Origin of the sequence: Cedecea selenatireducens, assembly GCF_042138895.1 — a bacterium.
Classification (GTDB): Bacteria; Pseudomonadota; Gammaproteobacteria; order Enterobacterales; family Enterobacteriaceae; genus Cedecea; species Cedecea selenatireducens.
In genome coordinates, this window is record NZ_JBHIKW010000005.1 from 283765 (window position 1) to 341250 (window position 57486).

The 57486-nt window shown below is 55.9% G+C and carries 55 protein-coding genes and 1 other RNA gene (2 of these 56 cut by a window edge); 43 read left to right on the top strand and 13 right to left on the bottom strand.

Features of this window, described 5'->3' with window-relative positions; translation table 11 throughout:
• From ACE38U_RS11030 to ACE38U_RS11090, 13 genes are all read left to right on the top strand, one after another.
• Nucleotides 1-140 carry the end of a recombinase-like helix-turn-helix domain-containing protein gene (locus ACE38U_RS11030; RefSeq protein WP_176981580.1) on the top strand. 169 nt of this gene lie to the left of the window's left edge, so 140 of the gene's 309 nt are visible here — the last part of the coding sequence; the start codon falls outside the window, past its left edge; the stop codon is at nt 138-140.
• A 10-nt stretch (nt 141-150) separates the two neighbouring features.
• A complete protein-coding gene (locus tag ACE38U_RS11035; protein ID WP_375529742.1) occupies nt 151-1173 on the top strand; it encodes a Rieske 2Fe-2S domain-containing protein in 1023 nt (340 codons plus the stop codon).
• Nucleotides 1173-1922 (top strand): SDR family oxidoreductase, encoded by a 750-nt coding sequence (locus tag ACE38U_RS11040; RefSeq protein WP_038479017.1) that lies wholly within the window; start codon nt 1173-1175, stop codon nt 1920-1922. The genes ACE38U_RS11035 and ACE38U_RS11040 overlap by 1 nt, the downstream gene beginning before the upstream one ends.
• A gap of 14 nt (nt 1923-1936) precedes the next feature.
• Nucleotides 1937-2725 (top strand): IclR family transcriptional regulator, encoded by a 789-nt coding sequence (locus tag ACE38U_RS11045; protein WP_038479020.1) that lies wholly within the window; start codon nt 1937-1939, stop codon nt 2723-2725.
• A 78-nt stretch (nt 2726-2803) separates the two neighbouring features.
• Nucleotides 2804-3730: a VOC family protein gene (locus tag ACE38U_RS11050; protein ID WP_038479023.1), complete on the top strand. Its 927-nt coding sequence runs from the start codon at nt 2804-2806 to the stop codon at nt 3728-3730.
• A complete protein-coding gene (locus tag ACE38U_RS11055) occupies nt 3727-4914 on the top strand; it encodes an NAD(P)/FAD-dependent oxidoreductase (protein WP_375529743.1) in 1188 nt (395 codons plus the stop codon). The genes ACE38U_RS11050 and ACE38U_RS11055 overlap by 4 nt, the downstream gene beginning before the upstream one ends.
• Nucleotides 4915-4939: 25 nt before the next feature.
• Nucleotides 4940-6196, top strand: a complete 1257-nt coding sequence (locus tag ACE38U_RS11060; RefSeq protein ID WP_038479029.1) for an MFS transporter — start codon at nt 4940-4942, stop codon at nt 6194-6196.
• Nucleotides 6197-6206: 10 nt separating this feature from the next.
• Nucleotides 6207-6737 (top strand): cupin domain-containing protein, encoded by a 531-nt coding sequence (locus tag ACE38U_RS11065; protein ID WP_038479032.1) that lies wholly within the window; start codon nt 6207-6209, stop codon nt 6735-6737.
• Nucleotides 6738-6746: 9 nt separating this feature from the next.
• Nucleotides 6747-7517 (top strand): alpha/beta fold hydrolase, encoded by a 771-nt coding sequence (locus tag ACE38U_RS11070; protein WP_375529744.1) that lies wholly within the window; start codon nt 6747-6749, stop codon nt 7515-7517.
• Nucleotides 7501-8295: an SDR family oxidoreductase gene (locus ACE38U_RS11075; protein ID WP_038479038.1), complete on the top strand. Its 795-nt coding sequence runs from the start codon at nt 7501-7503 to the stop codon at nt 8293-8295. The genes ACE38U_RS11070 and ACE38U_RS11075 overlap by 17 nt, the downstream gene beginning before the upstream one ends.
• A 9-nt stretch (nt 8296-8304) precedes the next feature.
• A complete protein-coding gene (locus ACE38U_RS11080) occupies nt 8305-9075 on the top strand; it encodes an aspartate dehydrogenase (RefSeq protein WP_375529745.1) in 771 nt (256 codons plus the stop codon).
• A gap of 9 nt (nt 9076-9084) precedes the next feature.
• Nucleotides 9085-10554, top strand: coding sequence for an aldehyde dehydrogenase (locus ACE38U_RS11085; protein WP_375529773.1), 1470 nt, complete (start codon nt 9085-9087; stop codon nt 10552-10554).
• A 14-nt stretch (nt 10555-10568) separates the two neighbouring features.
• Nucleotides 10569-12209 carry a thiamine pyrophosphate-binding protein gene (locus ACE38U_RS11090; RefSeq protein ID WP_176981586.1) on the top strand — a complete coding sequence of 547 codons (1641 nt, stop codon included), beginning with the start codon at nt 10569-10571 and terminating at the stop codon, nt 12207-12209.
• A 124-nt stretch (nt 12210-12333) separates the two neighbouring features.
• On the opposite strand, the gene loiP is transcribed toward ACE38U_RS11090, so the two are convergent.
• Nucleotides 12334-13092, bottom strand: a complete 759-nt coding sequence (gene loiP, locus ACE38U_RS11095; protein ID WP_038479050.1) for a metalloprotease LoiP — start codon at nt 13090-13092, stop codon at nt 12334-12336.
• A 269-nt stretch (nt 13093-13361) separates the two neighbouring features.
• Here loiP and tkt point away from each other — a divergent pair, with 269 nt between their 5' ends.
• From tkt to ACE38U_RS11155, 12 genes are all read left to right on the top strand, one after another.
• The gene (gene tkt, locus ACE38U_RS11100; protein ID WP_176981588.1) at nt 13362-15353 is read left to right on the top strand and encodes a transketolase; all 1992 of its coding nucleotides are present in this window, start codon (nt 13362-13364) and stop codon (nt 15351-15353) included.
• Nucleotides 15354-15680: 327 nt separating this feature from the next.
• Nucleotides 15681-16727, top strand: a complete 1047-nt coding sequence (gene epd, locus ACE38U_RS11105) for an erythrose-4-phosphate dehydrogenase (protein WP_038479056.1) — start codon at nt 15681-15683, stop codon at nt 16725-16727.
• 21 nt (nt 16728-16748) lie between these two features.
• Complete coding sequence (pgk, locus tag ACE38U_RS11110) at nt 16749-17912, top strand: phosphoglycerate kinase (RefSeq protein WP_038479059.1); 1164 nt, start codon at nt 16749-16751, stop codon at nt 17910-17912.
• Between the two features lie 97 nt (nt 17913-18009).
• Nucleotides 18010-19089 (top strand): class II fructose-bisphosphate aldolase, encoded by a 1080-nt coding sequence (gene fbaA / locus ACE38U_RS11115; protein WP_038479063.1) that lies wholly within the window; start codon nt 18010-18012, stop codon nt 19087-19089.
• A 402-nt stretch (nt 19090-19491) separates the two neighbouring features.
• The gene (gene tdcA / locus ACE38U_RS11120) at nt 19492-20430 is read left to right on the top strand and encodes a transcriptional regulator TdcA (protein ID WP_176981589.1); all 939 of its coding nucleotides are present in this window, start codon (nt 19492-19494) and stop codon (nt 20428-20430) included.
• Between the two features lie 99 nt (nt 20431-20529).
• Nucleotides 20530-21528: a bifunctional threonine ammonia-lyase/L-serine ammonia-lyase TdcB gene (gene tdcB, locus ACE38U_RS11125; RefSeq protein ID WP_038479069.1), complete on the top strand. Its 999-nt coding sequence runs from the start codon at nt 20530-20532 to the stop codon at nt 21526-21528.
• A 15-nt stretch (nt 21529-21543) separates the two neighbouring features.
• Nucleotides 21544-22875, top strand: a complete 1332-nt coding sequence (gene tdcC, locus ACE38U_RS11130) for a threonine/serine transporter TdcC (RefSeq protein WP_038479072.1) — start codon at nt 21544-21546, stop codon at nt 22873-22875.
• A 36-nt stretch (nt 22876-22911) separates the two neighbouring features.
• The gene (gene tdcD, locus ACE38U_RS11135; RefSeq protein ID WP_038479075.1) at nt 22912-24120 is read left to right on the top strand and encodes a propionate kinase; all 1209 of its coding nucleotides are present in this window, start codon (nt 22912-22914) and stop codon (nt 24118-24120) included.
• A 29-nt stretch (nt 24121-24149) separates the two neighbouring features.
• Complete coding sequence (gene pflB, locus ACE38U_RS11140; RefSeq protein WP_375529746.1) at nt 24150-26444, top strand: formate C-acetyltransferase; 2295 nt, start codon at nt 24150-24152, stop codon at nt 26442-26444.
• 171 nt (nt 26445-26615) lie between these two features.
• Nucleotides 26616-27476, top strand: coding sequence for a small-conductance mechanosensitive channel MscS (gene mscS / locus ACE38U_RS11145; protein WP_375529747.1), 861 nt, complete (start codon nt 26616-26618; stop codon nt 27474-27476).
• A 142-nt stretch (nt 27477-27618) separates the two neighbouring features.
• A complete protein-coding gene (argO, locus tag ACE38U_RS11150; protein WP_375529748.1) occupies nt 27619-28254 on the top strand; it encodes an arginine exporter ArgO in 636 nt (211 codons plus the stop codon).
• A gap of 110 nt (nt 28255-28364) precedes the next feature.
• Complete coding sequence (locus tag ACE38U_RS11155; RefSeq protein WP_038479089.1) at nt 28365-29102, top strand: oxidative stress defense protein; 738 nt, start codon at nt 28365-28367, stop codon at nt 29100-29102.
• 53 nt (nt 29103-29155) lie between these two features.
• Here the strand turns inward: ACE38U_RS11155 and argP are convergent, their stop codons facing one another.
• On the bottom strand, nt 29156-30055 hold the full coding sequence (gene argP / locus ACE38U_RS11160) for a DNA-binding transcriptional regulator ArgP (protein WP_008461592.1): 900 nt from the start codon (nt 30053-30055) through the stop codon (nt 29156-29158).
• Between the two features lie 188 nt (nt 30056-30243).
• On the opposite strand from argP, the gene rpiA reads away from it, so the two are divergent.
• Nucleotides 30244-30903: a ribose-5-phosphate isomerase RpiA gene (gene rpiA, locus ACE38U_RS11165; protein WP_038479093.1), complete on the top strand. Its 660-nt coding sequence runs from the start codon at nt 30244-30246 to the stop codon at nt 30901-30903.
• Between the two features lie 303 nt (nt 30904-31206).
• Nucleotides 31207-32445 carry a phosphoglycerate dehydrogenase gene (gene serA, locus ACE38U_RS11170; RefSeq protein WP_038479096.1) on the top strand — a complete coding sequence of 413 codons (1239 nt, stop codon included), beginning with the start codon at nt 31207-31209 and terminating at the stop codon, nt 32443-32445.
• 38 nt (nt 32446-32483) lie between these two features.
• Here serA and ACE38U_RS11175 read toward each other — a convergent pair whose 3' ends face one another.
• The 3 genes from ACE38U_RS11175 to zapA form a co-directional block, all read right to left on the bottom strand.
• Nucleotides 32484-33080, bottom strand: a complete 597-nt coding sequence (locus ACE38U_RS11175; protein ID WP_375529749.1) for a 5-formyltetrahydrofolate cyclo-ligase — start codon at nt 33078-33080, stop codon at nt 32484-32486.
• A 20-nt stretch (nt 33081-33100) separates the two neighbouring features.
• A non-coding RNA gene (gene ssrS / locus ACE38U_RS11180) (6S RNA) lies at nt 33101-33284 on the bottom strand.
• A 41-nt stretch (nt 33285-33325) separates the two neighbouring features.
• Complete coding sequence (zapA, locus tag ACE38U_RS11185; protein WP_038483197.1) at nt 33326-33655, bottom strand: cell division protein ZapA; 330 nt, start codon at nt 33653-33655, stop codon at nt 33326-33328.
• 168 nt (nt 33656-33823) lie between these two features.
• Between zapA and ACE38U_RS11190 the strand changes: the two genes are divergently transcribed.
• The 8 genes from ACE38U_RS11190 to ACE38U_RS11225 all read left to right on the top strand — a co-directional run bounded on the left by ACE38U_RS11190 (nt 33824) and on the right by ACE38U_RS11225 (nt 43812).
• Nucleotides 33824-34402: a YecA/YgfB family protein gene (locus ACE38U_RS11190; RefSeq protein ID WP_144244050.1), complete on the top strand. Its 579-nt coding sequence runs from the start codon at nt 33824-33826 to the stop codon at nt 34400-34402.
• Between the two features lie 23 nt (nt 34403-34425).
• Nucleotides 34426-35742 carry a Xaa-Pro aminopeptidase gene (gene pepP / locus ACE38U_RS11195; RefSeq protein WP_038479102.1) on the top strand — a complete coding sequence of 439 codons (1317 nt, stop codon included), beginning with the start codon at nt 34426-34428 and terminating at the stop codon, nt 35740-35742.
• Nucleotides 35739-36917 carry a 2-octaprenyl-6-methoxyphenyl hydroxylase gene (ubiH, locus tag ACE38U_RS11200; protein WP_375529750.1) on the top strand — a complete coding sequence of 393 codons (1179 nt, stop codon included), beginning with the start codon at nt 35739-35741 and terminating at the stop codon, nt 36915-36917. Before pepP ends, ubiH begins: the two co-directional genes overlap by 4 nt.
• Before the next feature lie 12 nt (nt 36918-36929).
• Nucleotides 36930-38129 carry an FAD-dependent 2-octaprenylphenol hydroxylase gene (gene ubiI, locus ACE38U_RS11205; RefSeq protein WP_375529751.1) on the top strand — a complete coding sequence of 400 codons (1200 nt, stop codon included), beginning with the start codon at nt 36930-36932 and terminating at the stop codon, nt 38127-38129.
• Between the two features lie 437 nt (nt 38130-38566).
• Complete coding sequence (gene gcvT, locus ACE38U_RS11210; protein ID WP_038479111.1) at nt 38567-39664, top strand: glycine cleavage system aminomethyltransferase GcvT; 1098 nt, start codon at nt 38567-38569, stop codon at nt 39662-39664.
• 29 nt (nt 39665-39693) lie between these two features.
• On the top strand, nt 39694-40083 hold the full coding sequence (gene gcvH, locus ACE38U_RS11215) for a glycine cleavage system protein GcvH (protein WP_008461608.1): 390 nt from the start codon (nt 39694-39696) through the stop codon (nt 40081-40083).
• A 54-nt stretch (nt 40084-40137) separates the two neighbouring features.
• Nucleotides 40138-43011 (top strand): aminomethyl-transferring glycine dehydrogenase, encoded by a 2874-nt coding sequence (gcvP, locus tag ACE38U_RS11220; protein ID WP_038479114.1) that lies wholly within the window; start codon nt 40138-40140, stop codon nt 43009-43011.
• Between the two features lie 57 nt (nt 43012-43068).
• The gene (locus ACE38U_RS11225) at nt 43069-43812 is read left to right on the top strand and encodes an SDR family oxidoreductase (protein ID WP_375529752.1); all 744 of its coding nucleotides are present in this window, start codon (nt 43069-43071) and stop codon (nt 43810-43812) included.
• A 43-nt stretch (nt 43813-43855) separates the two neighbouring features.
• On the opposite strand, the gene ACE38U_RS11230 is transcribed toward ACE38U_RS11225, so the two are convergent.
• Genes ACE38U_RS11230 through ACE38U_RS11240 form a run of 3 tightly spaced genes read right to left on the bottom strand, consistent with a single transcriptional unit; the run spans nt 43856 to nt 45548 of the window.
• Complete coding sequence (locus tag ACE38U_RS11230) at nt 43856-44128, bottom strand: pentapeptide MXKDX repeat protein (protein WP_176981596.1); 273 nt, start codon at nt 44126-44128, stop codon at nt 43856-43858.
• 37 nt (nt 44129-44165) lie between these two features.
• A complete protein-coding gene (locus ACE38U_RS11235; protein ID WP_375529753.1) occupies nt 44166-44927 on the bottom strand; it encodes a molybdopterin-dependent oxidoreductase in 762 nt (253 codons plus the stop codon).
• A gap of 9 nt (nt 44928-44936) precedes the next feature.
• Nucleotides 44937-45548 carry a cytochrome b/b6 domain-containing protein gene (locus tag ACE38U_RS11240; protein ID WP_375529754.1) on the bottom strand — a complete coding sequence of 204 codons (612 nt, stop codon included), beginning with the start codon at nt 45546-45548 and terminating at the stop codon, nt 44937-44939.
• Nucleotides 45549-45693: 145 nt separating this feature from the next.
• Here ACE38U_RS11240 and ACE38U_RS11245 point away from each other — a divergent pair, with 145 nt between their 5' ends.
• Nucleotides 45694-46407, top strand: coding sequence for a response regulator transcription factor (locus tag ACE38U_RS11245; RefSeq protein ID WP_038483201.1), 714 nt, complete (start codon nt 45694-45696; stop codon nt 46405-46407).
• 4 nt (nt 46408-46411) lie between these two features.
• Nucleotides 46412-47878 carry a sensor histidine kinase gene (locus ACE38U_RS11250; RefSeq protein ID WP_038479130.1) on the top strand — a complete coding sequence of 489 codons (1467 nt, stop codon included), beginning with the start codon at nt 46412-46414 and terminating at the stop codon, nt 47876-47878.
• A gap of 31 nt (nt 47879-47909) precedes the next feature.
• Here the strand turns inward: ACE38U_RS11250 and ACE38U_RS11255 are convergent, their stop codons facing one another.
• From ACE38U_RS11255 to ACE38U_RS11265, 3 genes are all read right to left on the bottom strand, one after another.
• Nucleotides 47910-49343, bottom strand: coding sequence for a 6-phospho-beta-glucosidase (locus ACE38U_RS11255; RefSeq protein WP_176981598.1), 1434 nt, complete (start codon nt 49341-49343; stop codon nt 47910-47912).
• A gap of 164 nt (nt 49344-49507) precedes the next feature.
• Complete coding sequence (locus tag ACE38U_RS11260) at nt 49508-50236, bottom strand: MurR/RpiR family transcriptional regulator (protein WP_038479136.1); 729 nt, start codon at nt 50234-50236, stop codon at nt 49508-49510.
• Nucleotides 50237-50278: 42 nt separating this feature from the next.
• Nucleotides 50279-50872 (bottom strand): HD domain-containing protein, encoded by a 594-nt coding sequence (locus tag ACE38U_RS11265; RefSeq protein ID WP_038479142.1) that lies wholly within the window; start codon nt 50870-50872, stop codon nt 50279-50281.
• 178 nt (nt 50873-51050) lie between these two features.
• On the opposite strand from ACE38U_RS11265, the gene trhA reads away from it, so the two are divergent.
• Nucleotides 51051-51704 (top strand): PAQR family membrane homeostasis protein TrhA, encoded by a 654-nt coding sequence (trhA, locus tag ACE38U_RS11270; protein ID WP_038479145.1) that lies wholly within the window; start codon nt 51051-51053, stop codon nt 51702-51704.
• Between the two features lie 54 nt (nt 51705-51758).
• Here the strand turns inward: trhA and ygfZ are convergent, their stop codons facing one another.
• Nucleotides 51759-52745: a tRNA-modifying protein YgfZ gene (ygfZ, locus tag ACE38U_RS11275; RefSeq protein WP_375529755.1), complete on the bottom strand. Its 987-nt coding sequence runs from the start codon at nt 52743-52745 to the stop codon at nt 51759-51761.
• A gap of 246 nt (nt 52746-52991) precedes the next feature.
• On the opposite strand from ygfZ, the gene sdhE reads away from it, so the two are divergent.
• Both sdhE and ACE38U_RS11285 read left to right on the top strand, forming a co-directional pair.
• On the top strand, nt 52992-53258 hold the full coding sequence (gene sdhE / locus ACE38U_RS11280) for an FAD assembly factor SdhE (protein WP_038479151.1): 267 nt from the start codon (nt 52992-52994) through the stop codon (nt 53256-53258).
• On the top strand, nt 53239-53661 hold the full coding sequence (locus tag ACE38U_RS11285; protein ID WP_038479154.1) for a protein YgfX: 423 nt from the start codon (nt 53239-53241) through the stop codon (nt 53659-53661). The genes sdhE and ACE38U_RS11285 overlap by 20 nt, the downstream gene beginning before the upstream one ends.
• On the opposite strand, the gene fldB is transcribed toward ACE38U_RS11285, so the two are convergent.
• Nucleotides 53658-54179, bottom strand: a complete 522-nt coding sequence (fldB, locus tag ACE38U_RS11290) for a flavodoxin FldB (RefSeq protein ID WP_038479157.1) — start codon at nt 54177-54179, stop codon at nt 53658-53660. The two genes, ACE38U_RS11285 and fldB, sit on opposite strands and share 4 nt — an antisense overlap.
• 102 nt (nt 54180-54281) lie before the next feature.
• On the opposite strand from fldB, the gene xerD reads away from it, so the two are divergent.
• The 3 genes in view from xerD to recJ are tightly spaced (at most 26 nt apart) and all read left to right on the top strand, a layout consistent with a single transcriptional unit that may run on beyond the window.
• Nucleotides 54282-55178 carry a site-specific tyrosine recombinase XerD gene (gene xerD, locus ACE38U_RS11295; RefSeq protein WP_375529756.1) on the top strand — a complete coding sequence of 299 codons (897 nt, stop codon included), beginning with the start codon at nt 54282-54284 and terminating at the stop codon, nt 55176-55178.
• 26 nt (nt 55179-55204) lie between these two features.
• Complete coding sequence (gene dsbC, locus ACE38U_RS11300) at nt 55205-55921, top strand: bifunctional protein-disulfide isomerase/oxidoreductase DsbC (RefSeq protein ID WP_176981601.1); 717 nt, start codon at nt 55205-55207, stop codon at nt 55919-55921.
• Between the two features lie 6 nt (nt 55922-55927).
• Nucleotides 55928-57486, top strand: the 5' portion of a protein-coding gene (recJ, locus tag ACE38U_RS11305; protein WP_375529757.1) for a single-stranded-DNA-specific exonuclease RecJ. The gene runs 175 nt beyond the window's last position; 1559 of the gene's 1734 nt are visible here — the first part of the coding sequence; its start codon is at nt 55928-55930; its stop codon lies off the right edge, out of view.

Genomic DNA, 57486 nt, shown 5'->3' on the forward strand with positions numbered 1-57486 from the left:
TGGAAGATTTCTTTGAGCAGGGCGTTGAAACCTTGCCGGAGCTGGTTAATGGGCTGAATGCGGTACGGATGCACGATATGCAGGGCGAGCCATGGAGCGACGCCAGCTTCCAGGCATTCTTACGGGTTCACGGCTACTGAGGGCAACGCGATGACGACTACCGTACAAAATTATCTTGATAAAGGTCTGCGTGGCCTCTGGTACCCCGTACTGGCAAGCTGGGAGGTGCAGTCTGCTCCGGTGGGGATTACCCGCCTCGGCGAGCAGATTGTGGTCTGGCGTAATAAGGATGGCCAGGTGCAGGCCCTGGAGGACCGCTGCCCGCACCGTGGCGCGCGCCTGTCGATGGGCTGGAACCTCGGCGATCGTATCGCCTGCTGGTATCACGGACTGGAAGTGGCGGGCAACGGTGAAGTGAAGGATGTGCCTGCCGTGGACAAATGTCCTCTGGTCGGCCAGCAGTGCGTGCGCAGCTACAGCGTGCAGGAGGTGCACGGCGCCATTTTCCTGTGGTTTGGCGTAACGGCGGAGCAGCAGCCCGATGAACTGACCTTCCCGGAGGAGCTGGCCGACGGCGAAGCCTACAGCAACTTCTTGTGTACCGCCGCATGGCAATGCAATTACCAGTACGCGCTGGAAAACGTCATGGACCCGATGCACGGCACCTATCTGCATTCGGCCTCGCACTCAATGGCGGAAGGCGACCGCAAGGCCGACATGGTACTCCAGCCGACCAAAACCGGCTTTATCTTTGAGAAAAAAGGCCAGACCGGCGTCAACTTCGATTGGGTTGAGCTGGGCAACACCGGGGCGCTATGGATGCGTCTGTCGATTCCTTACCGCAAGCGCTTTGGGCCGGGCGGGCACTTCTTTATCGTCGGCATGGTGGTGCCGGAAGATAACGACAACTGCCGCGTCTTCTTCTGGCGTATCCGCCGCGTGCAGGGCTGGCAGCGCGATATGTGGCGCTTTATGTACCGCAACCGTCTGGAAAAACTGCATTGGGAAGTCCTGGAGCAGGATCGTGTGGTGCTGGAAAGCATGGCGCCAGATGCCCGCGAACACGAATATCTCTATCAGCATGACGTCGGCCTCTCACGCCTGCGCCGCATGATGCAAAAAGCGGCCAGGGAACAGCTGGCAACCCTCGAAGCAGCGCAGGGCGCGGCCTGATGAACGGGCTGTTGAACGGCAAGCGTATCGTCGTGACTGGCGCAGCCCGCGGGCTGGGCTATCACTTCGCCAAAGCCTGCGCGGAGCAGGGCGCGGCGGTAGTGATGTGCGATATCCTGGCAGGTGAACTGGCTGAGAGTGCACACGGGCTAAGCGCTCTGGGGTATTCGATTGCCTCCCACGTTATCGATCTGGCCGATCCGCACTCTATTGAACAGGTCTTCAACGCCATTGGTGCCGAAGGGCAGATTGACGGCCTGGTGAACAATGCGGCAATGGCGACCGGCGTTGGCGGCGTGAATATGCTCGATTACGATCCCGATCTCTGGGATCGCGTGATGAGTGTGAACGTTAAAGGCACCTGGCTTGTGACGCGCGCCGCGGTACCGCTGATGCGTGAAGGGGCCGGGATAGTGAATGTGGCCTCCGACACCGCGCTGTGGGGCGCGCCACGCCTGATGGCCTATGTTGCCAGCAAAGGGGCAGTGATTGCCATGACGCGCTCGATGGCTCGCGAGCTGGGTGAGAAACGCATTCGTATTAACGCCATTGCGCCGGGGTTAACTCGCGTTGAGGCGACAGAATATGTCCCCGCCGAGCGCCATCAGCTGTATGAAAACGGGCGGGCGTTAACCGGCGCGCAGCTGCCTGAGGACGTCACCGGCAGCGTGGTCTGGTTGTTAAGCGACCTGTCGCGGTTTATTACCGGACAATTGATTCCGGTCAACGGTGGTTTTGTCTTTAACTAAAGGGTGAAGCGAGTATGGCAAACGATCAGGAAGTGAAGTATCTGGTGCCGGGACTTGAGCGCGGCCTGCAGTTACTGCTGGCCTTCGGCGAGCAGCATCGCGAACTGACCTTTGCCGAGCTGCACCGGCTGGTGGACATGCCGAAAGCAACCGCCTATCGCGTGGTGCAAACCCTGGAATACATGGGCTTTCTGGAGCGCAACACGCGCACCAATACCTTCTCGCTGGGCATGAACGTGCTGCGCCTGGGGTTTGAGTACATTGCCTCGCTGGATGTGGCGCAGGTCGGCCAGCCGGTGATTGAACAGCTGCGTGACGTCAGCCAGTGCAGCAGCCATCTGGCGATCCGTGACGGGCGCGACATTATCTACATCGCTCGCGTCAGCGCCGCCGGTTCACGTATCAATCAGGTCAGTATTGGCACTCGTTTACCAGTGCACTGCACGTCGCTGGGACGCATGCTGTTGACCGATATTTCCCGAACTGATTTTGAACTGCTGTTCCCACATGAGCGCCTGCCGGGCAACACGCCGGGGCAGCTTCACGACCGCGAAGCCCTGTGGCAGATGGTGCAGCAGGACAAAGCCCGCGGCTACGTGATTGGCGAATCCTTCTTCCGCCACGGCATCTCTTCCATTGTGTATCCGGTGTATGACCGCAGCGGGCGTGTGGCCGCGGTAGTGAGCATTCTGGTGCCGTCGGAAGAGATCCCACAAACCGACCGCGAGCGTCTACAAAACGACGTCCGTCTGGCGGCAGATAAAATTTCTGGCTTCTTAGGCTATTTGTCACAGGCCAGCTAAATCAGCGAGTTAACGTCAGGCGCTTAAGTGCGTCGGGCATGTTTTACGCCCAATTTGGGCCAGATGAGGCAACGAACGATGAGTATAACCGGAATTGAAAAGCTTGAATTTGGCGTTGAGAACCTGACGCACTGCGCCAAATTTATGCATGATTTTGGCTTGACGGGCGATGCAGACGGCCGGTCTTTCACTACCTTGAGCGGCGCTCGCGTGGAGCTTAGCCCCATTGATAGCCAGGAGCTGCCCCCTGCGTTTGAAGCGGGTAACACCCTGCGTCGCATGACCTGGGCGGTCGCCACGAAGGCTGACCTGGATGCGTTGCGTCCGAAACTGCAGCGGCAGCCCGGTTTTCGTGAAGTGGATGGTGCGCTGGAGTGCCTCGATCCTAACGGTATGACCCTGCGCGTGCAGGTAAGCCAGCAGAAGCCGGTCGATCTTAACGTCGAGCCGATTAACCAGTGGGGCGACGTGCGCCGCGTTGATACGCCAAGCCCGGTTTACGATCGCGCCCAGCCAATCAACGTTGGTCACGTAGTATTTTTTGTCGAAGCGCTGGCGGAGGTGGAGAAGTTCTATCGTGAGGTGCTCGGTTTCCAGGTTTCAGACCGTTACATCAACCGCGCCGTATTCCTGCGCTGCGGCGTGCGCGGGGGCCATCACAACCTCTTCCTGTTGCAGCTCCCTAACCGCAAGCGCGGGCTTAACCATGTGGCCTTTACCGTGCGTGACATCCACGAAGTGATCGGCGGTGGGATCGCGATGAACAAAAATAACTGGAGCACCTTTATCGGGCCTGGCCGCCATCCGGTTTCGTCAGCCTATTTCTGGTACGTCAACAGCCCTACGGGCGGCGCGTTTGAGTATTACACCAACGATGATTACCTGACCGAAAACTGGCAGCCGCGCGAGCTTGAACACTCTCTGGTCTCCTTTACCGAATGGGCGGTGGAAGGCGGCATCGACCATGACACCCGCCGCCAGCAGAAAAAGCTGGAGTCGGTATGACGTCGCGCATTGTCATAATTGGCGGCGGTCAGGCCGGTGGCTGGGCGGCAAAAACGCTGCGTGATGAGGGCTTTGACGGCGAGATTTGCGTTGTGGCGGAAGAAGAGTGGGATTTCTACGAGCGTCCGCCGCTCTCCAAAGCCTCTCTGCTGGAGCCGGATGCCGTGCTGCCGCGCCTGTTTCCCGAGGAAGTGCAGCAGGCGCTGAACCTGACCTGGTATCGTCCGCTGCGCGCTGAGTCCCTTGATTGCGATACAAAAACGGTACGTTTAAGCAATGGCGAGCACCTGAGCTACAGCACCCTTTTAATCGCTACCGGGGGGCGTGCGCGCCTGCCCGGTGAGGCATGGGCCAACCATCCTCAGGTCTACACCCTGCGTCACTGGCAGGATGCGCAGCGTCTGAAAGCGCGCCTGGCGGGAAGCAAAACGCTGGCGATTGTCGGCGGCGGCTGGATAGGCCTTGAGATTGCCGCTTCCGCGCGTAAAAGCGGCGTAGCGGTCACATTGTTCGAGCAGCAGCCTGCCCTGTGCATGCGTTCTGTCAGCGGCGAGGTTTCTCAGCGATTAGCCGCACTCCATCGCGAGCAGGGCGTGGATATCCGTACCGGCGTTGGCGCGCTGGAGCTTGAGGATGATAACGGTCGGCCGGTTATTCATTGCGAGGGTAAACGTGAAAGCTTCGACGCCGTTGTTGTCGGGATCGGCGTCGATCTCAACCTGGAGCTGGCCCGTGACGCCGGGCTTAACATCGAGCGTGGGATCGTGGTGGATTCACAGGGGCGCACGTCGGATCCGTCCGTCTTTGCCGCGGGTGACGTGGCGCAGCACCATCACTTCGGACTGTGCATTCAGTCGTGGGCATTTGCCCAGAACCAGGCGGTGGCAACGGCCAAAGCGATGCTTAACCCTGATGCGCCGGGCTACGACGACGCGCCGTGGCTGTGGTCGGATCAATACCAGCACAATATCCAGATCCTCGGTATTCCGCAGCCTGGCAGCACAACCACAGTGCGTGAAGATTCGCTGTTCTTCTCGCTGGATGAGCACGGACGGCTGACCCAACTGGTGGCGTTTAACGATGCGCGCACCGTCAAGCTGGCGAAACGCTGGATGGCGGCGGGGCGGGATTTATCGGCCGTGCCGCTTACCGACCCGACGTTTTCACTGATGTCACTGCGATAGCTAATCCGCACCCGTAGGGGGAGACATGACCACTTTTGAGACCAACACCGCGCCCGTTGAGGCAGGCGGTGAGGGGACCCGCACGCCTGAAAAGGCGGTGCGCTGGGCTATTCCGTTGTCGCTGCTTGCCTGTGTACTGCTGGCATTTTTCGACAAAATCAGCATTGCGGCGCTTTTTTCCGATAGCCATTTCCAGCAGGCGATGGGCATTGATTTTGATACCACGCGGCTCGGCATTCTGATGAGCGCCTTCCTGCTGAGCTACGGCTTTTCGTCGGTATTTTTAAGCGGTCTGGGAGACAAAATTGCGCCACTGCGACTGCTCACCGGCATGATGGCGGTGTGGTGTGTGCTGATGGTGGCGATGGGCTTTACCCATAACTACACGCTAATGATCGTGCTGCGTATCCTGCTCGGCGTGGCGGAAGGGCCACTGTTCCCGCTGGCGTTCGCCATTGTGCGTCATAGCTTCCCGCAGCACCTGCAGGCTCGCGCCACCATGCTGTGGCTGTTGGGTACGCCCGTGGGGGCGGCGATTGGTTTTCCGCTTTCCCTCTGGTTGCTCAACACCTTCGGCTGGCAGAGCACTTTCTTCGTGATGGCGCTGCTTACTGTGCCGGTGCTTATCTTCGTGCGTATCGGCCTGCGCGGGATCCGTCTGGACGCGAAACCTGCCACATCACAGGCTTCTCAGGATGAGCGACGTGCCGCACGGCGCGAGCTGTTTGTCAGCACGCACTTCTGGATCATCTGCATCTTTAACATCGCGTTTCTCACCTACCTGTGGGGCATCAACGGCTGGCTGCCGGGCTACCTGATTAAAGGTAAGGGCATTCACCTGGAGCATGCGGGCTGGCTGTCGTCGATGCCATTTATCGCCATGCTGGCCGGTGAGGTGATTGGCGCATGGCTTTCGGACCGGGTCGATAAACGTGCCGCGGCCTGTTTTATTTCGATGGCAGGGGCTGCTCTTGGGCTGGTGGCGGTGATGCACCTCGATACACCGCTGGCCATTATTGCGGCGATGAGCTTTAGCACCTTTATGTGGGGCACCGGCGCCCCCAACATTTTCGCCCTGCTGGCGAAGGCCACTCATCCGCGCGTAAGCGCCACGGCGGGCGGCATTTTCAACGGGTTGGGAAACTTTGCGGGCGCGCTGTCGCCGGCGGTGATGGGGGCATTGATTGCCTTCACCCACAGCATGGATTCCGGACTGATTTTTCTGGCGGTGATGGCGGCGGTGGGCTGCGTCCTGTTACTGCCGCTGCTGAGACGTTACTGAGGAGAGTGTCATGACTGATTCAACCATAGCTTCAAAACCGGGCGTTAAACCTGAAAACCTGACGATGGAAGAGTGGATCGAGTCGCGTATTGCGCGCTTCGAAGGCCGTAAATACGACTGGAACGCGCTGAAGTTCCAGGCTGATTTCGACCCGAAATACCGCCGCGCGCAGATGCGCTACATCGGCACGGGGGCAACGGGCGTCGCCAGCGATACCAACACGGTTCAGGCAGAACACTTTACCTTCTCCACCATGGTGCTGCCGTCTAAATGTGAAGGGCCTCTGCACCTGCACGATGATGTGGAGGAGGTGTTTTTCATGCTCAAAGGACAAATCACCCTGATGATCCAGGACGGTGATAACTACACCGAAACCGTGCTGCGCGAGCGCGATTTGATCTCCGTGCCGCCGGGAATCTATCGCGGGCTGTTTAACCACGGCGAAGAAGAGGCGCTGATGTGCGTCATGCTGGGGACCAACAAGCCGGAAATCCCGACCTACCCGGAAGACCACCCGCTCTCAAAAGTGAAGCGGGGCTAAGGGGGCGCTATGACGGGCTTTCGTGAACAGGGAAGCGGTATCCCGCTGATGCTGCTGCATGGCATTAGTTCCGGCGCAGCTTCCTGGCATAAGCAGATGTCGCTAAACGGTTTTCGCGTGCTGGCGTGGGACATGCCCGGTTATGGCGAAAACCCAATACTGGCGACCGAGCGTGCGAATGCGGGGGATTATGCCGACGCGCTGGCGGCGATGCTCGACCGCGCAGGCGTCTGGCGGGCGGTGCTGGTTGGCCACTCTTTGGGGGCGCTGGTCGCCAGCGCATTTGCCGCGAAATACCCGGAGCGCGTGCTGCATTTAGTGCTGGCGGATGCCGCGCAAGGCTATGGCCAGGCCGCAGCGGAACAGCGCGAGCAGGTGTGGCGCAGCCGGGAGCAACAGATAGCGCTAGGCGGCGAAATCCTCGCGCAAACCCGGGCCGCGAAGCTGCTGCGCCCGGGCGCGCGGGCCGAAGATATTGGCACGGTAGCGGCGGGGATGCGCAGGCTGTGTGTCGATGGTTATCTGGCCGCGGCCTGGATGCTGGTACATGACGATATCCACGGCTGGCTAAAGCGTTATTCCGGCGCGTTTGAAGTCTGGTGCGGGGAGCAAGATGCCATTACCCAGCCGGAGCTGGTGCAAGGGCTTGCTCTTCGCTATGGCATGCCTTTTATTAGCATCCCGCAGGCCGGGCATGCCAGCTATCTCGATAACGACGCGTTTTTTAACCAACAGCTTTTACGCATTAACGAAGAGGTGCGCGATGAATGCACAAATTGACGGGCGCATAGCGGTAGTCACCGGCGGTTCTTCCGGCATTGGCTTTGAAACGCTGCGCCTGCTGCTGGGCGAAGGGGCAAAAGTGGCCTTCTGTGGCCGCGACCAGGACCGCCTCGCCAGCGCGCATGCGGCGCTGCAAAATGAATATCCCGATGGGGAGATTTTCTCTTACCGCTGTGACGTGTTGAATGCCGATGAAGTCCTGGCGTTTGCGGATGCGGTGAAATCCCGCTTTGGCGCAACGGATATGCTGATCAACAACGCCGGGCAGGGTTATGTGGCGCACTTCCATGACACTCCGCGTGAGGCGTGGCTGCACGAAGCCGGGCTCAAACTGTTCGGCGTCATCAACCCCGTTCAGGCGTTTCAGCCGCAGCTGGAGCAATCGGATATCGCTTCTATTACCTGCGTGAACTCCCTGCTGGCGCTCCAGCCGGAGGAACACATGATCGCCACCTCTGCGGCCCGTGCGGCGCTGTTGAACATGACCCTTACGCTCTCAAAAGAACTGGTGAGTAAAGGTATTCGGGTGAACTCGATTCTTCTTGGCATGGTGGAATCCGGGCAGTGGCAACGCCGCTTTGAAGAGCGCGCGGATAAAAGCCAGAGCTGGCCGGAGTGGACGGCGGGAATTGCTCGTAAACGCGGCATTCCGATGGCTCGTCTCGGCAAGCCACAGGAACCTGCCCAGGCGCTGCTGTTCCTTGCCTCGCCGCTGGCCTCGTTTACCACCGGTGCCGCGCTGGACGTTTCCGGCGGTTTTTGCCGTCATCTGTAAGGACACATCATGAAAAAGATCATGTTAATTGGCTATGGGGCAATGGCGCAGGCGGTGATTGAGCGTCTGCCTGCTCAGGTTGCCATCGGCTGGATTGTGGCACGTGAATCTCACCATGACGCTATTCGGGCTCAGTTTGGTGATGCGGTGCTGGCACTGGCCTCGCCGATGGCGTGCACGGACACGCCCGATCTGGTGCTGGAGTGTGCCAGTCAGCAGGCCGTGGCGCAGTATGGCGAAGAAATTTTGCGGCGGGGCTGGCATCTGGCGGTGATTTCTACCGGGGCACTGGCGGACAGCGCGCTGGAACAGCGCCTGCTTCACGCGGGCGGCAAGCTGACCCTGCTCTCCGGTGCCGTGGCAGGCATTGACGGCCTGTCTGCGGCAAAAGAGGGCGGGCTTGAACGGGTGACCTATCAGTCTCGTAAAAGCCCGGCCAGCTGGCGCGGCAGCTACGCAGAGCAGCTTATCGATCTTAATGCAGTATCAGAAGCGCAGGTCTTCTTTGAAGGCAGCGCCCGCGAGGCGGCGCGTCTGTTTCCGGCCAATGCCAACGTTGCTGCTACCGTGGCGCTCGGCGGCATAGGCATGGATGACACCCGCGTGCGGCTGATGGTTGACCCGGCCACGAAGCGCAACACCCACACGCTGCACGTTGAAGGCGTGTTTGGCGAGTTTCATCTGGAGCTGAGCGGCCTACCGCTTGCCGGTAATCCAAAAACCTCCACTCTGGCGGCACTCAGCGCGGTACGCGCCTGCCGCGAACTGGCCCGGCGCTGAGGAACCATGATGGAAGAGTTGAATATTTTCATCGGCGGCCAGTGGCGACGCGGCGGCGGCAACCAGATGCAGAGTCATTTTCCCGCTGACGGTTCGCTGAACGCCACGCTGAACGCCGCCAGTCTCGACGATCTGCAGGACGCGATTGAGGCCGGCGAGCGTGCGTGGAGGGATCCCGCATGGCGAAACAGTCTGCCTCACAGCCGTGCAAAGATCCTGCACAGGGTGGCGGATCTGATCGAATCTCGGCTAGATGAGCTGGCACGCCTGCAGAGCCGCGATAACGGTAAGCCGCTGGCGGAAGCGCGCGGGCTGGTGATGAGTGCGGCGGGAACGGCGCGCTATTTTGCTGCTGCCTGTGAGCTGCTGGAGGGCGAATTGCCCACGCCACGGCAGGCTGACTTACTGACGCTGAGCCGCTATGAGCCGCTGGGTGTGGTGGCAGCCATTACGCCGTGGAATTCGCCTATTGCCAGCGAAATGCAGAAAGTCGCCCCTGCTATTGCGGCCGGTAACGCAGTTATCCTCAAACCCGCGGAAGCCACGCCGCTGATGGCGCTGGAGCTGGCGCGAATTTTTGAGCAGGCCGGGCTACCCGCCGGGCTGCTCAGCGTATTACCGGGCAAAGGTTCAGTGATTGGCGATGCGCTGGCGCGTCACCCCAAGGTGCGGAAGATCTCCTTTACCGGAGGAACCACCACGGGCCGCCATTTGGCGCACGTGGCGGCTGAAAAGCTTATTCCTGCTTCACTGGAACTGGGCGGTAAATCCCCGACCATCGTTTTGGAAGATGCCAACATTGAGCAGGCCGCGCGTGGGATCTGCTACGGCATTTTCAGCTCGGCGGGGCAGGCGTGCATCGCGGGTTCGCGCCTGTTCGTGCATGAAAGCGTTTATCCGCAGCTGATGGCGCGACTGCTGGAACTCACGCGCGGGCTGCGCATCGGTAATCCCTTCACTGACGGCGTGCACATGGGGCCGTTAATTAACGACAGGCACCGTCAGAGCGTGCAGGACTACGTCGAGCTGGCGAAGCGTGAAGGCGGGCGCTTGCTGTGCGGCGGGGAGATCCCGGCCGATCCACAGTTGGCAAACGGCAGTTTCTTCCTGCCTACGATCGTTGAAGGACTGACCAATAGCGCTCGCGCTTGCCAGGAAGAGATCTTCGGCCCGGTGCTGGTCGTCATGCCGTTTAGCGATGAGGCGGCGCTGATTCGCGAGGCTAATGACTCGGTTTATGGCCTTGCGGCAGGGATCTGGACGCGCGATACAGGCCGTGCCCTGCGCCTGAGTGAGCAGTTGGAAGCGGGCACGGTGTGGATCAACACCTACAAAGTTTTTGCTATTTCGACCCCGTTTGGGGGCTTTAAAGAGAGCGGTCTGGGCCGCGAAAAGGGCATTCAGGGGCTGAAAGCCTGGATGCAGCAAAAGAGCATTTATCTGGCGACGGGCAACGGCGTCAACCACTGGTGCGACTGAGAAAAGGGTGAGCAATGAGTGAAATGATAACCGTCGGCGACGCCATCGCCAGAACGCTGGAACAGTATAAGGTTGAGGCCATTTATGGCGTCATCTCTATTCATAACTTACCTATCGCGGATGCGGTGGGGCAGCGCGGGAATATCCGCTTTGTCCCGGCGCGCGGTGAAGCGGGTTCTGTCACTATGGCCGACGCCCACGGGCGTTTTTCCGGCCTTGGCGTGGCGCTAACCAGCACCGGTGCGGGCGCAGGTAACGCGGTGGGCGCGCTGGTTGAGGCGATGAATGCCTGCACGCCGCTATTGCATCTGACCGGTCAGGTGGAGAAAGCCTGGCTGGATGCCGACACCGGGTTTATCCATGAAACCCGCGATCAGCTGACCTTCCTGAAGGCCAGCTCAAAACGGGCGTATCGCATCAGCAATGCCAACCAGGCGATGGCGATTCTGCATAAAGCCATTCAGGAGGCGCAGACCCCGCCGTGTGGACCAGTCTCTGTCGAAATCCCGATCGATATTCAGGGGGCGAAGATCCCGCTGTCGCTGGTGACGGCACCGGTAAAAGCGGCTTCGGCTTCAACCGTAGATGCCACGGTTGTCGATACGCTGTGGGCGCAGCTAAAACAGGCGAAACAGCCGCTACTGTGGCTGGGCGGCGGGGCTCTGGGCTGCTCAGAAGCAGTGAAAAAACTGGCGGATGCGGGGATTACCGTTATCTCCAGCACCCATGCGCGCGGCGTGCTGGCGGACAGCCACCGTGCCAGCCTGCGAGCGTTCCATAACTCGCCGTCGGTTGAGGCTCTCATCGCGCAGTGCGACTTTACGCTGGTGGCCGGTTCACGCCTGCGCAGTAACGAAACCCGCTCGTGGACGCTTGAACTACCGCATCCGCGCGTGCAGGTTGATATCGATCCGGCGGCGGCGAGCCGTAACTACCTGATGGACAACACCCTCGTGGCTGACTGTGCTTCGCTGATGGCCGCCCTGGCCGATAAAGCGCAGGGGCGTGAATGGGGCGATGCCCATTGGGATGCTCAGGTGCAGGAGGCGGTAGCCAAAGCGGATCAGGGGCTACGGGAGCAGTGCGGGGCCTATGCGAAGCTCAATGATGCTATCGAGAAAGCGTTACCGAAAGATGGCCTGCTGGTACGCGATATCACCGTTTCCGGCAGCCTGTGGGGCAGCCGTTTGTTCCGCGCGCACGGGCCGCTGATGAACATCCACTCCCTCGCAGGGGCGATCGGTATGGGTCTGCCGATGGCCATCGGCACCGCGATTGCTAATCCACAACGTAAGGTCGTGGGGCTGGTCGGCGATGGCGGCTTGAGCCTGAACATGGGAGAACTGGCGACGCTGGCGCAGGAGAAAGCTAACGTCACGCTGCTGGTGATGAACGATGGCGGTTACGGCGTGATGCGTGGCATTCAGGATAAGTATTTCGGCGGGCGTCAGTATTATAACGAGCTGCATACGCCGGATTTCACCCAGCTTGCTCAGGCGATTGGCCTGCAGGCCTGGAGCGTGGAACGGGCTGAGGATTTTGACTCGGTGATGACTGAAGCTCTGGCGATGCCGGGGCCTTCGGTCGTAGAAGTGCGAATGGGGCTGATAGGTGCCCTGAAGTTCGCCGGGCCACCGCAGAAGACGCTTTACTAAGGTATTGGCTGTGGCGCTCTTCTTGAACTGTTCGGGGAGAGCTTAGGCAGATGTTCTGGGCAGGGTTAACACGCTTAGCCCTATAACGATCGACCTGTTATTCAGGCCGATCGTTGCCACATATTTATTTAATCCCGTCCGCCGCCATACGGTCGCGGATGTGCTGGGCACGCGCGGCAGACGCCGGGTGGTCGTCCAGCATGGAGCTTTGACGGCCTTCGTCGAGCTTAGCCAGTTTCTCAAAGCTGGTGGCAAGGCCGGTCGGGTTGATACCACGTTTGCGCAACAGATCGTAAGAGTAGTCGTCAGCCTCGGACTCCTGGCGCTGGGAGAACTGAGCGTTGACCAGTTTTTCGCCTAAATCCCCAAGCTGAGACTGCGACAGGTTGCCAATCACGCCGCCCGCAGATGCCGCTGCAACACGTGCTGCGTTAGCCCCGAGCGCGACCTGCATACCTTTTTTCACGTGGCCGAGCGCGACGTGCCCCATTTCGTGGCCAATCACCGCTTCGACTTCGTTGTCATCCATGATGTCCATCAGGCCGCTGTAGACGCGGATACAGCCGTTCGCCATGGCGAAGGCGTTGACGTCCTTGGTGACGTACACCTTGTAGTTGACCGGCAGGCCGTTGATGTTATCGCCCAGCGCGGAGGCAATTTTGTTCAGCCGCTGGGTGTAGGGGCTGTCTGCCGGGGCAATCGTGGCTTTGCTGTCCTGCTGCTTGCAGGCGTCATCGCTCAGGGTTTTGACCTGGGCATCGCTTAGCGTGTAGGCCTGGAAAGCTTCGGCTCCGGAGGTAAGTAGCCCGTTGGAGTCCATTCCCTGGCAGCCGGTCAGCAGGGCCGCGACGCTCAGGCTCAACAATATTGGGCGCATCTTCATGGCCATTTTTCCTTTCTTTATAATAGGTAAAAACAGAATCGGATTTACCGCAGGCGAGGCGGCTCCACACTCAGTATAAAGAAGAATAAATGGCCTGCGCATCAGGTTGCGCAACTTGCGAGCGTTATCCAGAGATTTCTTACCCTGTCAACGGCGCGCCGCATGTACATGACCATTCCCCTGGTGTACATTGTTGTCACATTTTCGGGCGTAGCCCATAACGCATCGTAGTCAAGGCGCGATCTTCAACCATCCGATCTGGAGTCAAAATGTCCTCTCGTAAAGAGCTTGCCAATGCTATTCGTGCGCTCAGCATGGACGCAGTACAAAAAGCCAAATCCGGTCACCCGGGTGCCCCTATGGGCATGGCCGACATTGCCGAAGTCCTGTGGCGTGATTTCCTGAACCATAACCCACAGAACCCGTTATGGGCTGACCGTGACCGCTTCGTGCTGTCCAACGGCCACGGTTCTATGCTGATTTACAGCCTGCTGCACCTCAGCGGTTATGACCTGCCGATTGAACAGCTGAAAAACTTCCGTCAGCTGCATTCTCAGACTCCGGGCCACCCGGAAGTGGGCTACACCGCAGGTGTTGAAACCACGACTGGCCCTCTGGGTCAGGGCATCGCGAACGCGGTCGGTATGGCTATCGCAGAGAAAACGCTGGCGGCGCAGTTCAACCGCCCAGGACACGACATCGTGGACCACTTCACCTATGCATTCATGGGTGATGGCTGCATGATGGAAGGCATCTCTCACGAGGTTTGCTCTCTGGCGGGTACCCTGAAGCTGGGTAAACTGGTTGCTTTCTATGACGACAACGGCATCTCCATCGACGGCCACGTTGAAGGCTGGTTCACCGACGATACTGCGAAACGCTTTGAAGCCTACGGCTGGCACGTAGTGCGCGGCGTAGACGGTCACGACGCGGCGGCTATCAAACGTGCGGTAGAAGAAGCGCGCGCTGTTACCGACAAACCTTCCCTGCTGATGTGCAAAACCATCATCGGTTTCGGTTCCCCGAACAAAGCCGGTACTCACGACTCCCACGGCGCACCGCTGGGTGATGCAGAGATCGCACTGACTCGTGAAGCGCTGGGCTGGAACCACGCGCCGTTCGAAATCCCTTCTGACATCTATGCTCAGTGGGATGCGAAAGAAGCAGGTCAGGTTAAAGAAGCGGCCTGGAACGAGAAGTTCGCTGCCTACGCCAAAGCCTTCCCGCAGGAAGCCGCTGAGTATACTCGCCGCGTGAAGGGCGAAATGCCGGCTGACTTCGATGCAAAAGCAAACGAATTCATCGCTAAGCTGCAGGCAAATCCATCCAAAATTGCCAGCCGTAAAGCGTCTCAGAATGCTATCGAAGCGTTCGGCCCGCTGCTGCCAGAATTCCTGGGCGGCTCCGCTGACCTGGCGCCTTCTAACCTGACTATCTGGTCCGGTTCTAAAGCGATTAACGAAGATACCGCCGGGAACTACATCCACTACGGCGTGCGCGAATTCGGTATGACCGCGATTGCCAACGGTATCTCCCTGCACGGTGGTTTCCTGCCGTACACCTCTACCTTCCTGATGTTCGTAGAATATGCCCGTAACGCGGTGCGTATGGCTGCGCTGATGAAACAGCGTCAGGTGATGGTTTATACCCACGACTCCATCGGCCTGGGCGAAGATGGCCCGACTCACCAGCCGGTTGAGCAGGTTGCTTCCCTGCGCGTGACCCCGAACATGAGCACCTGGCGCCCATGTGACCAGGTTGAGTCCGCGGTGGCGTGGAAATACGGCGTTGAGCGTCACGACGGCCCGACCGCACTGATCCTTTCCCGTCAGAACCTGGCTCAGCAGGATCGTACCGAGCAGCAGCTGAAAGACATCGCTCGCGGTGGCTACGTGCTGAAAGACTGCGCGGGTCAGCCTGAGCTTATCTTCATCGCTACCGGTTCCGAAGTTGAGCTGGCCGTGGCGGCATGGGACAAGCTGACTGCCGAAGGCGTGAAGGCGCGCGTGGTTTCCATGCCTTCTACCGACGCATTCGACAAGCAGGATGCTGCTTACCGTGAATCCGTGCTGCCGAAAGCCGTTCCTGCTCGCGTGGCTATCGAAGCCGGCATCGCTGACTACTGGTACAAATACGTTGGCCTGAACGGCGCTATCGTTGGCATGACCACCTTCGGTGAGTCTGCTCCAGCGGAACTGCTGTTCGAAGAGTTTGGCTTCACCGTGGAAAACGTGGTGAAACAGGCTAAAGCGATTCTGTAATCCGTCTCGATAAATATGAGGGTCGCTTCGGCGGCCCTTTTTTATGCCGATTATTCCACTAATGCCCTGTTCTTTATTCCACCACTGCGGCGTTGAGTTGCAGTTATTCCACCAAAACTGTGATGTGCGTCAGAAGTTGAGCTGAGCATATTGGGGTATCGTTCCTTTTATTCCCGCTTTCGCTTAACATAGCTGAAGCGTTTCAGTCGAATAAATGTTCGACAATTAAGCAAACAAGTGCAGTTTCATGAGTGCGAGGATTCCCCTCGGGCGGTTGCTGGATTACTCTGTCAGCCACTAAATCCCAGGGATTCTGGCAGGAGAGATATGACCGTACGCATCGCTATTAATGGCTTCGGTCGCATTGGGCGCAACGTGGTACGTGCTTTGTACGAATCTGGTCGCCGTGCGGAAATTACCGTGGTAGCAATCAACGAACTGGCAGACGCTGCGGGTATCGCGCATCTGTTGAAGTACGATACCAGCCACGGCCGCTTTGCCTGGGATGTGCGCCAGGAGCGCGAAGTCCTGTTTGTGGGCGATGACAGCATTCGCCTGCTGCACGAACCGACCATTGAGGCGCTGCCATGGCGCGAGCTTGGCGTTGATATCGTGCTGGACTGTACCGGCGTATTCGGCTCCCGCGCTGACGGTGAAGCCCACCTCGCGGCAGGGGCGAAAAAAGTGCTGTTCTCGCACCCTGGCGGCAACGATCTCGATGCTACCGTCGTTTATGGCGTTAACCATGAACTGGTCGAAGACAGCCACCGCATCGTCTCCAACGCCTCCTGCACCACAAACTGTATTATTCCGATTATTAAACTGCTGGATGAAGCGTTTGGCATTGAGTCCGGGACGGTCACGACCATCCACTCGGCGATGCACGATCAGCAGGTTATTGACGCCTATCACCCCGATTTACGACGCACCCGCGCGGCGAGTCAGTCGATCATTCCGGTGGATACGCGTCTTGCAGCCGGTATCACGCGTATTTTCCCACAGTTCAATGACCGTTTTGAGGCCATTGCGGTGCGTGTACCGACGATAAACGTCACGGCAATTGATTTAAGCGTCACGGTCAAAAATTCGGTAAATGCATGTGAAGTCAACCACTTGCTGCAAAAAGCGGCACAGGAAGCATTTCATGGTATAGTTGACTATACGGAATTACCGTTGGTCTCTACTGATTTTAACCACGATCCGCACAGTGCAATCGTCGACGGCACGCAAACGCGGGTCAGTGGGCAACATCTGATTAAAACTCTAGTCTGGTGTGATAACGAATGGGGCTTTGCCAACAGGATGCTCGATACCACGTTGGTTATGGCTCAATGGATTTCAGGTAAGGCGCACGTTGCGTCTGCAAAACTTTAAGAATCAACGAGAGGATTCACCATGTCTGTAATTAAGATGACCGATCTGGATCTGGCGGGCAAACGCGTTTTCATCCGTGCCGATCTGAACGTGCCGGTTAAAGACGGGAAAGTCACCAGCGATGCACGTATCCGTGCTTCTCTGCCGACCATTGAACTGGCTCTGAAACAGGGCGCTAAAGTCATGGTTACTTCTCACCTGGGTCGTCCGACCGAAGGCGAGTACAACGAAGAATTCTCTCTGCTGCCAGTTGTTAACTACCTGAAAGACAAACTGTCTAACCCGGTTCGTCTGGTAAAAGATTACCTGGACGGCGTAGAAGTTGCCGCGGGTGAACTGGTTGTGCTGGAAAACGTTCGATTCAACAAAGGCGAGAAAAAAGACGACGAAGCGCTGTCCAAAAAATACGCCGCACTGTGCGACGTGTTCGTGATGGACGCATTCGGTACTGCACACCGTGCGCAGGCTTCTACTCACGGCATCGCTAAATTTGCTGACGTTGCCTGTGCAGGCCCGCTGCTGGCAGACGAACTGGAAGCGCTGGGTAAAGCCCTGAAAGAACCTGCTCGTCCAATGGTTGCTATCGTTGGCGGTTCTAAAGTTTCTACCAAACTGACCGTGCTGGACTCCCTGTCCAAAATTGCTGACCAGCTGATCGTTGGCGGCGGCATCGCGAACACCTTCGTGGCAGCTCAAGGCCACAACGTCGGTAAATCCCTGTACGAAGCAGACCTGGTTGATACCGCGAAAGAACTGCTGACCCGCTGCGATATCCCAGTACCAACCGACGTTCGCGTTGCGACCGAGTTCTCCGAAACCGCGACTGCAACCCTGAAGTCCGTGAACGACATCAAAGACGAAGAGCAGATTCTGGATATGGGCGATGTTTCCGCTGAGAAACTGGCTGAAATCCTGAAAAACGCGAAAACCATTCTGTGGAACGGCCCGGTCGGCGTGTTCGAATTCCCTAACTTCCGTAAAGGGACCGAAATCGTTGCTCGCGCTATCGCAGACAGCGAAGCCTTCTCTATCGCAGGCGGCGGCGACACTCTGGCGGCTATCGACCTGTTCGGTATCGCAGACAAAATTTCCTACATCTCTACCGGCGGCGGCGCATTCCTCGAGTTCGTGGAAGGCAAAGTACTGCCAGCTGTAGCGATGCTCGAAGAGCGCGCTAAGAAGTAATTCCTACGGGCAGGGTATCCTGCCCGTTGATTTATTGCCGCCCGGCAAGATTCAGGACGGTGATTCGATTTTTCCAAGGCCTACAGGACACATCAACATGTCTAAAATTTTTGATTTCGTAAAACCAGGTGTTGTAACTGGCGACGACGTACAGAAAATCTTCCAGGTAGCAAAAGAGAACAACTTTGCTCTGCCAGCCGTTAACTGCGTCGGTACCGACTCTATTAACGCCGTTCTGGAAACCGCTGCGAAAGTAAAATCTCCGGTTATCGTTCAGTTCTCCAACGGCGGTGCTGCTTTCATCGCTGGTAAAGGCGTGAAAACTGATGTTCCACAGGGTGCTGCTATCCTGGGTGCAATCTCTGGTGCGCACCATGTTCACCAGATGGCTGAACATTACGGTGTTCCGGTTATCCTGCACACTGACCACTGCGCTAAGAAACTGCTGCCGTGGATCGATGGCCTGCTGGACGCGGGTGAAAAACACTTTGCCGCTACCGGTAAACCACTGTTCTCTTCCCACATGATTGACCTGTCCGAAGAGTCTCTGGAAGAAAACATCGAAATCAGCTCAAAATACCTGGCTCGCATGTCCAAACTGGGCATGACCCTGGAAATCGAACTGGGCTGCACCGGCGGTGAAGAAGACGGCGTGGACAACAGCCACATGGACGCTTCTGCTCTGTATACCCAGCCAGAAGACGTTGATTACGCTTACACCGAGCTGAGCAAAATCAGCCCACGCTTCACCATCGCGGCTTCCTTCGGTAACGTGCACGGCGTGTACAAACCAGGTAACGTGGTTCTGACCCCAACCATCCTGCGCGACTCTCAGGACTATGTTTCTAAGAAACATAACCTGCCGCACAACAGCCTGAACTTCGTCTTCCACGGCGGTTCCGGTTCTTCCGCTCAGGAAATCAAAGACTCCGTAAGCTACGGCGTTATCAAAATGAACATCGATACCGACACCCAATGGGCGACCTGGGAAGGTATTCTGAACTACTACAAAGAAAACGAAGCTTACCTGCAGGGTCAGCTGGGTAACCCGAAAGGCGCTGACCAGCCGAACAAAAAATACTACGATCCACGCGTCTGGCTGCGTTCAGCTCAGAGCTCCATGATCGTTCGCCTGGAGCAGGCATTCAAAGAGCTGAACGCGGTAGACGTTCTGTAATTTGAGTTTAGCCTTGCTTTAGTGAAAACCCGCTTCGGCGGGTTTTTTTATATTCAAATAAAAGTGTAATATTTGCAGGTGTTTTTAATATTAAATCATATTTTTACCTGGCTGGATGAATTAACGGCAATCTGTATAAATTTTCATTTCTGATAACAGCTTACTGACATTTATATGAATTTATTATCACCATAACTTTATTTTATTCAGGATATTTAGGTTGACCTTAATCATATAAATGGCAGATCGCAAAATCATAACTCATTGTTATTTTTGTATTTTATTGTATTCGAGTGCTTATTGAACAAATCATGGTTGAGCAGTTGTGAGTCGCAGCACATAACCTTTAACGGGGAATTCGTAAGATCGCTGCCATCGGCAACTTATTAGGCATGGCGCTTTATGGATAATACGACATTACCTAAAACACAGCACCTGGTCGTATTTCAGGAAGTGGTAAGAAGTGGTTCATTTGGCTCTGCGGCGAAGCAGATGGGTTTGACTCAGCCAGCGGTCAGTAAAATTATCAGCGACATGGAGGCTCTGTTCGGACTGGAGCTTATCATTCGCAAAAATACCGGCGTTCAGCTCACCGTGGCAGGTAAAGTGCTGCTCGGCTACGCCGAGTCTATTACCCGCGAAATGCGCAATATGTGCAACGAAATGAGCAGCCTGGTCGGCAGCGAGGCGGTGGATGTTTCCTTCGGCTATCCTTCACTTATCGGCTTTACTTTCCTGCCGGGCATGATGAAAGCCTTCAAAGAGCTGTACCCTCATGCCGAAGTCTCGATGTTTGAAGCGCAGCTTTGTTCCTTCTTACCGGCAATACGCGACGGCAGGCTGGACTTTGCTATCGGCACGCTCAGCGACGAAATGCTACTTCAGGATTTACATATTGAGCCGCTGTTCGAATCAGAGTTTATTCTGGTTGCCAGCCGAACACGAACGCGCGGAGGCGCGATGACGCTTCGCTCATTAAGCCATGAGCAGTGGGTGTTGCCTCACACCGAAATGGGCTACTACAGCGAACTCCTGACCATCCTGCAAAAGAACCACATCACCAGCGATAAAATCATCAAAACTGACTCCGTAGTCACCATCTATAACATGGTGCTGACCGCCGGTTTCCTGACGATTATTCCCCGTGAAATGATCGCCCCCTTTGGTTCTCAGGAGTTTATTCAGGTTCCCTTAACGGATGAACTGCCTGTAGCACGCTATGCCGCGGTATGGTCAAAAAATTGCCGAATAAAAAAATCAGCCGCCACGTTGGTCGAATTAGCCAGAGTGCATTCAGTACGTAATCAATATCAATTTAATAAATTAACGGTGGTGGCTTAGCAAAACTAACCAACTCGCTTTTTATTATTAATTAACCAAGGGCGGCGAATTGCATCTATTTGCCATCTCTAATATTGCATTTTTAATGCAGAGGTCAACATGCATATCGACAACGAACTTCCTGTCACTTTTAACGATGTTCTCGAAGCGAAAAAAAGAATATCTGGATTTGTGTATAAAACCGGGATGCCTCGCTCTAATTATCTTAGCGAATGCTGTAAAGGTGACATCTATTTAAAATTTGAAAATATGCAGCGCACCGGCTCGTTTAAAATGCGCGGCGCATTCAACAAGCTTAGCTCGCTGAGCGAAGAGGAAAGAGCCCGGGGCGTCGTGGCCTGCTCTGCGGGGAATCATGCCCAGGGCGTTTCATTGTCCTGTGCGCTTCTCGGTATCAACGGCAAGGTGGTGATGCCAAAAGGGGCACCAAAGTCGAAGGTCGCCGCCACCACAGATTATTCGGCTCAGGTCATTATCCACGGCGACAATTTTAACGAAACCATCGCTAAGGTTAGCGAGATTGTTGAAACCGAAGGGCGCATCTTTATCCCACCTTTTGATGATGAAAAAGTGATTGCCGGGCAGGGCACGATTGGCCTGGAGATCCTTGAAGATCTATACGACGTCGATAATGTGATTGTGCCTATTGGCGGCGGTGGCCTGATTGCCGGGATTGCGGTAGCGATTAAATCCATTAACCCAACGATTAATATTATTGGCGTGCAGGCAGAAAACGTTCACGGCATGGCCTCTTCTTTCCGTACTGGCGAAATTACCGCGTATCGAGCAAGCAGCACGTTGGCTGACGGTTGTGACGTCGCTCGCCCAGGGGCGTTAACCTTCGAAATCGTTAAAAAATTAGTCACCGATATTATTTTGGTCAGCGAAGAAGAGATCAGAAATAGCATGGTGGCACTTATTCAGAGAAACAAAATTGTCACCGAGGGGGCCGGTGCGCTTGCCTGTGCTGCTTTATTAAGCGGCAAGCTTGACCATTATATTAAAGGCCGGAAAACCGTGAGTATTATTTCTGGCGGAAATATTGATTTGTCTCGCGTCTCTGAAATTACTGGCACCGCGGAAGCCTGCCTGAGTTAAATAAGGATCTTCATTATGAGTAATGCAGAAACAACCCTTGTTGGTCAAAAAGAATCCTCCCTGTGGCGTAAGTCCGATACCACCTGGACCCTCGGCCTGTTTGGCACCGCCATCGGCGCGGGAGTACTGTTTTTCCCGATTCGCGCGGGCTATGGCGGCCTGATCCCAATATTGATCATGCTGGTCCTGGCCTACCCAATCGCTTTCTTCTGCCACCGGGCGCTGGCGCGGCTGTGCCTTTCCGGCAGTAACCCATCGGGAAATATCACCGAAACCGTAGAGGAGCATTTTGGTAAAACCGGCGGGGTGGTTATCACCTTCCTGTACTTCTTTGCCATTTGCCCGCTGCTGTGGATTTACGGCGTCACCATCACTAACACCTTCATGACCTTCTGGGAAAATCAGCTCCAGCTTATGCCGTTAAATCGTGGGCTGGTCGCGCTGTTGCTGCTGATGTTGATGGCCTTTGTCATCTTCTTCGGCAAGGATCTGATGGTGAAGGTGATGAGCTATCTCGTTTTCCCGTTCATCGCGAGCCTGATTATTATTTCCCTGTCGCTGATCCCTTACTGGAATTCGGCGGTTATCGAGCAGGTGAATCTGAGTGAAATCGCCTTGACCGGGCATGACGGCATTCTGGTGACGGTGTGGCTCGGTATCTCCATCATGGTGTTCTCCTTTAACTTCTCGCCGATTGTCTCTTCTTTTGTAGTGTCGAAGCGCGAAGAGTACGAAGCGGATTTCGGAAAAGCCTATACCGAAGATAAGTGCTCAAAAATCATCTCACGTGCCAGCATGTTGATGGTCGGCGTGGTGATGTTCTTCGCCTTCAGCTGCCTGTTCACGCTGTCGCCGCAGAACATGGCTGAAGCGAAAGCGCAGAACATTCCGGTGCTGTCCTACCTCGCTAACCATTTCTCTTCGCTGTCCGGTTCTAAGTCTACTTTTGCCACGGTGCTGGAATACGGCGCGTCGATTATCGCCCTGGTGGCCATTTTCAAATCCTTCTTTGGTCACTACCTGGGTACGCTGGAAGGGCTGAATGGCCTGGTCCTGAAGTTTGGCTATAAGAGCGACAAAACGAAGATTTCTCAGAGCAAACTTAATCTGATCAGCATGGCGTTTATCATGGGGTCAACCTGGGTTGTGGCCTACGCTAACCCCAACATTCTTGACCTGATTGAAGCAATGGGGGCCCCGATTATTGCCTCTCTGCTGTGCCTGCTGCCGATGTACGCTATTCGTAAAGTCCCGGCGCTGAGCAAATATAGAGGCAGAACCGAAAACATCTTCGTTACCGCGATCGGCCTGCTGACGATCCTGAATATCGTATACAAAATCTTGTAATTAATCGTCATGGGCTCAGGATGAGTGAACGTTAATATGAATGAATATCCGGTAATATTAACCATAAATTGTGGTTCATCTTCAGTTAAGTTTTCCGTGCTGGATGAAATTTCCATGGAGCCACTTTTAGCGGGGATTTGCGAGGGGATTAACACCGAGGCGACCACGCTGATTGTTAATAGCGGCGAGCCGGTGAAGTTGGCTCATTCCGATTATGAAGATGCGCTGGCGGCAATTGCTCTCGAACTTGAAAAGCGCAACCTGATTGAATGCGTGGCCTATATAGGCCACCGCATTGCGCACGGCGGGGCTATTTTTGGCGAATCGGTATTGCTCACGGATGAGGTTGTGGAGCAAATTCGTGCCGTTTCACCGCTCGCTCCGCTGCACAATTATGCCAACCTTAGCGGCGTCGCCTCTGCCCGGCTGCGCTTTCCTGGCGTGCCGCAGGTCGCGGTATTTGATACCAGTTTTCATCAGACGATTAGCCCGGAAGCCTACCTTTATGGCCTGCCGTACAGCTACTTCAAAGAGCACGGCGTCAGGCGCTATGGGTTCCACGGCACCTCTCACCGCTACGTTTCAATGCAGGCTGCTGAGTTGCCTGAACTGAAAGGCGTCTCATCAGGGCTGGTGATTGCTCATCTGGGTAACGGCGCGTCGGTTTGTGCGGTTGCAGGAGGGCAAAGCGTCGATACCTCTATGGGAATGACGCCGCTGGAAGGGCTCATCATGGGCACGCGGTGTGGCGACGTGGACTTCGGGGCGATGGTGTGGCTGGCAAGGCAAACCGGGCAATCGCTGGATGACCTTGAGCAGGTGGCAAACACCGAATCAGGCCTGCTGGGGCTTTCGGGTATCTCTTCCGACCTGAGGACGCTGGAGAAAGCCTGGCGGGAAGGTGACGCTCGTGCCGAACTGGCGATAAACACTTTTGTGCACCGTATCGCCAGAGCCATAGGCGGGCATGCTACTTCGCTCCCCCGTTTTGACGGTTTAATTTTTACCGGCGGCATTGGCGAAAATTCCGTGCTTATTCGCAGGCTGGTCATTAAACATTTACGCGTATTCGGCATAGAAATGGATGAAGAAAAAAACGCGCGGCCTAATTCTGACGGCGAGCGAATTATTTCATCCGAAAGTTCTGCGGTGCTGTGCGCGGTAATTCCTACCAATGAAGAAAAAATGATTGCTTTTGATGCCCGACGGCTGGGGAAAGCCTCTCATTTAGCGGAATTCGCTTAATCTCATTTGTTGTACAGAGGATTGAATTAATGAAAATGGATATTGATATCTCCCATGATAATTATGCTCATGCCTGGCAGCAGTTCCGTGGAGAAAGCTGGCAGCATGAAATTAACGTTCGGGATTTTATCCAGCAAAACTATACGCCGTATGAAGGGGATGATGCATTTCTGACGGGAGCGACGGCGGCTACTACGGCGCTGTGGGAAAAGGTGATGGAAGGCATTCGTGTCGAAAATGCCACCCATGCGCCGGTAGACTTTGACACCAACGTTGCTACTTCAATTACCGCTCACGCCCCCGGCTACATTATTCAGGAACGTGAAAAGATCGTTGGCCTGCAGACGGATAAACCACTGAAGCGCGCGCTGCATCCTTTTGGCGGCATCAATATGATCAAAAGCTCGTTTGAAGCTTATGGTCGAAAAATGGATCGCGAGTTCGAATACCAGTTTACCGAATTACGCAAAACCCATAATCAGGGCGTGTTCGACGTTTATTCGCCGGATATTCTGCGCTGCCGCAAGTCCGGCGTTTTAACGGGATTACCGGACGGCTACGGGCGTGGCCGAATCATCGGGGATTATCGCCGCGTGGCGCTGTATGGCATCGGCTATCTGGTCCGCGAGCGTGAGCTACAGTTTGCCGATCTGCAGCAGAAGCTGGAGCGTGGGGAGGATCTTGAAGCGACGATTCGCCTGCGTGAAGAGCTGGCGGAACATCGCCACGCGTTACTGCAAATTCAGGAAATGGCCGCAGGCTACGGCTTTGATATCTCGCGACCTGCAGGCAACGCGCAGGAGGCAATTCAGTGGCTGTATTTTGCCTATCTGGCGGCGGTGAAGTCGCAAAACGGCGGGGCGATGTCGCTTGGGCGTACCGCGACCTTTATCGATATTTACATTGAGCGCGATATTAAATCTGGCCTGCTCAACGAGCAGCAGGCGCAGGAATTAATTGACCATTTCATTATGAAAATCCGCATGGTGCGCTTCCTGCGCACGCCGGAGTTTGATTCGCTGTTCTCCGGAGATCCTATCTGGGCCACCGAAGTGTTGGGCGGAATGGGGCTGGACGGTCGTACGCTGGTGACGAAAAGTACCTTCCGCTACCTGAATACGCTGCACACCATGGGGCCTGCGCCAGAGCCTAACTTGACCATTCTTTGGTCAGAAGCGCTGCCGGGCGCGTTCAAAGTCTATGCTGCCAGAGTGTCTATCGAAACCTCGTCATTGCAGTATGAAAATGATGATCTGATGCGCAGCGATTTCGACAGTGACGATTACGCTATTGCCTGCTGCGTAAGCCCGATGATCATTGGCAAACAGATGCAGTTCTTTGGTGCTCGCGCCAACCTGGCGAAAACCCTGCTGTACTGCATTAACGGTGGGGTGGATGAAAAGCTGAAGATTCAGGTCGGGCCTAAAACCCCGATGTTGCTCGACGACGTGCTGGACTATGACAAGGTGATGGCCAGCCTTGATAGCTTTATGGACTGGCTGGCGGTGCAGTACGTGACGGCGCTTAATCTCATCCACTATATGCACGATAAATACAGCTACGAAGCGTCGCTGATGGCGCTGCATGACAGGGATGTTTACCGCACGATGGCGTGCGGGATTGCCGGGCTTTCGGTGGCGGTGGACTCGCTTTCGGCTATCAAACACGCGGTGGTTAAGCCAGTACGTGACCACACCGGATTGGCGGTAGATTTTGTGATTGAGGGCGACTATCCGCAGTACGGCAATAATGACGACCGCGTGGACGCCATTGCCTGTGACCTGGTTGAACGTTTTATGAAGAAAATTCAGGCGCTGCCCACCTACCGTGACGCGGTGCCGACGCAATCGATCCTGACGATTACCTCCAATGTGGTTTACGGGCAGAAAACGGGTAATACGCCCGATGGGCGCAGGGGCGGAACGCCGTTCGCTCCCGGTGCTAACCCGATGCACGGGCGTGACACTAAGGGGGCCGTGGCCTCGCTGACTTCCGTGGCGAAGCTGCCGTTTAGCTACGCGAAAGACGGCATTTCCTATACGTTTTCCATCGTTCCGGCCGCGCTGGGTAAAGATGACTCCGTTCGTCGCCATAACCTGGTGGGGCTGCTTGACGGTTATTTCCATCACGATGTTAAAACGGAAGGCGGCCAGCACCTGAACGTCAACGTAATGAATCGTGAGATGCTGATGGATGCCATTGAACATCCGGAAAATTACCCGACGCTAACCATTCGAGTTTCCGGCTACGCGGTGCGTTTTAACGCGCTTACCCGCGAGCAGCAGCAGGACGTGATTTCCAGAACCTTCACCCAGGCGCTGTAAGCCGCTAATAAGCCCGGACAGATGTCCGGGTTTTTCCCTTCTTTTGCCGTATTAACACGCAATTCGTGAACAATTTTGTGACCTGCTTGGCACATTCATGCGTTTTTGTTTACCCTTTACGGTCTGAGCTGCCTCTCCAGGCGTAGAAACTTTTCGGACAAGGAACAGTAAATGGAAGATCTCAACGTAGTAGACAGTATTCACAATGCAGGAGGCTGGCTGGCGAGAAATCAGGAGCTCCTGCTCAGTTATGTGGTGAACATCGTTGCCGCACTTGCCATCCTGATTGTCGGGATGATCGTTGCCCGCCTGATTTCCAGCACGGTGAATCGCCTGATGCTGGCTCGTGGCATAGACAGCACCGTGGCTGATTTCCTCTCCGCGCTGGTACGCTACGGCATTATTGCCTTCACGCTGATTGCGGCTCTGAGCCGGGTTGGGGTGCAAACCGCTTCCGTGATTGCCGTTCTCGGTGCCGCCGGTTTGGCCGTTGGTCTGGCGCTACAGGGCTCGTTGTCCAACCTCGCCGCAGGCGTGCTGCTGGTGACCTTCCGTCCGTTCCGTACCGGCGAGTATGTTGACCTCGGCGGCATTGCAGGCACCGTGCTTAACGTGCAGATCTTCTCCACCACGATGCGCACGGTTGACGGCAAAATCGTGGTGGTGCCAAACGGTAAAATCATCGCCGGCAATATCATCAACTTCTCCCGCGAGCCGGTGCGCCGTAATGAATTTATCATTGGCGTCTCTTACGAGGCTGATATCGACCAGGTTAAGCAGATCCTCACCGATATCGTGAGCCGCGACGAGCGCGTGCTAAAAGATAGAGATATCACGGTGCGTGTTAATGAACTTGGGCCTTCTTCGGTAAACTTTGTGGTGCGTGCCTGGAGTAAGAGCGGCGACCTGCAAAATGTTTACTGGGACGTGCTGGAGCAAATTAAGAAGGGGCTGGATGCCAATGGCATCGGCATTCCTTACCCGCAAATGGACGTTCACGTTCGTAAAACGAACGACGCTGAAAACGCATAATCCTCAAGGCCAGCTTCCGCTGGCCTTATTTTTGCCTCTGGTGATTAGTAATTCTTATTAGTGATTAATAATATCCATTTCCTCTAATAATTTTTGCGCATTACACTCACGCCAAATGATGAATATTTGAAGGGTGTGCAGCGTGTTAGCTTATTATTTTCAAGGTATTGCATTGGGGGCGGCGCTGATTCTTCCGCTGGGGCCGCAAAATGCTTTCGTGATGAATCAGGGCATTCGTCGTCAGTATCATTTGATGATCGCCTCGCTGTGCGCGCTGAGCGACATTATTCTCATTTGCGGCGGGATTTTTGGCGGCAGTGCCATCCTGATGCAGTCTCCCTGGCTGCTGGCGCTGGTCACGTGGGGCGGCGTGGCATTTCTGCTGTGGTACGGCTGGGGCGCGCTGCGCACGGCGATGAGCAGCAATGTGGAACTAGCCTCGGCAGAGGTGCTCAAGCAGGGGCGCTGGAAAATCGTCGTCACTATGCTGGCGGTCACCTGGCTCAACCCGCACGTTTATCTGGATACATTTGTGGTGCTCGGTAGCCTGGGTGGCCAGCTTGCTGATGAAGCGAAACGCTGGTTTGCTTTGGGCACCATCAGCGCCTCTATTCTCTGGTTTTACGGTCTGGCAACGCTTGCCGCCTGGCTTGCGCCACGTCTGCGCACGGCGAAAGCCCAGCGTATTATTAATGGCGTCGTTGGCGTAGTGATGTGGGTTATCGCGGCTCAGCTGGCCAGAGATGGCGTGCAGCATATCGCGGCGCTCGTGGGCTAATTCGCCATAATCTGATAGACAAGTTACTATTACAGGCTAAGCTTGCTGGCAGACGCCGGGAGTTTGTCGAACGGCGTAATCACAGTGGAACGTAGCACGGAGGAGTTACAGTGAAGTTTAAAATTTTAGCATTAGCCGCGTTAATGGGATTAGGTTCTGTTTCTGTACAGGCAGGCGAGTTGCCAAACGGGCCGCACGTGGTCACCTCCGGGACAGCCAGCGTCGATGCAGTACCTGATATCGCCACGCTCGCCATCGAAGTCAATGTGACCGCTAAGGACGCAGCTTCCGCCAAAAAACAGGCTGACGATCGCGTGGCGCAATATCTGACCTTCCTGCAGAAAAATGGCGTAGAGAAGAAGGACATCAATGCCGCCAACCTGCGCACACAGCCAGAATATGATTACCTGAAAGACGGTAAAACCCAGTTGAAGGGCTACCGTGCGGTACGCCAGGTGGAAGTCACCCTGCGTCAGCTGGATAAAATGAACGAACTGCTTGATGGTGCGCTGAAGTCCGGCCTGAACGAAATCCGTTCCGTGTCCCTGGGCGTTGCACATCCGGAAGAATACAAGGATAAAGCACGTAAAGAAGCGATTACCGATGCGACCCGTCAGGCGAAGCTGTTGGCAGAAGGCTTTAACAGCAAGCTGGGGCCGGTATACAGCGTGCGTTACCACGTTTCTAACTACCAGCCAGCGCCGATGGTTCGCATGATGAAAGCGAACGCAGCAGCGCCGGCTTCCGCTCAGGATACCTACGATCAGCAGACTATTCAGTTTGACGACCAGGTTGATGTGGTGTTTGAACTGCAGGGCGCACAGACTCCGGCTGCTCCTGCTCAGTAAGATTTGATCTTCACCTTAACCCTCGCCGTTCCAGGCGAGGGTTAATCAAAGCGTTATTCCGTATCCTGCCTCAATACCTTATGCCCGTACTCCAGCAAAGCATCCGTCACGTTACGCATCATGCGGCTTTCAGGCGCAAAGCGGTGCCAGTAAAGCATGCGTCGCTGCAGCAGGCCCGGCGTCAGGTCGATTAATTCGCCGCTATTCAACTCGCGCTCAATTTGCAGATGCGGGATCATACAGCAGGTTGTGCCCTGGCGAGCCAGCTGCACAAAGGCTTCCGAAGAGTTAACGATATGGCACGGCACGCTGCCCGGCGACAGGTCAAAGTTCTGCTGTAAAAACGCCTGATGCATGTCGTCGAGATGATCGAACGCAACGGCGGGGGCTTTAAGCAGGGCTGAACGCGTGACGCCGTTAGGGAAATAGCGTTCGGCAAAATCTTTCGACCCAACAAACAGGTAGTCCAGCGCGCCCAGGCGATCCACCAGGCAGCTCGGCAGCGGCTGAGGCTGAATGGAAACCGCCCCGACCACTTCACCACGGCGCAGGCGTTCCTGAGTCCGGGTTTCATCTTCAACCTGAAGATTCAGGCGAATAGGCGAGTCGGCTAATACCGGCGCCAGAGCCGGCAGCAGCCAGGTTGCCAGACTGTCGGCGTTGACCGCCAGGGAAAGCAGCAGCGGCGTGGAGCCGGTTTGCTCGTCGCCCAGCCACTCTTCTTCCAGCAGCTCTACCTGGCGTAAAAGCGCCAGCAGTTTTTGGCCCTGCTCGGTAGGACGAGGCGGCACGGTGCGCACCAACAATGGCTGGCCGAACATCGTTTCCAGTTGCTTAATACGTTGTGAGACGGCCGACTGAGTAATGCACAGCTTCTGCGCCGCACGCTCAAATCCTCGTTCACGAATTACCGCATCCAGCGCCTGCAGCGTTCTGTAGTCCGGGCGTTTCATTGTTGTTCATTTGCTCCTGATTTCGTCGGGCAATCACTATGACATAAATTTGCCGTTGATTCAGACCAAATCGGCGAGCGGTGATTTCGTTCGAACGTGATGACGTTGGCATTGCGGCAAAGCCGGGGACATTTTTCCGATGCATGCTCTATAATGCGCGTCAGTTTCCACATCACAGGCATAAAATTATGACGCAGGATGAACTGAAAAAAGCAGTCGGATGGGCAGCACTCCAGTACGTGCAGCCGGGCACCATTGTGGGCGTGGGCACGGGCTCAACTGCCGCACACTTTATTGATGCTTTGGGCACCATCAAGCACCAGATTGAAGGCGCTGTTTCCAGCTCCGACGCTTCCACCGCGAAACTGAAAAGCCTTGGGATTACCGTTTTCGATCTCAATGAGGTGGACTCCTTAGGCGTTTATGTTGACGGTGCCGATGAGATTAACAACCAGATGCAGATGATCAAAGGCGGCGGTGCGGCCCTGACCCGCGAGAAAATCATCGCTTCGGTAGCAGAGAAGTTTGTCTGCATCGCGGACTCGTCCAAGCAGGTCGATATTCTTGGTAACTTCCCGCTGCCGGTTGAGGTTATCCCGATGGCGCGCAGCGCCGTAGCGCGTGAGCTGGTGAAGCTGGGCGGCCGCCCGGAATATCGCCAGGGCGTGGTAACGGACAACGGTAACATCATTCTGGATGTGCATGGTCTAAGCATCATGGAGCCGATGAAGCTGGAAAATACCATCAACGGTATGCCTGGCGTGGTGACCGTGGGGCTGTTTGCGAACCGCGGCGCGGATGTGGCGCTGATCGGCACCGCAGACGGCGTGAAAACCATCGTGAAATGATCTGACCGGGGCGCATCCCGCGCCCCAAAAATCCGTATAAAAAATGACAAATTATTTTAACGGCATATTTGGTGACATATATCACATTTTGGTAACAGTCCTGTGATTCATTCCTGGTTCTTCCTCCCTCCCAGCATTTTATTCTGACACCTGCCGCCTTATTCCCTCCTGACGAGACGGCGACGCAATCGTTCATATTGCCCCAAACGTAGATTTTGATATTTTGACAGAAGGGTAACTTATAGGCGGTGGCGCATCACCGCCCAGAAACGAACACAACAGCACAGAAATAGGGTCGGGGAAATGGCAAAAGTATCACTGGATAAAGACAGAATTAAATTCCTGCTTGTCGAAGGCGTGCACCAAAAAGCGGTGGATAATCTTCGCGCGGCGGGATACACCAACATTGAGTTTCATAAAGGCGCGCTGGATTCCGAAGCGCTCAAAGAGTCGATCCGTGATGCTCACTTCATTGGCCTGCGTTCCCGCACCCATTTGACCGAAGAGATCTTTGCCGCAGCCGAGAAGCTGGTGGCGGTGGGCTGTTTCTGCATTGGGACAAACCAGGTTGACCTGGACGCCGCCGCGAAGCGTGGGGTTCCGGTGTTCAACGCCCCGTTCTCTAACACCCGTTCCGTTGCTGAGCTGGTCATTGGCGAACTGCTGTTGCTGCTGCGCGGTATTCCAGAGGCTAACGCCAAAGCGCACCGTGGCGTGTGGAACAAGCTGGCCGTGGGTTCTTACGAGGCTCGTGGTAAAAAGCTGGGCATTATCGGTTACGGCCACATCGGCACGCAGCTGGGGATCCTCGCTGAATCTTTGGGAATGCACGTTTACTTCTACGACATCGAGAACAAGCTGCCGCTGGGTAACGCCACTCAGGTTCAGCATCTTTCCGACCTGCTGAATATGAGCGATGTGGTGAGTCTCCACGTGCCTGAAAACGCCTCGACCAAAAACATGATTGGCACTAACGAACTGGCGCTGATGAAGCCGGGTTCACTGCTGATCAACGCTTCTCGCGGCACGGTGGTGGATATTCCTGCTCTGTGCGGCGCGCTGTCCAGCAAACACCTGTCCGGTGCGGCCATCGACGTCTTCCCGACCGAACCTGCGACTAACAGCGATCCGTTTAACTCACCGCTGTGCGAGTTCGACAACGTTATCCTGACGCCACACATCGGCGGCTCGACTCAGGAAGCGCAGGAAAACATTGGCCTGGAAGTGGCGGGCAAGCTGGCGAAATACTCTGATAACGGCTCTACGCTGTCTGCGGTTAACTTCCCTGAAGTTTCTCTGCCGCTGCACGGCGGTACAACCAGCCGTCTGCTGCATATTCATGAGAACCGTCCGGGGATCCTGACCGCGCTTAACCAGATCTTTGCCGAGCAGGGCATCAACATTGCCGCTCAGTTCCTGCAGACTACGCCGCACATGGGCTACGTCGTGATTGATATTGATGCGCCGGAAGATGTTGCGGAGAAAGCGCTGAAATCAATGAAAGCAATTCCGGGCACAATCCGCGCCCGCCTGCTGTACTGATAGACGAGGCTGCCTCTTCCTCTGATGGGGAAGGGGCATTACCACTGCCAGAGGCGCGACGGTGTGATTACGGCTGGTAAAGGGATATCCCACTGCTCGACTGGCAATGCATCCACCTGCTGGCAATCGTGAGCCAGGCCAACCGGGTAAAGGCCGTGCTGCTGCCAATTCTGTAGCGTTCTGTCGTAAAACCCGCCGCCCATCCCCAAACGCTGTCCGGTTTCATCAAAGGCAACCAGAGGCGTAACCAGCACGTCCAGCCTGTTCAGCGGCAACACGTCGCGAACGTCCAGCTTAGGTTCTAGAATTTTCAGGCGATTAGTGACCAGATTGCTTTGCGGCGTATAGCGCAAAAAAAGCAGGTTACCGGCGCTAAAAGGGTGAAGAACCGGAAGGTAAACCTCTTTTCCCGCCTGCCACAGTGCTTCAATCAGCGGCGTGGTATCAAGCTCGCCGTCGAAGGAAAGAAACAGCGCCACGGTTTTCGCGTCAAGAACTGGCTCAAACGCCAGCATGCGTTCAGCGGCCTGTAGGGCAAAATTTTGTTGTTCAGCGGGAGTGAGTGACCGACGTCGCTGCCGGATTGTCTGGCGAATGTTCTGACGAAGCGTTGAGGTTAACGGGATATGCGTCATGATGGCTGGGTAGTAAAGAGGGAATCTCCGAGATGCCGCCGCAGGCTGTAACCCTTGAACCCTTGGTTCAAGGTGAGTGTGTCGTCATGGTCTTCAGGCTTCTCGGACGGACCGAGCATGCTCACCAACCGCGGAGCGCCACACTCTTGTGGTATGAAATATCGGCTCAGGGGACTGGCCCGCTTGCAAACATCTCAGAGAAATTTTGTCTTCGAAGTTACTCTACCATAGTCAACTGCGAAGTGTTATTCAAACTTTGGACCCTGTCGGTCTGCGATGCGACCCTGCTCAAGCAATGCTTGTTCGATGGTCTGCTGTAGCATCCGAATACGCTCTTCCATGTTGGCGGCGTAGTCACGGGTTTTCGACTTTTCCTGAGTCAGCTCGTAGCAAATGTTCAGTGCTGCGATAAAGACCAGCTGCTCGGTATTTGTGACTCTAGTGCGAACTTTTAAATCTTGCAACCGCTGATTCAGCTCTTCCGCAGCCTGATTCAGCGCATCCTGTTGTTCAGGCGGACAATTCACGCGCAATGAACGACCGAAAATTTGAATATCGACTGGTTGTGCAGACATGCTACCTTCCTGCTGTTTACTCGCCTGCCTTAACGCTACCGGCCCCGGTAGCGGAAGGGGCGCCACTATAGCTATCCCGATATCAAGATACAAGCCCTTTTCTGGTATCTGCGGGGGTCCTGGTGGTAGCATAACACACACTATTCCTGCCAACGATGACGAATGCGCATGTCAATACAGAACGCAATGCCTGACTACGACTTAGTCGGTCAACTTTTGAACCAACAGGGTGTGGGCCTGACGCCTGCAGAAATGCACGGCTTAATCAGCGGCATGCTGTGCGGCGGTAACAACGATACTAGCTGGCAAACGCTGCTGCATGACCTGACTAACGAAGGCCTCGCCTTTAGCCAGAATCTGGCGGACCCGTTGCGTAATATGCACGGTGCCATTGGCGACGCGCTGGAAGACGAAGGCTTCCTGTTCCAGCTTTACCTGCCGGATGGGGATGATGTCTCCGTCTTCGATCGTGCCGATGCGCTTTCCGGCTGGGTAAACCACTTCCTGTTGGGCCTCGGCGTGATGCAGAGCAAGCTGGATAAAGTCACCGGCGAAACCGGCGAAGCGATTGACGATCTGCGTAATATTGCCCAGTTGGGCTATGACGAGGACGAAGATCAGGAAGAGCTGGAAATGTCCCTCGAAGAGATTATTGAGTATGTACGTGTTGCTGCACTGCTGTGCCACGACACCTTTACTCATGCGGCACCGACCGCACCAGAGGTACGCAAGCCAACGCTCCACTAACGATAAAAATGTCAGGAGGTGTGATGAATCAGCAGGAATTTCTCCGTCGCCGTCAGGCGTTACTGGCTAAAATGGCCCCCGGCAGCGCTGCGCTTATCTTTACCGCGCCCGAAGTTATCCGTAATGCGGATAGCGAGTATGCCTATCGGCAGAGCAGCGATTTTTGGTACTTCACCGGTTTTAACGAGCCGGAAGCGGTGCTGGTGCTCATTAAAAGTGACACATCACATAACCACAGCGTGCTGTTTAACCGCGTGCGGGATAAAAGCGCTGAGATCTGGTCTGGTCGTCGACTTGGCCAGGAAGCTGCACCGCAGAAGCTGGGCGTGGATCGCGCGCTGGCCTTTACGGAAATCGACGAACAGCTACACCTCCTGTTAAACGGTCTGGACGTGGTTTACCACGCTCAGGGCGAGTACGAATACGCAGACAGCATCGTGTTTGCCGCGCTGGATAAGCTACGTCGCGGTTCGCGTCAAAACCTGGCCGCGCCAGCAACGCTGACGGACTGGCGCCCGACGGTGCACGAACTGCGCCTCTTCAAATCAGAAGAGGAAATTGCAGTTATGCGCCGCGCCGGGGAAATCACCGCGCTGGCGCATACTCGTGCCATGCAGGCCTGCCGCCCGGGAATGTTTGAATATCAGCTCGAAGGGGAAATTCATCACGAATTTACTCGCCACGGCGCGCGTTATCCTTCGTACACCACCATCGTCGGCGGCGGTGAAAACGGCTGTATTCTGCATTACACCGAAAACGAAAGTGAGCTGCGCGACGGCGATCTGGTGCTGATTGACGCCGGATGTGAATACCAAAGCTATGCCGGAGACATCACGCGTACCTTCCCGGTCAACGGGAAGTTCAGCCCGGCACAGCGTGAGATTTACGACATCGTCCTGGAATCCCTCGAAACTTCGCTAAAACTCTACCGTCCAGGCACCTCCATGCAGGAAGTGACGGCGGAAGTCGTACGCATCATGGTTAAAGGGCTGGTGAAACTGGGCATTCTCAAAGGCGATGTCGATCAGCTTATTGCCAGCAATGCTCACCGCGCCTTCTTTATGCATGGCCTGAGCCACTGGCTGGGGCTCGACGTTCATGACGTTGGCTCTTACGGCCAGGACAAGTCGCGCGTGCTCGAGCCGGGCATGGTTATTACCGTTGAGCCGGGGCTTTATATCGCGCCGGATGCGGACGTGCCAGCGCAGTACCGTGGCATTGGCATCCGCATTGAGGACGACATCGTTATCACCAAAGACGGCAATGAAAATCTGACCGCCAGCGTGGTGAAATCGGCAGACGATATCGAAGCGCTGATGGCTGCGGCGCGTCAGCAATGAGCGTAATAATTGTTGGCGGCGGGATGGCCGGGGCGACGCTTGCGCTGGCTATCTCAACGCTCACTCGCGGCAAGCTACCGGTTAGCCTGATTGAAGCCGTAGCGCCGGATTCCACCGCGCATCCGGGGTTTGATGCTCGCGCAATTGCGTTAGCAAAAGGCACCTGCCAACAGCTTGACCGCATTGGTATCTGGCCTGCTATTGCCGACTGTGCAACGGCGATTAAAACCGTGCACGTTAGCGATCGGGGCCACGCCGGGTTTGTCACGCTTGAAGCGGAAGATTATCAGATTGATGCGCTCGGGCATGTGGTGGAGCTGCATGACATCGGGCTGCGCCTGTTTGGCCTGCTGCGTAAGGCGCCGGGCGTAACGCTGCATTGTCCACAGCGTGTGGCGTCTTTCTCCCGGAATGAACATCGCGTAAACGTTGTGCTGGATAATGGCGTCGAGCTGCAGGGTAACGTGCTGGTCGCGGCGGATGGCACTCGCTCTAAGCTTGCCGCGCAGTGCGGCGTGACCTGGCAGCCGCAAAGCTATCATCAGGTTGCAGTCATCGCCAACGTCACCACCTCCGAGCCCCATAATGGGCGGGCGTTTGAGCGCTTTACCGAGCACGGGCCGATTGCCATGCTGCCGATGTCTGACGGGCGCTGTTCGCTGGTGTGGTGCCACGCGCTGGAGGCTCGTGCAGAAGTTGAAAGCTGGAGCGAAGCCGAGTTTTGCCAGCAGCTGCAGCGTGCCTTTGGCTGGCGGCTCGGGAAAATTACCCATGCGGGCGTGCGCCATCACTATCCGCTGGCGCTGACGACGGCCTCGCAGACAGTTTCTCATCGCCTGGCGCTGGTCGGTAATGCCGCGCAAACGCTGCATCCAATAGCCGGTCAGGGCTTTAACCTCGGCCTGCGTGACGTCATGTCTTTGGCCGAAGGATTAGCACAGGCGCACGCCACAGGCACCGATGTTGGCAGCTTCCCGGTGCTTGCGGCCTGGCAGCAGCGTCGTGCCGCAGATAAAGCCGCGACCATTGGCGTTACCGACGGGCTGGTTCAGCTGTTTGCTAACCGCTGGGCACCGCTGGTAGCGGGCCGTAATCTTGGCCTGATGGCGATGGAACATTTTACCCCGGCACGAGACGTGCTGGCTCAGCGCACCCTGGGTTGGGTGGCGCGTTAAAGGAGAGTCAATTTGCAAAGCGTAGATGTGGCGATTGTCGGCGGCGGAATGGTGGGGCTGGCGGTAGCCTGTGGGCTCCAGGGCAGCGGCCTGCGCGTTGCGGTCATTGAAAGCCACCTTCCTCAACCGCTTGCGCCTGATGCCGCGCCTGAACTGCGTGTTTCGGCGATCAATGCGGCCAGTGAAAAACTGCTGACGCACCTTGGCGTGTGGCCAAAAATTAGCGAGCGGGCCAGCTGCTATCACGGGATGGAAGTCTGGGAGCGAGACAGCTTCGGGCAAATCGCCTTTGACGACAAGAGCTTTGGTTTCAGCCATCTTGGGCACATCATTGAAAACTCGGTGATCCACCAGGCGCTTTGGCAGCGGTCGGAGCAATGCAGCGACATCACCCTGATGGCACCGGCGGAAATTAACCAGGTTGCCTGGGGCGAAAACGAAGCGTTTCTGACCCTCAAAGACGGCGCGATGCTGACCGCAAGGCTGGTCGTCGGCGCCGATGGCGCAAACTCCTGGCTGCGCGATAAAGCAGATATTCCGCTGACGTTCTGGGACTACAATCACCACGCGCTGGTGGCAACGATTCGTACCGCCGAACCGCATCAGGCTGTCGCCAGGCAGGCGTTCCACGGAGAAGGTATTCTGGCGTTTCTGCCGCTCTCTGACCCGCATCTGTGCTCGATTGTCTGGTCGCTGCCGCCGGAGGAAGCGGCGCGTATGCAGCAGGTGGACGATGAAGCCTTTAATCAGGCGCTTTCCGTAGCCTTTAATATGCGCCTCGGCCTGTGTACCGTGGAAAGCGAGCGCCGCGTCTTCCCGCTGACGGGGCGTTATGCCCGCAGCTTTGCCGGTCATCGCCTGGCGCTGGTGGGCGATGCCGCCCATACCATTCATCCGCTGGCCGGGCAGGGCGTCAACCTGGGCTTTATGGATGCCGCAGAATTGATTGCCGAAATCCGTCGCCTGAATCTTGAGGGCAAAGACTTCGGGCAGCATCTTTATCTGCGCCGCTATGAACGCAGCCGCAAGCACAGTGCGGCGGTCATGCTTGCCAGCATGCAGGGGTTCCGCGACCTGTTTGCCGGCAGCAACCCGGCGAAAAAGCTGCTGCGGGATATCGGCCTGAAGCTGGCCGACACGCTGCCGGGCGTGAAGCCCCAACTGATCCGTCAGGCGATGGGGCTGCAAGACCTGCCGTCCTGGCTACGTTGAATCTCTAAGTGATAACCCCGTCACATTTCCCTTCCCGATGACCGGGAAGGGCACCTTCGCCCTCGTTTGAAATATTCTAATCTCAGGACAAATCTCGGATTACATTTTCTAATCTTACAATTTTAGCGATGTAGTTAATTTGTTTCTGAAATGGTCGTAAATGTTAGCTAGTGCTAAATTCGACATTAAATACCTGCTGTTAATGTGGGGCGCATCGCATTTTTTCAGTGAATTACTCTGCACACTTCCTCTCCCATTTTGGTCATAAGCTAATGCAATGACCGTTTTCCGCTTATGGTTTACGCCCCCGTTCGGTGGTAAGTTCAGGTCAAAGGTAACGTTTGCGTCGCTATCGGGGAACGGTGGCGGTGCCGGGTTTCGTCTGACGGTTGGCAAAGCCAAATCCGCTTTGCAACCAGATGGTTAAAGAGGAAAAGATGACTCAACAGACCCCCTTATTTGAACAGCACACGCTTTGTGGCGCCCGCATGGTTGATTTCCACGGCTGGATGATGCCGCTGCACTACGGCTCACAAATTGATGAACACCACGCGGTACGCACCGACGCCGGTATGTTCGACGTTTCCCACATGACCATCGTCGACCTGCAGGGCAGCCGTACCCGCGAATTCCTGCGTTATTTGGTCGCCAATGACGTCGCCAAACTGACTCAGCCAGGCAAAGCGCTTTACACCGCCATGCTTAATGCTTCCGGCGGCGTAATTGATGACCTGATTATCTACTTCTTCACCGAAGACAGCTTCCGCCTCGTTGTTAACTCCGCCACCCGTGAAAAAGACCTTGCCTGGATTAACCAGCATGCTGAGACGTATGGCGTGTCCGTTACCGTGCGCGATGACCTGTCGCTGATTGCCGTTCAGGGCCCGAACGCGAAGGCTAAAGCCGCCACGCTGTTTAGCGAAGAACAACGTAAAGCCGTTGAAGGCATGAAGCCGTTCTTTGGCGTGCAGTCCGGCGATTTGTTCATCGCCACGACCGGCTACACCGGCGAAGCGGGCTATGAAATTGCGATGCCTAACGAAAAGGCCGCAGAGTTCTGGGCGCAGTTGGTTGAGGCCGGCGTTAAGCCTTGCGGGCTGGGCGCTCGCGACACGCTGCGACTTGAAGCGGGTATGAACCTCTACGGCCAGGATATGGACGAAGGTGTTTCTCCGCTGGCTGCCAATATGGGCTGGACTATCGCCTGGCAGCCGGAAGATCGTGATTTCATCGGCCGTGAAGCGCTGGAAGCGCAGCGCGCCAGCGGCACTGAGCAGCTGGTTGGCTTGATCATGACCGAAAAAGGCGTATTACGTAATGAGCTGCCGGTACGGTTTACCGACGCGCAGGGCAATATCCATGAAGGGGCGATCACCAGCGGCACCTTCTCGCCTACGCTCGGTTATAGCATTGCGCTGGCCCGCGTACCGGCCGGCATCGGTGAAACGGCGATTGTGCAGATCCGCAACCGCGAAATGCCGGTCAAAGTCACCAAACCTATTTTTGTTCGCGCCGGTAAGCCGGTTGCGCTTTAAATTTTGAAATCAGGTATCAGGAGAAAACAATGAGCAATGTGCCGAACGAACTGAAATACAGCAAAGAGCACGAATGGCTGCGTAAAGAAGCTGACGGCAGCTACACCGTGGGCATCACCGAACACGCGCAGGAACTGCTGGGCGACATGGTGTTTGTGGACCTGCCTGAAGTGGGTGCCACCGTTTCTGCCGGCGATGATTGTGCCGTTGCCGAATCCGTGAAAGCGGCTTCTGACATCTACGCCCCAATCAGCGGTGAAATCGTCGCGGTTAACGACGCGCTGAGCGACAGCCCGGAGCTGGTCAACAGCGAGCCTTACGGAGAAGGCTGGATCTTCAAAATTAAAGCCAGCGACGAAGCACAGGTTGCCGCGCTGCTGGATGCTTCTGCCTATGAAGCGCTGTTAGAAGACGAGTAATTTTTAAACCCCTCTCCCCGGCGAGAGGGGAAAACATTTCAGGAATCACCGCTCATGACCCAGTCTTTACGTCAGTTAGAGAATCACGAAGCGTTTATCGACCGTCACATTGGCCCGAACGCGCAGCAGCAGCAAGAAATGCTGGACACCGTCGGGGCGAAGACGCTCAACGACCTGATCACCAGCATCGTTCCGCAGGACATTCAGCTTGCCGAGCCGCCTCAGATTGGCGCCGCTGCGACCGAATTTGCCGCGCTGGCTGAATTAAAAGCCATCGCCAGCCGCAATAAACGCTTCAAAACTTACATTGGCATGGGTTACACCGCGGTACAAACGCCGCCGGTGATTCTGCGTAACATGCTGGAAAACCCGGGCTGGTACACCGCCTACACGCCTTATCAGCCGGAAGTTTCCCAGGGCCGTCTTGAAGCGCTGCTGAACTTCCAGCAGGTCACGCTTGACCTGACCGGCATGGACATCGCTTCTGCTTCGCTGCTTGATGAAGCCACCGCGGCGGCAGAAGCTATGGCGATGGCCAAACGCGTCAGCAAGCTGAAAAACGCTAACCGCTTCTTTGTGGCGTCCGACGTTCATCCACAAACGCTGGACGTGGTCCGTACCCGCGCGGAAACCTTCGGTTTTGACGTCATTGTTGATGACGCAGCGAAAGTGCTGGATCACCAGGATGTGTTTGGCGTGCTCCTGCAGCAGGTTGGCACTACCGGTGAAGTGCATGATTACACCGCGCTGATTGCCGAGCTGAAACAGCGCAAAGTGGTCGTGAGCGTTGCCGCAGACTTTATGTCGCTGGTCATGCTGACCGCACCGGGCAAACAAAGCGCGGACATCGTGTTCGGTTCCGCACAGCGCTTTGGCGTACCGATGGGTTACGGCGGCCCGCACGCGGCGTTCTTCGGCGCACGTGACGAATTTAAGCGTTCCATGCCTGGCCGTATTATCGGCGTCTCCCGCGATGCCGCCGGCCGCACCGCGCTGCGCATGGCGATGCAAACCCGTGAGCAACACATCCGCCGCGAGAAAGCGAACTCCAACATCTGTACTTCTCAGGTTCTGCTGGCGAACATTGCCAGCCTGTATGCGGTCTTCCACGGCCCGGCCGGGCTGAAGCGCATTGCAGGCCGCATTCACCGCCTGACCGACATTCTGGCCGCTGGCCTGCAGCAGAAAGGCCTGGTCCTGCGCCACAAGCACTGGTTCGACACCCTTTGTGTTGAAGTTGCCGATAAAGCCGCCGTGCTGGCGCGTGCCGAAGCGCGTGAAATCAACCTGCGCAGCGACATCCTGAACGCGGTGGGCATCACCCTTGATGAAGCCACCACCCGTGAAGACGTTGTGGCCCTGTTCGACGTGCTGCTGGGCGATGCTCACGGCCTGGACATCGACAAGCTGGATCGCGACGTTGCCAACGACAGCAAATCCATTCCAGCGCCGATGCTGCGCGACGACGAAATTCTGACTCACCCGGTCTTTAACCGTTATCACAGCGAAACCGAGATGATGCGCTACATGCACTCTCTGGAACGCAAAGACCTGGCGCTCAACCAGGCGATGATCCCGCTCGGCTCCTGCACCATGAAGCTGAACGCCGCCGCCGAAATGATCCCGATCACCTGGCCGGAATTTGCTGAACTGCATCCGTTCTGCCCGGCAAACCAGGCTGAAGGTTATCATCAGATGATTGCCCAGCTGTCCGACTGGCTGGTGAAGCTGACCGGTTATGACGCGCTTTGCATGCAGCCGAACTCCGGCGCGCAGGGCGAATATGCAGGCCTGCTGGCTATCCGCCGCTACCACGAAAGCCGCAACGAAGGCAGTCGTAATATCTGCCTGATCCCAAGCTCCGCGCACGGTACCAACCCGGCCTCCGCGCAGATGGCGGGCATGGAAGTGATCGTTGTGGCCTGTGATAAACAAGGCAACATCGATCTGCAGGATCTGCGTGCTAAAGCCGAACAGGCTGGCGAAGCGCTCTCCTGCATCATGGTGACCTACCCGTCGACCCACGGCGTGTATGAAGAAACCATCCGCGAAGTTTGCCAGATTGTTCACCAGTTCGGCGGCCAGGTGTACCTGGACGGGGCGAACATGAATGCCCAGGTCGGGATCACCACGCCGGGCTACATTGGCGCAGATGTTTCGCACCTTAACCTGCACAAAACCTTCTGTATTCCACACGGCGGTGGCGGCCCGGGCATGGGCCCAATCGGCGTGAAAGCACATCTGGCTCCGTTTGTACCGGGCCACAGCGTGGTGCAGATTGAAGAGATGCTGACCCAGCAGGGCGCGGTTTCCGCGGCTCCGTTTGGCAGTGCCTCTATCCTGCCAATCAGCTGGATGTACATCCGCATGATGGGCGCGGATGGCCTGAAGAAAGCCAGCTCCGTGGCGATTCTGAACGCCAACTACATCGCGACTCGCCTCAAGTCCGCTTACCCGGTGCTGTACACCGGCGCGAACGGCCGCGTGGCTCACGAATGTATTCTGGATATTCGTCCGCTGAAAGAAGAAACCGGTATCAGCGAGCTGGACATCGCCAAGCGCCTGATCGACTTCGGCTTCCATGCGCCAACCATGTCGTTCCCGGTGGCGGGCACGCTGATGGTTGAGCCGACCGAATCCGAAGGTAAAGTGGAGCTGGACCGCTTCATCGAAGCCATGCTCTCTATCCGCAGCGAAATTGACCGCGTGGTAGCCGGCGAATGGACGCTGGAAGACAACCCGCTGGTGAACGCGCCGCACACTCAGGACGAAATCGTTGCCGAGTGGGCGCATCCGTACACCCGCGAGCTGGCTGTGTTCCCGGCAGGCCACGGCAACAAATACTGGCCAACCGTGAAGCGCCTCGATGACGTTTACGGCGACCGTAACCTGTTCTGCTCCTGCGTGCCGATGAGCGAGTACGAATAGTTTTAACAACTTGATGACGGGCACTTCGGTGCCCTTTCTTGTTTCTGGAGAAGACACATGCAGATAGCTCTGGTTACCGGCGGCAGCCGGGGAATCGGCAAAGCCACCTCGCTTTTACTGGCCCGGCATGGATATAAAGTGGTGGTTAACTACCTTCGCAATAAGCAGGCTGCGGACGAAGTGGTTAATACGATTGTCGCCAGCGGCGGCGAAGCGCTGGCGCTGCGGGCGGATATCGCCGATGAGCTTCAGGTGATGGCGATGTTTGCAGAAATCGATAACGCGTTTGGGCCGGTGACCGCGCTGGTGAACAATGCCGGGATCCTGTTTCAACAATCGACGATTGAAAATCTGACGGCGGATCGTATTAACCGTGTGCTGACGACTAACGTTACCGGATATTTTCTCTGCTGCCGGGAAGCGGTGAAACGCATGGCATATCGACACGGCGGGGAAGGCGGGGCGATTGTTAACGTTTCTTCTGCCGCGGCCCGTTTAGGGGCCGCGGGAGAATATGTGGACTATGCGGCGTCAAAAGGCGCGGTCGATACTTTGACCACCGGGCTGGCGGTTGAAGTTGCCGCGCAGGGCATCCGCGTGAACGGCGTGCGGCCTGGCTTTATTTATACCGAAATGCATGCCTCCGGCGGAGAAGCGGGGCGAGTCGATCGGGTGAAAACGGCATTGCCGATGCAGCGCGGCGGCCAGCCGGAAGAAATAGCAGAAACCATTGTTTGGCTGCTGAGCGAGAAGGCTTCTTACGTGACCGGTACGTTTATTGATGCGGCAGGTGGGAAATAAGATCGCTACGCCAGAAGAGGGTGAGACTGGCGTAGCGTAAGGCTTATTGCTTGCTCATGCTGTCTTTAGCCATACCGTCTTTGGCCATGCTGCCTTTGCCCATATGGTCTTTGCTCATGCCGTCTTTCTTCATCCCATCTTTGGACATGCAGTCTTTCTTCATGCCGTCCTTGTTCATGCCATCTTTACAGGTGTGGGTCATTTTGCCCATGCCGTCTTTGGCCATAGAATCTTTGCTCATCGAGTCGGCCGCGTTGGCACCGGCAATCCCGAACAGCATGGTGGAGCACAGCAGGGCAGCGTAGATCTTTTTCATTTTTTGATTCCTTACGTTCACAGTGAGATACAGAGAATTAACTACCGCCGAACCAGTTATAGCCCTGGTCTTCCCAGTAGCCGCCGGGGTAGCGATTAGTGACTTCAATAACCTGAATATGTTTCGGGTTCTTGTAGCCGAGTTTGGTTGGGATGCGCAGTTTCATCGGGTAGCCGTATTTGCGCGGCAGGACTTTGCCATCCCAGGTTAAAGCAATCAGCGTTTGCGGGTGCAGCGCAGTGGCCATATCGATGCTGGTGTAGTAGTCATCCGCACATTTAAAGCTGACGTATTTAGCCCGCAGATCCGCGCCAATACCTTTCAGGAACAGGGCAAAGGGCACGCCGCCCCACTTGCCGATGGCGCTCCAGCCTTCAACGCAGATGTGGCGAGTCACCTGGCTCACCTGCGCCATCTGGTGAAGCTGCGCCAGGGTCCAGGGGCGCTTGTCGGTAATCAGCCCGGCAAGCTCAAGGCGATAGCTGTCGCCGTTGATATCCGGCGCTTCATCCTCGCCGTAGAAAGCGTTAAACGGGAAGTTAAGGTCGATCATGCTTTCCGGGTAAACCGGTGCCAGCTGGCTGCCGTTAAACAGCCAGGCCTGAATGCGGTCGTTAAAACGTGAAATCTTGCCGAGCGAGCTTTCAACCGTGGCGTTATCGCTGATATCGCAGCCGGTTAGCATCGCGATGCCGCCGAGCGTTAAGCCCTGCTTTAAAAAACGACGGCGGCCTTCCTGGGTGAGCTGCTTATTAATCAGCTGCGTCGCTTCTTTAATGATCTCGTTTTTATCGCTCATGTTTCTTCCTCAACGGCCACGGAGCATGGCGAGCAACGTGCGGGGTACCAGCGCCACCATCAGTAGATGAACCACCACGAAACCGACCATCGCGGACATGGCATAAAAGTGGATAAACCTCGCCGTGTCGTAGCCGCCAAGCAATTCTCGCAGCAGGGCAAACTGCACGGATTTCCACACGACAAGGCCGGAAACAACCAGCAGCAGGCTGTCGGCGATAACGAACAGATAGGCCGCCTTTTGCACCATGTTGTAATGGCTGAGGTCGGCGTGGGCTAATCTCCCCCGCAGCGCCGCAAAGGCATCCTGGAAGAATTCACGAGGTGAAAGAGGCCAGTATTTCTGCCTGAAGCGGCCGCTGAAGAGATTGCACAGCAGGTAAATCATGCCGTTGACCGCAAACAGCCACATCCCGGCGAAGTGCCACTGCAGCGCGCCGCCCAGCCAGCCGCCGAGGGTAAGTTCATTGGCAAACTGAAAATTAAACAGCGGAGAGGCGTTATAAATGCGCCAGCCGCTGGTGACCATAATCAGCATCGCCAGCGCATTCAGCCAGTGGCAGAGCCTCAGCCATAAAGGGTGAATGAGCGGTGGGGCGGTATGCAGCGTTGAGCTTTCCATCGTCCGGCTTCCTCGTGATTCGATGCAGCGAGTATTGGCCGGATTTGTTCCCGATTGCCTCACGCAAAGTTAAATTAAATGTGACAACTTAACCGACGCGAGTTGTGTAAACTTTGGTTATGCCAGGCGTGTGGGGACGGACAAAGTGAATCAGGCAAAAAAAATCTTAATCGTGGAAGACGACGAGAATATCGCCGAGCTTTTGCAGCTGCATCTGCGGGAAGAAGGCTTTGAAATCGTTCATGCCGCCGACGGCAATGTCGGGCTGGAAAAGCTGAGACAGGGCGGCTGGGATGCACTAATCCTCGATTTGATGCTGCCCGGCGTCGATGGCCTCGAGATTTGCCGTTTTGCCAGAAGCATGACGCGCTACACGCCGATTATCATGATCAGCGCCCGCTCCAGCGAAACGCACCGCGTGCTTGGGCTTGAGCTGGGCGCGGACGATTATCTGGCAAAACCGTTTTCAATGCTTGAGCTGGTGGCCCGCGTGAAGGCGCTGTTCCGCCGCCAGGAGGCCATGAGCCAGAACCTTAAGATAGATGCCGGGACTTTGACCTTTGGCCCGCTTTCTATTGACCCTCTGGCCAGAGACGTTCGCCTGAATCAACTGCCGGTAGAGCTAACTCCGCGTGAGTTCGACCTGCTCTATTTCTTCGCCCGCAATCCGGACAAAGTGTTTTCGCGGCTGAATCTGCTCAACCAGGTCTGGGGCTATCAGCACGAAGGCTACGAGCACACCGTTAACACCCACATCAACCGCCTGCGCATTAAGATTGAAGACAACCCGGCGGAGCCGAATTTTATCCGCACCGTGTGGGGTAAAGGCTACAAATTTACCGCCCTGATACGTGAGTAACCCTATGCGAATTCTTACGCTTTCCCGGCGCCTGACGCTGGTTTTTGCCGTGCTGCTGCTGACCGCCTGCGCCTTTTTGGGCTGGCTGCAGGTCCGTACCAGTACGCAGTACAGCCAGGCCGTTATCCAGCAACTTTCCGGTGACCTGGCTCAGCACATCAACCAAAGCTACCCGCTGCTTGGGCAGGATGGGCTGAACAAAGACTCGGTGCGAACGCTGTTCGATCACCTGATGGCGGTGAATCCCAGCGTGGAGGTTTACCTGCTGGATAAGCAAGGCAACATTATTGGTGATGCGGCTCCGGATGGGCATATAAAGCGTCATCAGGTCGATCTCGCGCCGCTTCAGGCCGCGCTGAAAGGCGATAAGTTCCCGCTTTACGGCGATGACCCACGCAGCCTTGATGGGCAAAAGGTATTTAGCGTGGCGCCGATGCTGCGCGACGGCAAGCTGGAAGGCTATTTGTACGTGGTATTGCTGGGGGAAACCTATAATCAGCTCGCCAACAGCGCCCAGTTTGATGCTGTCCTGAAGCTCAGCCTGCTGTTGTTGAGCCTGATCTGCGTGCTGGGGCTGGTGGTTGGCGGCCTGGCGTTCCGTTGGATCACGCGCCCGCTACGCGAACTTTCGCAGCACGTTAAGGCCCTGGAATCGGGTGGTATGGCAGAAATGCAGGCGATGGCGGCGCTCCCGCAAAATCCACAGCAGGACGGGGATGAGCTTGCCCAACTCCGTCACGGGGTGATTGCTATGGCGGGGAGAATCTCCGAGCAGTGGCACAGCCTGACGCAGCAGGATCAGCTGCGGCGCGAGTTTATCGCCAATATATCTCATGACCTGCGCACTCCGCTGACGTCGCTGCATGGCTATCTTGAAAGCCTGTCGGTAATGTCGGCCACCCTGAGCGAGGCCGATAAAAAACGTTATCTGGATATCGCCCTCGCGCAAAGCCAGAAGGTGGGCGCGCTGGCGCAGTCGCTGTTTGAGCTGGCCCGCCTGGAATATGGCGTGGTGAAGCCGCACAAGGAGAGTTTCTCTATCAGCGAACTGCTGCAGGATGTTTTCCAGAAATTTGAGCTACCGGCGCAGACTCGCCAACTTGAGCTTTTGGCTGACATCCAGCCTGGATTGCCGCTGATTGAAGCCGATGTCAGCATGATTGAGCGTGTGCTGACCAATCTGTTGGACAACGCGATCCGCCATACGCCGGACAAAGGCGTGATTTCGGTCCGGCTATGGAAAGAGCTGGATAAAGTGATGGTGCAGGTCAGCGACAGCGGGCCGGGTATTCCGCAGGAGCTCAAAGAAGGGCTGTTTGTAAGGCCATCGATTGTGCATCAGTCCCGGCTCAGGGTCGGCGGGCTTGGCCTGATGATCGTCCGACAGATGCTGCAGCTTCACGGCAGCGATATTTCCCTGGTCGACCTGCCGCAGCGCGGAGCCTGTTTCCGGTTTGGCCTGCCCGTTTAAACAACAAAGGCGCCATAACGGCGCCTTCTACTTAGAGATTCTCGCCGTTGCTGGCTATCACTTCTTTGTACCAGTTGAAGCTCTTTTTACGGGAGCGAGACATATCGCCGGTGCCGTCGTCGTGTTTGTTCACGTAGATAAAGCCGTAGCGCTTGCTGTACTGGCCGGTGGTAAACGACACGCAGTCGATGCAGCCCCATGGCGTATAGCCCATCAGGTCCACTCCATCGTAGGTCACGGCTTTTTTCAATTCTTCAACGTGAGCACGCAGGTAATCAATACGGTAGTCATCGTTGATGGAGCCGTCGGCTTCGACCTTGTCGTAAGCGCCAAAGCCGTTTTCTACGATGAACAGCGGCTTCTGATAACGCTCATACAGTTCGCACAGCGCATAGCGCAGGCCAACCGGGTCAATCTGCCAGCCCCAGTCGGAGGCTTTGACATGCGGATTTGGCACGCTGCCCTGGAAGCCGGAAAGTGCATCGCCGCTGCCGCCCTCGGCCTGAACGGCATTAGTCATGTAGTAGCTAAACCCGAGGTAATCGCAAACACCCTCGCGCAGGATCTGCTCGTCACCGGCTTCCATTTTGATGTTGAATTCGCGGCGTTCCCACTCGTTCAGCACGTAAGAAGGGTAATAGCCACGCAGCTGCACGTCGGTAAACACGTAACGCTCGCGCATCGACTCCTGGGCGTACATCTGATCTTCTGGCTTACAGGAGAAGGCGTACAGCGGCACCATCGCCAGCATGCAGCCAATCTTCATTTCCGGGTTGATGCGGTGGCCGATTTTCACCGCCATTGCGCTCGCCACAAACTGGTGGTGCAGCACCTGGTACATCACCTCTTCCGGGTTGTCGTGCTCGGTGTAAACCACGCCAGAGCAGCAGTAGCCGAACAGCGGCGCGCGCCAGTTACGCTGGTTGTTGATTTCGTTAAACGTCATCCAGTACTTCACTTTGCTCTTGTAGCGCTCGAACACGACCTCGGCGAAACGAACAAAGAAATCGACCACTTTACGGCTGGTCCAGCCGCCGTATTCGGTGACCAGATGGTGCGGCATTTCGAAGTGGGAGAGGGTGATAACCGGCTCGATGTTGTACTTCAGCAGCTCATCGAACATGTCATCGTAGAACTTCAGGCCGGCTTCATTAGGCTGCAGTTCGTCGCCATTAGGGAAAATACGGGTCCAGGCAATCGAGGTGCGGAAGCACTTGAAGCCCATTTCGGCGAAAAGCTTGATGTCTTCTTTGTAGCGGCCATGAAAATCAATTGCTTCATGGTTCGGATAATATTTACCGGGTACAACCTGCTGAGTAATCTCACGAGGCACGCCGTGGGCGCCTCCCGTCAGTACGTCACAAATGCTTGGGCCTTTACCGTCTTTGTTCCAGCCGCCTTCTACCTGGTGAGCGGCAACCGCGCCGCCCCATAAAAAGTCCTTCGGTAACTTCAGTTGTTTCATATTATTTCATCTCATCGTTAGCGCAGGAAATAATGTGCGTTGAATCACACTGTGGCGCTGAATGTATTATTTCTGTTTTCGAGTCTAACAAATGAAATGGGATTGTCACGATATAACAAATAGCGTGAATTGTGATTTGTCACAAATAAAAAACAGGGTGTTTTTTATAGCATTCTTTTTGCCAGACGGCGGCCAATGGTTTCAAGAATATAAATAACGGGAATTTGTGTAGTGATGTCATAAACCCCGGCAATACGTACCGGTGGAATATGCCAGGAAATATTAAAGTCGGCTAACTTAGCCAGCGACGAGTTCTCATGGCTGGTGATAGACATCACTTTACAGTGGTGAAGGCTGAACTGGCTGGCAAAGCGTAAGATCTCTTCCGTCTCGCCGGAAACCGAAAGTACAATAGCCAGCGCGTTACGTGCCATATCGTTGGTAACCGGAAAATAAGGATCGTCGATATGGTTACTGAATTTACCGACGTTAGAAAAGAAGCGTGCGCCGTATTTTGCTAATGCACCTGAAGTTCCCGCACCGACAAAAATAATACGCTCAGATGAACATATAATATCTACCGCGTGGTCGATGAGAGTATCAAATTCTTCGTTATTGGTGCTTTTAAAAAAGCTGATGATTTCGCTGCTGCCGAAATTAGCTGGCTGAGATTCCGTTTGCTCCAGATATAATTTAAAGCGAACGCGAAACTCGGAATACCCCTCACAGTTGAGCTTGCGGCAAAAACGCAGCACGGTGGTGGTGGAGACGCCTGCGGCATCTGCCAGCTCACGGATGGTCATGTACATCACTTTGTCTTTGTTTTTAATGACAAAGTTGTAGACCATCATTTCCAGACCGTTCAGGTTGGCGATTGCCGCGTGGGTAAACATACTCTCTCTTCCTGCTGAGTCGACTTTTGCTAACGGCCAGGGCTAACGCAGCCAGCCTTTCTCGTGTGCCAGATATAATTGGCGCTCGACATGTTGCCATAATTCCGGCCAGCTTTCTCCCACCTGTGCGTTACGGGTTAATACCTGCTGCAGGGAAATATTATTCTCCCGCCAGCTTTGCCCTTCGTTATGCAGATTCAGCAGGATAGGCAAAATACGATCCAGCGCTCCGGCAAAACGAGCATCAGGGCTGGTGCCCGACTCATATTCTTCCCACAGCGCAAGGAATTGTGGCCCCTGTGGCGCGGGTAATAAACCAAACAGGCGGCTAGCGGCCGCGGCTTCTTTGTCGGCTATGGCTTCACGGGCGGCAATGTCGTAAACCAGCACATCGCCAACGTCGATCTCCACGATGTCATGCAGCAGCGCCATCTGAATCACTCGCTGAATATTCACGTCTTCCCTGGCCCAGGGTGCAAGGCTCATCGCCGCCAGGGCAAAATGCCAGCTGTGCTCCGCGGAATTCTCATGGCGTTCATGGCCGATGATTTTGGTACGGCGCTGAACCAGCTTGAGCTTATCGATCTCCATCAAAAAATGGATGACCTCACTCATCTCGCCAAATGCCTGTTGCATCGTGTTTTTTCCTGTTTTTTACGCTGTCGTTTGATTGTAAAAGAAATCATCCAGACTGACGAACCGAGGTCGTCACAGGCGCTCACACATTTATTTTAGCTTACATGTGTTCACTGGAATCATTCTCAGTTAGGCTAGTGGTGCTGCTTTATTCTTCTATATCTCCGGGAGGAGCCAGATGGCTCGCAAACCACTTATCGCGCATGGATATTCTCTGGCTGAGGAAGTAGCCAACAGCATCAGCCACGGTATTGGGCTGGTGTTCGGCATCGTTGGCCTGGTATTGCTGCTGGTGCAGGCGGTTGACGCCAACGCCAGCGTGACGGCGATTACCAGCTACAGCCTTTACGGCGGCAGCATGATCCTGCTGTTTCTTGCCTCAACGCTCTACCACGCCATCCCGCACGAGCGGGCTAAACGATGGCTGAAAAAGTTCGACCATTGCGCCATCTACCTGCTTATTGCCGGTACCTATACGCCTTTTTTACTGGTGGGGCTCAACTCGCCGCTGTCAAAAGGGCTGATGATTGTTATCTGGAGCCTGGCGCTGGCCGGGATCCTGTTCAAGCTCACTATCGCCCACCGGTTTAAGGTGCTGTCGCTGGTGACCTATCTGCTGATGGGCTGGCTGTCGCTGGTGGTTATCTACCAGATGGTGGTCAAACTGGCGCCGGGCAGCGTGACGCTACTGGCGATTGGCGGCATCGTTTATTCGCTTGGGGTTATTTTCTACGTCTGCAAACGCATTCCTTACAACCATGCTATCTGGCACGGGTTTGTGCTGGGCGGCAGCGTTTGCCACTTCCTCGCGATTTATCTCTATATCCGCTAAAACGCTTAACCCGCGATAAAACAAAGCCCCCTATATAGGGGGCTCAGCTTTCGATTAACTCTCTTCCAGAGAATAAGGCAGTGGCTCAAGCGCCAGCCTGCTGCTGGCATCGTCACGCACGCGTAAAACGCTGTCCGGCTCCAGATCGTTATTCATTACGGCCTGCACCACAAGACGGCCATTTTCTAGCAGCCCGGCGGCCAATATGGTGCCGGTACGACGCCAGTTCTCACCCATCTGCAGCTCAAGATCTTCGCCTGCTTCAGGCACGCGGCTTGCGGTACCGGCCAGCAGCCAGAGGGCTCGTTTGTTCGCCCCGCGGAACTTGGCTCGGGCGACCATTTCCTGCCCGGTGTAGCAGCCTTTTTTAAAGCTGATCCCGTCCAGCGCCTGAAGGTTGGTCGCCTGAGGAATAAATTGCGCGCTGTTCACGCTATCAATAACCGGCAAACCGCCTTCGATATCCAGCGTCAGCCACTGCTGGCTGTCGTTGAGCTGTGCTTCTCCGCGCAGTTTCTCCGTCAGGCGCTGCGCCGTTTCTTCATCGGTAACAATCAGGAAGCGTTCCGCAGGCAGGTTCAGCCACAGCAATGTTGTTGCACCCTGCTGTACAACCTGGGTTTGTTCATCCGGCAGCGTTTCGAAGACGGCAGCAAGCGCAGAACGTGCCTGGAAGCCAGCCAGGCCAAGCAGGACGCTGGCATCATCCGCATTGAAGGTGACTTTGGAAAAGACGGAATATTTCTTTAGCTCCGTTAGCTGTGCGTCACGCAGGTTGCGGCGCTCAATAAAGGCAAAGCCTTCACCGCGATGGAACAGGCGCAGGTTGCTCCACATTTTGCCTTTGGCATCGCAATGAGCGCACAGCAGGTGCTGGCCTGCATCAAGCTTAGCCACGTCAGCGGTGACCTGACCCTGAAGATATTTCTCAGCGTCTGCGCCCACTGCGGTGATAAGAGCCCAGTCATCAAGCGTCATCAGCGTCAGCGGCAGACGGGCGGCGGCACTGGGCTGGCGAGGAGGAAACGGATTAAAAGCCATAACAAAGATCCCGGGTTATCCAACGGTTTAATTTCTCAATGGTAAAAGAGCCTGAGGGCAATGCAAGCAGTTTGATAACGCCATTCGTGCGTTTACGAGCAGCCTCGGAGAATCTGGTGCAATCGATGCTGTTACAGCGCTTTGTGCCGGGAAAGTGCGCACAATAAAACATTCCGGTAATCCCGCTGACGAAAACACGTTACACTAACTCGGTACCCAACTTGATGGTTAAGCAGGAAAGAGCACATGGATATCAATAATAAAGCCCGAATTCACTGGGCATGCCGCCGTGGAATGCGCGAGCTCGATATTTCGATTATGCCGTTCTTCGAACATGAATATGAAACGCTTAGCGACAGCGACAAGCAGCTGTTTGTCCGCCTGCTGGAGTCTGACGATCCTGATCTGTTTAACTGGTTGATGAACCACGGTAAACCTGCGGATACGGAGCTTCAGCGTATGGTTAGCCTGATTCAGACACGGAATAAAGAACGTGGTCCTGTGGCAATCTGATCTCCGGGTTTCCTGGCGCGCGCAGTGGCTTTCATTGCTTCTCCACGGTCTGGTGGCACTGCTTGTGCTGCTGACGCCGTGGCCGATGAGCTATACGCTCGTCTGGATGCTGCTGCTTTCCCTGGTGGTTTTCGACAGCGTGCGTAGCCAGCGCCGCATTCACGCACGTCAGGGCGAAATCAAGCTGCTGACGGACTTTCGCCTGCGCTGGCAGGGGCGTGACTGGGACATCGTCGGGAATCCGTGGATGATTGACAGCGGTGCGATGCTAAGACTGCGTCGGCCCGGTAAACAGCGTTGCCAGCATCTTTGGCTGGCCGCTGACAGCATGGACATCGGCGAATGGCGTGATTTACGTCGCCTGCTGATGCAACAACAGGCGAGCGGAAGCGGGCAGATTTAGGCGAAACGCTCGGCCATTTCGCCAAGGATTTGCTCGCACCAGGTTTCAATCCGTTCGTCGCTCAGGTCGTACTGATTGGTTTCATCCAGCGCGAGGCCGACAAACAGCTGCCCGTCGGCAATCACCGGTTTTGGGCTGGTAAATTCATAGCCTTCGGTTGGCCAGTAGCCAATGAACTGCGCCCCACGCGGGCCTAACTTGTCGTGCAGCATACCTAGCGCATCCAGGAACCACTCACCGTAGCCCAACTGGTCGCCCATGCCGTACAGCGCCACGAGTTTGCCTTCCAGATTCAGCTCATCTAACTGCGGCCAGACGGTTTCCCAGTCTTCCTGCAGCTCGCCAAAATCCCAGGTCGGGATGCCGAGGATCAGAACGTCATACTGTTCCATCAAGGCCGGGGCATCGTCTTTCAGGTTATGCAGCGTCACCAATTCTGGGCCAATAATGTCGCGAATTTTTTCGGCCGCCATTTCGGTGTAGCAGGTGCTGGAGCCGTAAAAAAGACCAATGTTCATAACAATAAAAACTCATTTTAATAGCGTGCAGAGGGCCAAGTGTACCAGATCCCACTCGCCATCATGCATAATGGACACAATTCGCCAAACCGGGAGTGACGCGTGGAACAGGATAAGGCCCGTATAGAACAATTTCTGGATGCGCTGTGGCTGGAGAGAAACCTGGCTGAAAATACGCTCATTTCTTATCGCCGCGATCTCACGATGGTGGCAGAGTGGCTGGAGCGTCATCAGCTCAGTTTTTTGACCGTTCAGGCTTCGGACCTACAGGGATTGCTTGCGGAGCGTATTGAGGGCGGTTATAAAGCCACCAGTTCTGCGCGGTTGCTTAGCGCCATGCGGCGGCTATTTCAGTATCTGTATCGTGAAAAAATGCGCGAAGACGACCCTAGCGCGCTGCTTTCATCGCCCAAACTGCCGCAGCGTTTGCCGAAAGATTTAAGCGAGGCGCAGGTTGAACGGCTGTTACAGTCGCCCTGTACCGACCAGCCTATTGAGCTACGCGATAAAGCGATGCTTGAAGTTTTGTACGCGACCGGGCTTCGCGTGTCGGAGCTGGTCGGGCTCACCATGAGCGATATCAGCCTGCGGCAGGGCGTGGTGCGAGTCATCGGTAAAGGCAATAAAGAACGTCTGGTGCCGCTTGGCGAAGAAGCCGTGTACTGGATTGAAGAGTACCTGAAGTATGGCCGCCCGGACTTGTTGAACGGGCAGTCGCTGGACGTGCTGTTCCCCAGCAATCGCGCACAGCAGATGACGCGGCAAACCTTCTGGCACCGCATTAAGCACTATGCTGTTTTGGCGGGCATCGACAGCGAAAAACTGTCTCCGCACGTGCTGCGCCACGCTTTTGCCACACACTTGCTGAACCATGGTGCGGATCTCCGTGTCGTACAGATGCTGCTGGGCCATAGCGATTTGTCCACCACACAAATTTATACACATGTAGCGACTGCGCGTTTACGTCAGCTGCATCAACAGCACCACCCTCGAGCGTGAGTGCCACAAGAGAAAAAGGAATCCTCATGAAAAAAGGTTTTTGGCTGCTTTCGCTGCTGGCCGCTTCTGTTTCCGGTTTTGCCCACGCGGATGACGCCGCCATTAAACAATCCCTGGCGAAGCTCGGCGTGCAGGGCGCAGACATTCAATCTGCTCCGGTTGCCGGAATGAAAACCGTGCTGACCGACAGCGGCGTGCTCTACGTCACCGAAGACGGCAAACATGTGATTCAGGGGCCGCTTTACGACGTGAGCGGCGCCCAGCCGGTGAACGTGACTAACCAACTGCTGATCGGCAAGCTGAACGCGCTTGAAAAAGAGATGATCGTCTACAAAGCACCGAAGGAGCAGCACGTGATTACGGTGTTCACCGACATCACCTGCGGCTACTGCCACAAGCTGCACGAAGAGATCAGCGACTACAACGCGCTGGGGATCACCGTGCGTTACCTGGCGTTCCCGCGCCAGGGGCTGCAGAGCCAGGCTGAAAGCGATATGAAGTCCATCTGGTGCGCGAAAGACCGTAACAAAGCGTTCGATGCCGCAATGAAGGGCGGCGATGTGGCACCGGCAAGCTGCGACATCAACCTGGCTAACCACTACAACTTGGGCGTGCAGTTTGGCGTGCAGGGGACGCCAGCGATTGTCCTGAGCAACGGCAGCATGATCCCGGGTTATCAGGGGCCAAAAGAGATGAAGCAAATGCTGGACGCCCACAAGCAACTGATGAAAGCGGGTGGTTAATTTCGGGTGAAACAGCAAACGCAACTCCGCCGCCGGGCCGTTGACAGCTCGGTGGCGCTTCCGGCTACGCTGCCTTCTTTGCTCCAGCGGCTGTATGCCAGCCGGGGCGTGCGTGATGAGCAGGATCTGGAACGTGGCGTAAAAGGAATGCTGCCGTGGCAGCAGCTCAGCGGCGTAGATCAGGCCGTCGTGATGCTTTACAACGCCTTTCGCGAAGGCCTGCGCATCATCGTGGTGGGCGATTTTGATGCCGATGGCGCGACCAGCACCGCACTGAGCGTTCTGGCACTACGCAGTATGGGCGCTGAAAATGTTGGCTACCTGGTGCCCAATCGCTTTGAAGATGGCTACGGGCTTAGCCCGGAAGTAGTCGATCAGGCTCACGCCCGCGGCGCGCAGATGATAGTGACCGTCGACAACGGGATCTCTTCCCATGCGGGCGTTGATCGAGCCCATGCGCTGGGGATCCCGGTGCTGGTGACCGATCACCACCTGCCGGGGGAAACGCTTCCCGCCGCTGAAGCTATCATTAACCCTAATCTTGCAGACTGCGCGTTTCCGTCTAAATCTTTGGCCGGTGTCGGCGTCGCGTTTTATCTGATGCTGGCGCTGCGCACGCATCTGCGTGATAACGGCTGGTTTGAACAGCGTGGGCTGGCCATTCCAAACCTTGCGGAACTGCTCGATTTAGTGGCGCTGGGCACCGTGGCGGACGTGGTTCCGCTGGATACCAACAACCGCATTCTGACCTGGCAAGGCCTGAGCCGTATTCGGGCAGGTAAATGCCGCCCCGGTATTCGCGCACTGCTTGAAGTGGCTAACCGTGAGCCGCACAAAATCGCCGCCAGCGATTTAGGTTTTGCGCTGGGGCCGCGCCTGAACGCCGCTGGACGACTGGATGATATGTCGGTTGGCGTGGCGCTTCTGCTCAGCGAGAACATTGGCGAAGCACGCATGCTGGCCAACGAACTGGACGCGCTGAACCAAACGCGTAAAGAGATTGAACAGGGCATGCAGGTTGAAGCGCTGACGCTGTGCGAGCAGCTGGAGCGCAGCAGCGAAGAACTGCCTTATGGCCTGGCGATGTATCACCCGGAGTGGCATCAGGGCGTGGTCGGCATTCTGGCCTCGCGCATCAAAGAGCGGTTCCACCGCCCGGTAATCGCGTTTGCACCTGCGGGAGACGGCACGCTGAAAGGCTCTGGTCGCTCGGTTCAGGGGCTGCATATGCGCGATGCCTTAGAGCGTCTGGATACGCTTTACCCTGGCATGATGCTGAAATTTGGCGGTCACGCAATGGCCGCCGGCCTGTCGTTGGAAGAAGTTCGCTTTGAGGAGTTCCGCCAGCGCTTTGGTGACCTGATCGGTGAATGGTTGGATCCGGCGCTGCTACAGGGTGAAATCTGGTCAGATGGCCCGCTGTCTGCTCAGGAAATGACGCTGGAAGTGGCGGAGATGCTGCGCGATGCCGGGCCGTGGGGGCAAATGTTCCCGGAGCCGCTGTTTGACGGCAAATTCCGCATCCTCCAGCAACGCCTGGTGGGCGAGCGCCACCTGAAGGTGAT

Coding starts and splice junctions, on each gene's coding strand:
- gcvT (WP_038479111.1), top strand. CDS start 38,567: ATGACTCAACAGACCCCCTTATTTGAACAGCACACGCTTTGTGGCGCC.
- ACE38U_RS11260 (WP_038479136.1), bottom strand. CDS start 50,236: ATGTTTACCCACGCGGCAATCGCCAACCTGAACGGTCTGGAAATGATG.
- ACE38U_RS11070 (WP_375529744.1), top strand. CDS start 6,747: ATGACGGGCTTTCGTGAACAGGGAAGCGGTATCCCGCTGATGCTGCTG.
- pepP (WP_038479102.1), top strand. CDS start 34,426: ATGAATCAGCAGGAATTTCTCCGTCGCCGTCAGGCGTTACTGGCTAAA.
- tkt (WP_176981588.1), top strand. CDS start 13,362: ATGTCCTCTCGTAAAGAGCTTGCCAATGCTATTCGTGCGCTCAGCATG.
- ACE38U_RS11175 (WP_375529749.1), bottom strand. CDS start 33,080: ATGACGCATATCCCGTTAACCTCAACGCTTCGTCAGAACATTCGCCAG.
- dsbC (WP_176981601.1), top strand. CDS start 55,205: ATGAAAAAAGGTTTTTGGCTGCTTTCGCTGCTGGCCGCTTCTGTTTCC.
- gcvP (WP_038479114.1), top strand. CDS start 40,138: ATGACCCAGTCTTTACGTCAGTTAGAGAATCACGAAGCGTTTATCGAC.
- ACE38U_RS11230 (WP_176981596.1), bottom strand. CDS start 44,128: ATGAAAAAGATCTACGCTGCCCTGCTGTGCTCCACCATGCTGTTCGGG.
- ACE38U_RS11250 (WP_038479130.1), top strand. CDS start 46,412: ATGCGAATTCTTACGCTTTCCCGGCGCCTGACGCTGGTTTTTGCCGTG.
- tdcC (WP_038479072.1), top strand. CDS start 21,544: ATGAGTAATGCAGAAACAACCCTTGTTGGTCAAAAAGAATCCTCCCTG.
- ACE38U_RS11255 (WP_176981598.1), bottom strand. CDS start 49,343: ATGAAACAACTGAAGTTACCGAAGGACTTTTTATGGGGCGGCGCGGTT.
- ACE38U_RS11235 (WP_375529753.1), bottom strand. CDS start 44,927: ATGAGCGATAAAAACGAGATCATTAAAGAAGCGACGCAGCTGATTAAT.
- ACE38U_RS11075 (WP_038479038.1), top strand. CDS start 7,501: ATGAATGCACAAATTGACGGGCGCATAGCGGTAGTCACCGGCGGTTCT.
- ACE38U_RS11190 (WP_144244050.1), top strand. CDS start 33,824: ATGTCAATACAGAACGCAATGCCTGACTACGACTTAGTCGGTCAACTT.
- loiP (WP_038479050.1), bottom strand. CDS start 13,092: ATGAAGATGCGCCCAATATTGTTGAGCCTGAGCGTCGCGGCCCTGCTG.
- ACE38U_RS11065 (WP_038479032.1), top strand. CDS start 6,207: ATGACTGATTCAACCATAGCTTCAAAACCGGGCGTTAAACCTGAAAAC.
- ACE38U_RS11240 (WP_375529754.1), bottom strand. CDS start 45,548: ATGGAAAGCTCAACGCTGCATACCGCCCCACCGCTCATTCACCCTTTA.
- ygfZ (WP_375529755.1), bottom strand. CDS start 52,745: ATGGCTTTTAATCCGTTTCCTCCTCGCCAGCCCAGTGCCGCCGCCCGT.
- ACE38U_RS11085 (WP_375529773.1), top strand. CDS start 9,085: ATGGAAGAGTTGAATATTTTCATCGGCGGCCAGTGGCGACGCGGCGGC.
- mscS (WP_375529747.1), top strand. CDS start 26,616: ATGGAAGATCTCAACGTAGTAGACAGTATTCACAATGCAGGAGGCTGG.
- pgk (WP_038479059.1), top strand. CDS start 16,749: ATGTCTGTAATTAAGATGACCGATCTGGATCTGGCGGGCAAACGCGTT.
- epd (WP_038479056.1), top strand. CDS start 15,681: ATGACCGTACGCATCGCTATTAATGGCTTCGGTCGCATTGGGCGCAAC.
- gcvH (WP_008461608.1), top strand. CDS start 39,694: ATGAGCAATGTGCCGAACGAACTGAAATACAGCAAAGAGCACGAATGG.
- ubiH (WP_375529750.1), top strand. CDS start 35,739: ATGAGCGTAATAATTGTTGGCGGCGGGATGGCCGGGGCGACGCTTGCG.
- ACE38U_RS11080 (WP_375529745.1), top strand. CDS start 8,305: ATGAAAAAGATCATGTTAATTGGCTATGGGGCAATGGCGCAGGCGGTG.
- tdcD (WP_038479075.1), top strand. CDS start 22,912: ATGAATGAATATCCGGTAATATTAACCATAAATTGTGGTTCATCTTCA.
- ACE38U_RS11055 (WP_375529743.1), top strand. CDS start 3,727: ATGACGTCGCGCATTGTCATAATTGGCGGCGGTCAGGCCGGTGGCTGG.
- ACE38U_RS11035 (WP_375529742.1), top strand. CDS start 151: ATGACGACTACCGTACAAAATTATCTTGATAAAGGTCTGCGTGGCCTC.
- rpiA (WP_038479093.1), top strand. CDS start 30,244: ATGACGCAGGATGAACTGAAAAAAGCAGTCGGATGGGCAGCACTCCAG.
- ACE38U_RS11265 (WP_038479142.1), bottom strand. CDS start 50,872: ATGCAACAGGCATTTGGCGAGATGAGTGAGGTCATCCATTTTTTGATG.
- zapA (WP_038483197.1), bottom strand. CDS start 33,655: ATGTCTGCACAACCAGTCGATATTCAAATTTTCGGTCGTTCATTGCGC.
- fbaA (WP_038479063.1), top strand. CDS start 18,010: ATGTCTAAAATTTTTGATTTCGTAAAACCAGGTGTTGTAACTGGCGAC.
- ACE38U_RS11225 (WP_375529752.1), top strand. CDS start 43,069: ATGCAGATAGCTCTGGTTACCGGCGGCAGCCGGGGAATCGGCAAAGCC.
- ACE38U_RS11050 (WP_038479023.1), top strand. CDS start 2,804: ATGAGTATAACCGGAATTGAAAAGCTTGAATTTGGCGTTGAGAACCTG.
- pflB (WP_375529746.1), top strand. CDS start 24,150: ATGAAAATGGATATTGATATCTCCCATGATAATTATGCTCATGCCTGG.
- tdcA (WP_176981589.1), top strand. CDS start 19,492: ATGGATAATACGACATTACCTAAAACACAGCACCTGGTCGTATTTCAG.
- ACE38U_RS11040 (WP_038479017.1), top strand. CDS start 1,173: ATGAACGGGCTGTTGAACGGCAAGCGTATCGTCGTGACTGGCGCAGCC.
- serA (WP_038479096.1), top strand. CDS start 31,207: ATGGCAAAAGTATCACTGGATAAAGACAGAATTAAATTCCTGCTTGTC.
- tdcB (WP_038479069.1), top strand. CDS start 20,530: ATGCATATCGACAACGAACTTCCTGTCACTTTTAACGATGTTCTCGAA.
- ACE38U_RS11045 (WP_038479020.1), top strand. CDS start 1,937: ATGGCAAACGATCAGGAAGTGAAGTATCTGGTGCCGGGACTTGAGCGC.
- sdhE (WP_038479151.1), top strand. CDS start 52,992: ATGGATATCAATAATAAAGCCCGAATTCACTGGGCATGCCGCCGTGGA.
- fldB (WP_038479157.1), bottom strand. CDS start 54,179: ATGAACATTGGTCTTTTTTACGGCTCCAGCACCTGCTACACCGAAATG.
- ACE38U_RS11060 (WP_038479029.1), top strand. CDS start 4,940: ATGACCACTTTTGAGACCAACACCGCGCCCGTTGAGGCAGGCGGTGAG.
- ACE38U_RS11090 (WP_176981586.1), top strand. CDS start 10,569: ATGAGTGAAATGATAACCGTCGGCGACGCCATCGCCAGAACGCTGGAA.
- argP (WP_008461592.1), bottom strand. CDS start 30,055: ATGAAACGCCCGGACTACAGAACGCTGCAGGCGCTGGATGCGGTAATT.
- trhA (WP_038479145.1), top strand. CDS start 51,051: ATGGCTCGCAAACCACTTATCGCGCATGGATATTCTCTGGCTGAGGAA.